Source organism: Synechococcales cyanobacterium CNB, from assembly GCA_030263455.1.
Taxonomy (GTDB): Bacteria; Planctomycetota; Phycisphaerae; order Phycisphaerales; family UBA1924; genus CAADGN01.
This window is the reverse complement of sequence record SZOZ01000003.1, coordinates 115,343-173,013: the sequence shown is the minus strand read 5'-3', so window position 1 is coordinate 173,013 and position 57,671 is coordinate 115,343. Positions and strand designations below refer to the sequence as shown.

Sequence of the window (57,671 nt, the reverse complement as noted above, 5' to 3'; positions counted from 1 at the left end):
CCTCGCCCCTGCGCCTGTGCTGTCAGAAGTTCGCCGTTCACGCTCACTCCTCGCTCCCCTCGCCCCGTGACATCCCGCCCTTGTCATGGCACGACCCACGACAGGCGCGCGACCTCCATCGCCGACCTGCCCGGCGGGGTGTACCAGACGATCACCGTGACGCGCACAGGGAAGGCGTCGACCGCGATCGCGGGCAGTTCGCCGAACTGCGACTCGCGGTAGTACCCCTCCTCGCGCACGATCGAGTAATCGTGCGGCTCGACCTTCTCCACCAGCACTTCCTGCATCCATCCCACCATCGGCACCGGCCGGCCGAGGTCGTCGAGCACGACGTTGCCCAGCAGGTCGAGCTCAGGGATGACCGCGCCTGTCGCGTCGATGGGACCTTCAAAGTCGCCCCCTGCGCCGAACCGAAGCCCCGCGAAGTCGTCCACGTCGTCGTAGTCGTCCAGCGTGATCTCGTTCGACTCCGGCCCGAAGACGATCGGCCCGCCCTCGCTGATCGGCATCAACCCCACCACAGGGTCGTGACGCGGCAGGTTCCGCATGTACTCGCGCACCTCCCCCGCCAGGAACGTCCCCGCAGCGGCGTGCGACGACCACAGGTTCGACTGCACGAACGCCTGCTGCGCCTCCACCATCGCCAGGATGCCCACCCCGATGATGACGGTGGTCATCGCGGTCTCGAGCAGCGTGAACGCCGGCGCCATGCCCCGGCGACGCGCGGCCCTCCGGCCGGCTTGCGGAGCGTCCATTGGCCATCCCTCCCGCGGCGCGTTCGGCCGCCGGAGCGTCCATCGGCTATTGCACGAGCTGACTCATCTTGAAGATGGGCAGAATGATCGCCATCGCGATGAATCCGACGATTGTGCCCATTACGAGGATCATGACAGGCTCGATCATGCTCGTGACCGCCTTGATCCGATCCTTCAACTGCTTGGCGTAGAACGTGCTCACCTCGTCCAGCACCTCGCCCAGCTTACCGGACTCCTCGCCCGCCGAGATCATCTGCACCACCGAGCGGGGAAGCAGCCCGTCCTTGCCCAGCGGCGCGGTGATCTTCTTCCCCTGCTTCACGCTGCTGTGCACACGGCCCCACAGCCCCTTGTAGAGCTGGTTGCCCGAAATCTCCCCCGTAATCGCGAGCGTGTCGAGCATCGGCACGCCGGCGTTGATCAACTGGCCCATCGTCTGCAGCGAACGGCTGATGTAGAGCGAGCTGAACATCCCCCGAAGCACCGGGATGGTCAGCTTGAGCTTGTCGATCCAGAACGACCCGACCTCGGTGCGCGCCCCGACGTAGAGCAGCCCGCCAAGCCCGACCGCCGCGCCCACCACGATCGGCCAGCGCGCGACGAGGAACTTGCTGATGCTCATCAGGAACGTCGTCGCCCAGGGCAGGATGTCCTCCTTGCCCTCGAACACCGTGTAGAACCGCGGCAGCACGAACGTCAGCAGGAAGATCGTCACGCACACCGCGAGCGACCCGATGATCCCAGGGTAGATCGACGCGCCGATGACCATCTTCCGCGTCTCGATCTGCTGCGCGATGTACCCGGCGATGCGGTCGAGCATCTCCGCGAACGAGCCGGACATCTCCGACGCGCGAACCATGCTCACGTAGAGCGGGCCGAAGAGCTTCGGATGGCGGGCGATCGCCTCCGAGAACTGCTTGCCGCTCTCGACGTCCTGCTTCATCCCCATGATGACGCGCCGGAAGGCAGGCTGCGTCGTCTGCTCGGCAATGCCCTCCAGCGCGGCACGCAGGTTGATGCCCGCGCGGATCATCACCGCCAACTGCGTCGTGAAATCCAGCACGTGCTTCTGCGAAGGCTTCCGTGAGTTGAGCCGCTTCAGGATGTCGATGAACCCGCCGTCGGAATCCTCCGTCGCTGCCGTCGAGAGCGAGACGACGTGCAGCCCCTGGGCGCGGAGCGCGGCCGCCGCTCCCGCGACGCTGTCCGCCGCGAGCGTGCCGGCCTGCACCTGGCCCGATGAACCGCGCGCCTGGTAACGGTACTGGGGCATGGGTCAGGCGGCCAACTGGCGGGCGAGCTTGTCCGGATGCACCGCCTGCGCGACCGCGTCCTCCTTGCTGATCATCCCGTTGAAGTACAGTTCCGCGATCGACGTGTCGAGGCTGCACATCCCGATCGCACGGTTCGTCTCGATCACGTTCGGAATCTCGAACGTGCGGCTCTCGCGGATCAGGTTCCGCACCGCAGGCGTGCACAGCAGCGTCTCCACCGCCGGCACCATCCCCGGCCGGTCGATCCGCGAGAACAGCGACTGGCTGACGACCGCCTGCAGCGTACCCGCGAGCATCGCGCGAATCTGGTTCTGCTGCCCGGCCGGGTACATGTCGATGATGCGCTCGACCGTCTGCGAGGCGTTCACAGTGTGCAGCGTACTGAGCACAAGGTGCCCGGTCTCCGCCGCGCTGATGGCGAGCGCGGTGGTCTCGAGGTCGCGCATTTCGCCGACCAGGATGATGTCCGGGTCCTGACGCAACGCGTGCTTCAGGCCGCTGGCGAATGTCGGCATGTCCTGCCCGAGTTCACGCTGCTCGATCAGGCACTTCTTGCTCTCGAAGGAATACTCGACGGGATCTTCGAGCGTGATGATGTGCTTCGCGTAGCGCTCGTTCATCGCCTCGATCATCGCCGCCAGCGTCGTGGACTTGCCCGAGCCGGTGTCGCCCGTCACAAGCACCAGCCCGCGCGGCAGGTACGTCAGCCGGGCGATGACCTCCGGCAGGTTCAGGGCCTTCAGCGGCGGCACCTTGCTCTTGATGGCACGCAACGCCATGCCCACGCACCCGCGCTGCATATGCGCGTTCACGCGGTAGCGGCCGATGCCCTTCAACTCGTACGAAAAATCCGCGTCACGCTGGCGGTCGAACGTCGCCTGCGCCTCCTTCGGCGACATCTCCCGGAACATCGCCAGAACCTGCTCGGCGTCGAGCGGCGGCGACTCCATGCGACGCACCACCTGGTGCACGCGGATCGTCGGCGGGTGCCCCGCCACGAGGTGGATGTCCGACGCGTCCGCCTCGTGGGCACGGCGGAGAATCTCCTGGAGTTGCACGGCGACCTCCCTCGGCCGGCGCGCCCGCCGACCGCGCAAACGCAGCCGACCGGGAGCGCACGAAACCGAGGGTTCATCGGACAACCCGGCTCCGCCCTTCATGCCGAGCGATCGGCCTCGCCAACCGCCCGCTCCGCCCCGGGCCGCGGACCCGCACAACCGTTACAGACCGCACCGCCCGAACCGACCGAGGTCAGCGGCCGGCCCCGGACCGGCAGTGCGCACACCATGACCCAGCATCCATCGGATCGAAGCCCGCAGACGCGAGCGAGGCGAACGCACGCGCCGGAGCCGCCGCAGGCGGCAGAGACGCGAGCCGGGACTTGAACTCTCGCTGGAAGCGATCCTCGTGCAACTGGTACTGGTCCGGACGATCCTGCGTGTAGGCATACTCGCCGCGGAGAAGCCTGTTGATCTGCTCGATCCGACGCTCCGGGTACGGGTGCGTCGAGAAGAACTCCGGCGGACGGCTCCCCTCACCCGCAGCCGCCTGCAGGATTTCCTGCACCTGGCGGGCGCCGAGCGGGTTGTACCCGTTGCGAACCATGTACCGCACGCCGAGCGCATCCGCCTCGAGCTCCTGGTCGCGGTTGAACTTCAGCAGGTACCCCTGCCCGCCGAACCCGACGACGACGGGCACCGCCGACTGCAACCACTTCTCGTCGCTCTGCGCAGCCCCGACCGCCGCGCCGACGACGAGGCCCTGGACCAGCATCGCATGGGAGATGCGCTCGTTGGAGTGCCGCGCGGTGACGTGCCCGACCTCGTGCCCGAGCACCGCGGCAAGCTGGGCCTCGTTCGTCATTCTCGCCGCCAGCCCGCGCGACATGAACACCTTGCCCCCAGGGAGCGCGAAGGCGTTGATGACGTCGGAATCAAGGAGCGTGAACTCCCACGGGAGCGACGGGTTGTCCGACTCCGTCACCGCCGCGAGCGCGTGCCCGATCCTCGCCACGTACGCCTGCAACTGCGCGTCCGCGACGGCCCCCCCGTACTCGGAAGCCAGTTCCGCCTTCGCACCCTCGCCCAGCGCAATCTCGCGCTCTTTGCTCAGGAGCGTCATCTGGGAGCGGCCCGTGGTCGGGTTCGACGAGCAACCCCACGAAAACGCCGCCAACGCCGCGAGCACGATCAGTCCGAGCCGTCCCCGTGTCATCGGTGCATCTCCCTTCGTCGGCCCTACAGTGCCCCACCGGCAGGGCCAGCCATGAATCATCTACAGCCTACCCACTCCGCGGATGCCGCGCCCCCGCAGGCCTGGACCGATGCCGAACTCGCAGATCCGCACGCGAACCCCGAGAAGGCCGAGCGCGTGCGGCGCATGTTCGCGGCGATCGCACGGTCGTACGACCTGAACAATCGGCTCCATTCCTTCGGCCGCGACCAGGCCTGGCGCAGGCACGCCGTTCGGGCTGCCGGCGTAAGGTCGGGCGACGCCGTCCTCGACGTGGCCTGCGGAACCGGAGATCTGACACTGCTCTTCGCGCAAACCGAGGCCGCCCGAGTCGTCGGGCTTGACTTCACGCCGGAGATGCTCGACCTCGCCAACGCCAAACGCGCACGCCTTGCCACTTCCGTTCAGCCCGAGTTCATCCGCGGAGACGCGCAGAACCTGCCCTTCGACGACGCCTCCTTCGATGTCGTCTCCATCGCCTTCGGCATCCGCAACGTACAACGGCCCGAGCAGGCGATCGCCGAGTTCGCACGCGTCCTTCGGCCCGGAGGACGACTCGTCATCCTCGAGTTCGGACAGCCGGGCTTCGCCCCCATCCGATGGCTCAACAACTTCTACTGCGGCTGGGTGATGCCCCGCACCGCAACGCTCATCAGCCGCGATCGTTCGGGTGCTTACCGCTACCTGCCCCGCAGCATCGGGTCATTCATGCCTCGACTGGCCATGCTCGACCTGCTCAACAGGTCTGGCTTCCGGGACGGCGCCTCGACGCCGCTGACTTTCGGTGTGTGTGTGTGCTACCGCGCTGTCAGAGTCGGGGCCTGAGAGACCCCGCCGCGTTTTCTGGGACTGGGGATTGCGAGCGCGAAGGTCTTTATCGGACTCCGCGCCCGCGCTCGAAGGTCCGACTTCTGCGCCTCGTTCTCGCCTCACGCCCTGTCCGCCCCACAACCGATCGTCTCGGGCGTGATCGGCGAGGGCCGACGCCCGGTCCAGGAGGGCCGGACAACCCACTCCACCCGTCCGCGGCGGAGCCGTGCCGGATCGATCGTGTACGGAGACTCTCCCCCATGAACCACGAGTTGTTGACGGAGCGGTTCTTCGAGGCGCTGATCAACGGCGACCGCCCCGGCGCCCGCGCTCTGATCGAAGAGGCCTCTCTCGCGGGCTATACCCCACGAGACCTCGTGACCGATCTCTACTGGCCGACATACGACCTCGTGCAGCGGTTGTACCGCGAAGACCAACTGACGACGCTCGCCCACCGCCTCTCGACGAGGCTGCTCCGCGTGCTCGTGGACCAGACCGCCTCGCGCCTCGGACGCGCCAACGCAATCCGCCGATCCGTCTTCGCGTTCTGCGGACCGTCGGACGCGGATGAACTCGGAGCCCAGATGGCCGTGGACATCCTCGAATCCGAGGGGTTCGCGGTGACGTTCGCCGGAGGCGGAATCGCCACCGACGAGATCATCGCCGCAACCAACGAGCGGCGGCCCGGCATCCTCCTCATGTTCTCCTCCGCTCCTCAGGACCTTCCCACCATCCGAGAGGTCATCGACCGCCTGCACGAAATCGGGGCCTGCCCCAACACCCAGATCGCCGTCGGCGGGGGAGTCTTCAACCGGGCCGAAGGCCTCGCCGAAGAAATCGGCGCGGACATCTGGGCGTCCGACCCCTTGGAACTCGCCCAGGCACTCATCGTCCGTCCCGCCCAGCGCGCAGTCGCCGAGCAGCGAACCGTCGGCCGAAACCGCCGGGCGAAGGCGGCGTGAGCTGGATCGTCCGAGAACCGCATTCGTAGGGCGGGGCGGGTCCGGTGGCCCGCCCCGTCTGTTGCGCATCCGTGACGGATCGAGAGGGAACAAAACCGCAAGTTAGTGCGTATAAACATGCGTCGGCTGGCTCTCAGCGACATGCCAGCCGGATGCCGAACGGGCAACCGCCCGGTCGTCCCCCGGGTATAGTCGCTCCGGGAAAGGGCTTCACATGGACCGCGCCCAGGAACGCCGCCTGATCCGACGTGCCGCCGCCGGCGACAAGCAGGCCGCCGAGGCCTGCATCCGTGCCCATCAGCAGAGTCTCTATGCCTACATGCTCCGACTGTCGGGTCGGCCCGACGTGGCGGAGGACATCGTGCAGGAGGCGTTCGTTCGCGTGCTGACAAGCCTCGACCGGTTCGACGACCGCTACCGGTTCTCGACCTGGCTCTTCACGATCGCCCGCCGCCTGTATGTCAACGCCTGCCAGAAGCACAAACCCGTCTACGAGTCGGACGTGGTGGGCGGGTGGCATTCTTCCGGAGACGGCCCCGAGTCCCCGGTGATCGATGCTGAGGTTCACGAGAACACCCGCGACTCCCTGCAGGCGGCGCTGCTTCAACTGCCCGAGGACCAGCGCGAGGTCGTGATCCTGTTTCACCAGCAGGACTGGCCGATCGCCCTGATCGCGCAGCACATGGGCATGCCCGAGGGGACGGTCAAGAGCCATCTGCACCGCGGTCGTCGGCGTCTTCGGGCGCTGCTTGAGGCCTCGGAGCGAGACGCCGCACGGGTCGAGGAGGCGTGGCGTTGAACGATGACCATCGCCAGCCCGATCGTCGCTCCCGCGAAGAGTGGGTGGACGAGTTCCTCGATCGGCGCGCTGACGACCCCGAAGCGCGGGCCATCTTCGATCGGCTGCGCACGGACCTCGACGCCTGCCGCGAGTTGGCCAGTCTCAAGCGGGCGACCGACGCCCTGCGTTGGCAGCCCTCCGCGCCCGACCTCGCCGCTGACATCCTGCACAGCGTGCATCGCCGACGCCGGTTCCTGCCGGCTCGCCTCCGGCGAATGGTCACCGTCGGTCGAGTCGCGGTTGCAGCCGGCGTCGTCTTCGCGATCGGAGTAACCGCTCTTGCCCGTCGGCACGGGCCCGATCTGGCCTTCACCCCGGAGCCTTCGCACATTTCCACGCTCGTCGTGAGCAGCACGCACGAAGCGCGCGAGTGCGCGAAGAACATGGTCACTGCCATCGGCACGATCCGGGACGATCTGGCCGCCCCTGTGGCTCAGGTGGTCGTTGTCCCAGTGCCCGCGGGCGACGGACCACAGCGGTATGTCCGCTACCGCTCGAACTCGCTCGCCTTCGATGTCAACCGTCAGCCGCTCTCCGTCTCCTGGCAGTCCTCGGTGCCCGTCGTCGGCGGCAGCGGCGCGTCAGATTTCGCCGGCTGGGGGTTCTACGCGGACGATGCCGAAGCACGGGCCGTCCGGCCGACCTACGCCTCGCGGCGCGTCGCCCCGGACCTGATCCGAGCCGGATTGTTCTTCGAGTTCCTGCACGAGCCGGCGCCCGTCCTGCCCGACCGCTTCGAGCGCGCCTCCCGGGACATCCGCTGATCGCTCCCCAGCCCGAGAACCCGCCCTCAACGCTTCCCGCTGCCGCTTTCGTCCGGGTTGCCGGTATCTTCGTGCGATGGGCGCGCTCACTCTCGAACCGCCAGCCTCAAAGTACGAACGGACAGCCTGTCGCCGCCGGCGTCTCCTCGCTCGGCTTGCGGCGATCGTCTTGCTGCACGCGCCCGTAGCCGCCCAGCCGAGCGCTCCCTACGCGGCGGCAGTCGCGCTGCCGGCGCAGGCCGAGATCGCACTCGTCCTCGACGGGGCATCGCGTGTCCGCACTTCGCCCGCCGGAGCGACGCTGAGTTCGGCCTTGGCCGATGCGGGGCTGCTCGCGGAGTCCAACCGAGCCTGGGATGACCTCGCCCGCGTGCTCGGACTGCGGCGCGAGGAGGCCCTCGATGCGCTGCTCGGCAGGCGAGTCGTGCTGGTGATGACGGGCCTCACGGCGGATTCCCCCACGGGATGGGCGATCGCCGCCCAGGTCTCGCCGGAGATCGAGCGGCGATTGCGCGCTGGGCTTGGCGCGGCGCCCCGCCAGGTCGTCGCCGGTCAGCCCATCCTGTCGGTCGAACAGGGCCGATACGAACTCGCTTCGGCAGTCTTCAGGGATGCCGGCGCTTCGCCGCTGCTCCGGGACGATGGACGCGCCGGACCCGTCGCCCTCGTCTTGCTTGCACCCGCGGGCAACAGCGCTCTCTTTGACGCGATGCTGCCGCTGGTGCAGGGGAAAGCCGTCGAGACACCCTTCGGCACGTCGCTGAACCCCGCGGCATCGCTCCGCGAATCCGACGGCCTGCTGATCGCCAGGCTTTCCGCCGCGGAAAGCGCCAAGGATCGCTACGCAGCAGTCGCCTTGCACGCGCATCCGAACGCCTGGAGCGCGAACACCATCGCATGGCCAGCGAGGCTGTGGCTGTCCGGTGTCGAAACCGAGCGTGTCAGCCCGTGGTCGCGTCGGGCCTTTGATACCGTCTCGAAGGACTCGCTCGCAAGCGTGGTCGGCATCTTCGGCGCCGCAGGCCCTCCGGCCGAACTCATCGCGCTCGCTGGAACGGCGGCTCATCTGGCCTGGCCCGACGGACTTGACGCGCTCCCGGCCGGAAGGGCGATGCTCACCGTCCACGGCCCGGAACCCGACTCGCGCGATCCGTTCGGGCTTTCCGTCTCCATTGCGATCCAGGTCCGAGACGTCGAAGCATCGGCCAAGACCTGCGATCGAGCGGTCGCTCGCTCACTCGCGGTAGCCGGGCGCGACGGCGCAGCCGCTGACCTCGGCGGCTTCATGCCCGGCGCGGTTCGCACGGCGGAAGTAAGCATCGCCCCCGGACGCACGACGACGATCGCCTGGGCATTCGAGCGAGATACCGAGCCGCGCAGCGCGGACTCCCCGAAGAGCGGCTGGTGGGTCATGGCCCTCGGGCCGACAAGCCATGCGCCGTCCTGCGCAACCTCGCTCGTTCGCAACACGGCGGCATCGTTGACCGAACGCGAAGACAAGCACGAGTCACGCCGAAGGATCAGCCTCGGCGTCGTCCGGCCGGCGCGGGCGGTTTCGTTCGTGACTCGAGGCGACGACATTCCCTCGGGTCCGATCTCCCTTCTGCGAGCAATCGACATGGCCGAGTGGGACGCCTGGATCGAGGGCGAGACGATCAGGGTTGAGTCCTCGGTGCGCTTCTCGCCTCTGCAGGCTCGTTGACCGGTAGACTGGCCGCATGGCCATGCTCCTCGGCATCGACGTCGGAACGTCATCCACCAAAGCGCTCGTCATCGACGACTCCGGGCGTGTCATCCAAAGCGCTTCTTCCCCGCACACGCTCGAACAGCCGCACCCCGGCTGGTCCGAGCAGGACCCACGCCAATGGTGGGCGGCAACCGTTGCCGCGACACGCGATGTCATCGGGCGACTCGGATCGCGCGCGACCGGAATCGCCGCCGTCGGACTGAGCGGGCAGATGCACGGCTCGGTGCTGCTGACGCGCGAGTCGCTCGAAGCGACGGGCGAACACGCCGAGCCATTGCGCCCGGCGATCCTGTGGAACGACCAGCGCACCGCCGCGCAATGCGAGTTGATCGAGCGTGCGGTCGGCTCGCGACGACGCCTTGTCGAGATGGTCGGGAACGCCGCCCTGCCGGGGTTCACGCTCCCGAAACTGCTCTGGGTACGCGAGCACGAGCCGGAAGTCTGGCGGCGAACGGCGATGGTCCTGCTGCCGAAGGACTACGTCCGCCTTCGGCTGACCGGCCGTCCCGCGACCGACGTGGGCGACGGCGCGGGAACGCTGCTGCTCGATGTTGATCGTCGGGCGTGGAACGACGAGGCGATGCGCCTGTTCGACATCGACCCCGCAACGATGCCGCCGGCGCTCGAAGCCGCCGCCGCCGCAGGAACGGTGACAGCCTGGGCCGCCGCACAGACAGGGCTTCCGGCGGGCATCCCCGTCGCCGCAGGTTCGGGGGACAACCAATGCGGCGCGGTCGGTGCGGGCGTCGTCGAGGGCGGCATTGCGCTGGCGACGCTCGGCACCAGCGGCGTTCTCTACGCCCACGCGACCGCACCGCGGCGCGACCTCGGCCCGGACGAACGCTCCGCGGGCAGAATCCACACGATGTGCGCCGCCGACGGAGACGCACGCCACGCCGGACAGTGGTGTCTTACCGGCTGCATGTTGTCCGCCGCAGGCTCGCTGCAATGGGCCCGCGACAGGCTCTTCCCGGGCGAGAGCGTGGACGGGCTGATCGCCGAGGCCGCGGCCGCGCCACCGGGGTGTGAAGGGCTGGTCTTCCTCCCGCACCTGACGGGTGAACGCTGCCCGCATCCCGACCCGCTCGCACGCGGCGGGTGGATCGGACTGACGGCTCGCCATACGCGCGCTCACCTCGTGCGCGCGGTGCTCGAGGGCGTAACGTTCACCATGCGCTCGATCCTCGACCTCTTCATCGAAGCAGGGATCGACGCGACCACCGTGAGGCTCGGCGGGGGAGGCGCTCGCTCCGAACTCTGGCGGCAGATGCAGGCCGACGTCTATCGCCGCCCCGTCGGTCTTCCAAACTCCGAGGAAGGCCCGGCGCTCGGCGCAGCGTTGCTCGGCGGCGTGGCGGCGGGCCTGTGGGAGAGCGTTCCCGCGGCGTGCCGTGCGTGCATCCGTGTCTCCGAGACACGCGAGCCGAACTCCGCGACCGCCGTTCGCTACGAGCCGGTCCGGCGGGTGCACGAGTCGCTCTACCCGCGCCTCCGCGACGCCTTCCACTCGCTCGCGTCCTGACGGGCGTTCAGCGGCGGCGACGGCGCCGCGCCCCGATCGCCCCACCGAGGCCGAGCGCACCGAGCGTGCCCGGCGCGGGCACGTGCTCGACCGTCACACGGACGTTGTCGATGCCCCACGACTCGTCGATGTAACCTTGCAGGCCGACGCCGCGGAAGTCGATGAGCAGTTCGGCCGCATCCGCCGGCAGCACGAACGGCACCTCAACACCCCGGTAGATCGAATCCTTCCACTGCGCGTGATAGCCCAGGTGCGCGGGGCCGACGTCGGGTGCGCGATAGGACTGCTTGCCGTCGGGGAGATTGGTGAACGTCTCGGAGAAGTGGACCTCGCGGTTGATCAGCACCTCGAAGTAGTCAGGACCGTGGACGCTGTTGTTCCCGTCCCAGGAGTCGATGATGTAGAGATCGAAGGTCACCAGCCCGGCGATGTAGGGCGTGCCTCCCCCGCCGCCGCCGCCACTCCCGCCACCACCGTCGCCGTCCGGGATGTCGTCCCGCTGGCCGCGAGTGGGGTCGAGTTTCAGACGGATCGACTCGGCGCTCTTGCGACCGACGAAGCGGGTGAAGTTCGCGTGCGTGTCGAGCGTGGTGTTCGCGCTCCACTCCTTCCCGGCAGCCTGAAGCCCCTCGAAGGTGTTCTCGTACAGCGTGACCGGCTGGGCGAGCGCGGCAGCGGCAAGGATCGCGGGCGCAGCGGCCCCCGCAACGGCGAGGCGTCGAGCGTTCATCGGGCACTCTCTTTCCGGGTCGCCGCGCAACGGCGGCCGACTTCCGCCTACACCCTGCCACGCCCCCAGCCCCAACCCACCCGCGGGGAGGAACGGTCACACCGGCGGTTCCGGCTGTGACGCCTGCGCAAATCGGGCAAGGCGTGAGCGTCGGTTCGCGGACCCGCGCGCCTACACTCAGTCGCCGCGATCCACACGGCGCGGACCCGATCGGCCGTCCCGCCCCGTCCGCACACCCGCACGAACCGAAGCCCGCCTCAACCGCCACGGACGGCCCGCCCGTGCCCGAGGGCCGAGAACGCAGCCCGAGCCATGCCCACGCCTCCCGTCGCCACCGCCGAACGAATCCGCAACGTCGCGATCATCGCGCATGTTGACCACGGCAAGACCACGCTCGTCGATGAACTCCTCCGCCAATCCGGCATGTTCCGCGAAGGCGAACTCGACAAGCTCGCCGGCGGACAGCACGACCTCATCATGGACTCCAACCCGCTCGAACGCGAGCGCGGCATCACCATCCTCTCCAAGAACTGTGCCGTCACCTACCACGCACAGAACGGCAGCGACTACCGGATCAACATCATCGACACCCCGGGGCACGCGGACTTCGGCGGCGAAGTCGAGCGGGTGCTGCGCCTCGCCGACGGGTGCCTCCTGCTCGTGGACGCCTTCGACGGCCCCATGCCTCAGACCAAGTTCGTGCTCGGCAAGGCTCTCGAAGCCGGCCTGCGCCCCGTCGTTGTCATCAACAAGTGCGATCGTCCGGAGGCCGACCCGAAACGCGTCCTGCACGAGGTCTTCGACCTGCTGGTCGATCTCGGCGCGGAAGACCACGCCCTCGACTTCCCCGTCGTCTACTGCTCGGGCCGCGAGGGGTGGGCCTCGCCCACCCTCGACCGACCCATCGACGACCTGCGCGCCGGCGACCTCGGCCCCATCTTCGAGTCGATCGTCCGCGAGGTCCCCCCCCCGAGCGCGAACCCGGACCGCCCGCTCCAGTTCCTCGTGACGAGCCTCGATTACTCCGACTATCTCGGCCGCATCGCCATCGGACGCGTCGTGGCGGGGTGCATCCGTTCGGGACAGCAGGTCGCCATCGTGCGCCGCGACGGCAACGTCGAGGAAGGCAGGGTCGGCAGACTCCTCCGCTTCGAAGGCCTCTCACGCCAGGAGACCGACGAAGTGAACGCCGGCGACCTGTGCGCCGTGCCCGGCCTGCCGACCGTGGACATCGGCGACACCATCGCCGACCCAGAGTCGCCCGTCGGGCTTCCCCCGGTCCGCGTTGATGAGCCGACCATCTCGATGCTCTTCCGCATCAACGACTCGCCCTTCGCCGGGCAGGAGGGCAAGTACGTCACCAGCCGCCAGATCCGCGACCGCCTTCTCAAGGAGCTCGAGCGCAATGTCGCGCTCCGCGTGAAACCGGGCGAGTCCGCCGAGGAGTTCGTCGTCTCCGGCCGCGGACTGCTGCACCTGGGCATCCTCCTCGAAACCATGCGACGCGAGGGGTACGAACTCTCGGTCGGCCGGGCTGTCGTCATCACGAAGGAGATCGACGGCGTCACCTACGAACCGGTTGAAACGCTCGTGATCGACGCCCCGTCCTCCGCCGTCGGCGCGGTCATGGAGCTGGTCGGCGGCCGACGAGGTGAGTTGCGCAAGATGGAGCCACGAGGCGACGTCATGCACCTCGTCTTCGACGTCACCAGCCGCGCCCTGATCGGACTGCGCGGTCGCATCCTCACCGCCACCCAGGGCGAGGCCGTCATGCACCACCGCTTCGACCGCTACGAGCCGGTCAGCGGCGAGCGCATCCGCCGACCCTTCGGCGTCCTCATCGCCACCGAGGCCGGGCAGGTCACCGCGTACGCGGTCGAGAATCTCGCCGACCGCGGCATCCTCTTCGTCGCCCCCGGCGACCGCGTCTACACCGGCCAGGTCGTCGGCGAGCACAACCGCGACAACGACATCCCCGTGAACATCGTCCGCGAGAAGCACCTGACGAACATCCGGTCTTCGACCAAGGAAGCCACCGTCACCCTCAAGGCGCCGCGCCGTCTCACGCTCGAAGCCGCGCTGGAATATGTCGAGGAGGACGAACTGGTCGAGATCACGCCCGAGTCCGTCCGATTGCGCAAGCGCCTGCTGGACGAGGGCGAGCGAAAACGCGCCGAACGCCAGGCACGCGACCGGAACCGTCCGCCGCCCTCCTAACCCGCGCGAACCGTGCTGACGATCACGCATGCATCGTCCTGACAGCAACCGCGAGAGGCATGCGTTCCACGCGCCCTCGCCGTCACGGTCTACGGCGTCCAGCCGGGCAACGCCGCTGCCTGCTTCACCCACTTCGCCATCAGCGCCTCCTCGAACATGTCGTTCTCGTGGATATCGATCCAACGAGCCTCCTTGTCCTTGCCCGCTCCGGGAGGCACGGGCCGCAGCGACGCCCCCTTGAAAAACGTGACCTTGACGTAGCGGTTGAAGACGTGGAACGAGAGGAACCAACCCAGCCCCTCGACGCCGTAGAAGGGTGAGTTCCACCGCACGGCCTTCCGCACGCCCGGAACGCTCCGCGTAATGACCGCATCGAGGCGGCGTCCAAGGTCGCTCTTCCAGCCCGGCATCGCGGCGATGTACGCCTGCACCGGCACGTCGCCGTCGGCCTTCGCAATCTGCGGGTTGCCGCCCGACAGAAGTCTCACCGGCCCGGACTCAGCCACCCCCCCCTTGGCCGTCTTTGTGGGCTTCCCGTTGCAGGCCGCCGCCGCCTTCACGATCGCCTTGAACGCGCGCCCGTTGATTGTCTCCCCTTCGCGGATGTCGATCGCCCGTCGTGTGTTGCCTTCAAGGCTCGAGTTGAAGAGGCCCGAGGGGTCCGGCAGGCCAGCGCCCTTGGCAAACGTCAGTTTCACGACCTTCGTGTAGGCCTCCCCGGTGCAGACAATCCCGTTGTGCGACCATACCGGGTTGTTCCACTTCCACTCCTCCGTGATCCCCGGAACCGCATCGAGGATCAGCGCTCTCATGCGCGCAAGCGTCTCCCCGCGCCATCCACCCAGTTCCCGGATCCGCTCGTCGATGAGTCTCGCGGCGGGCGGACTGCTCGACCGCCCGGTCTTCTTTGCCGCACCCCGCTTCGGCCTCGCCTCTGCCCTCGTCGCGGACTCGGGCGTGGTGACCGTTGTGCGCGGCTTGCCGGGCCTCGACGCGACCTTCCCCTTCCGTTTCGCCATGGTCCTTGACCTCGTTCGCCCTCGTCGTGACCGCTATCGGAGGGCCGTGCATCATGACCCAAGCCCAGCGACAGCACGCCCGAACCGTCGCGCCACGGTAGAGCCATCCCTCGCGTCACGCCACCGCTCGCCCCAGTCCGGACCGCCCGCCTATGCTCTCGACCCGTCGCGGGCCGGGTCCGAAGCCGGCTGTGCCGCCCCGATGCCCGCGCGGACGAGGACCGATCCATGCCCCAGTACGCCATCATCGAAGAATCCGGTGGCCAGCGCCGCGTCGCCGAGGGTGACACCATCCTGATCGACCTCCACAAGGGCGGCGAGGCCGCGGCGGGCGAGACCGTCACCTTCGACCGAGTCCTCATGGTCGGCGAAGCGGGCGGAAACGCCAAGGTCGGCACGCCCTACGTCGTGGGCGCGTCGGTCACGGCCCAAGTGGTCGAGCCGGTCGTGAAGGGTGAGAAGATCACCATCCACAAGTTCAAACCCAAGAAGGGCTACCGCCGCAAGACCGGCCACCGCCAACGCTACACCAGCGTGAAGGTCACCGGCATCAAGGGCTGACCGCGAGGCCCGCGGTTACTCAACCGTCACGCTCTTGGCCAGATTGCGCGGCTTGTCCACGTCGTGCCCCCGAAGCACCGCCGCGTGGTATGCCATCAGTTGAAGCGGCACCACCGTGAGCAGCGGGCTGAGCGGCTCGGCGCATTCGGGCACGTACAGCACGTCCTCGGCGAGTTGGGCGATCTCCGTATCGCCTTCCGTAGCCACGGCGATCACGTGCCCACCGCGCGAGCGCACTTCGGCGATGTTGCTCAGCACCTTGTCGTACTGTCGGCCACGGTTGGCGATGAAGACCGCCGGCATCCCGTCGTTGATGAGCGCGATCGGCCCGTGCTTCATCTCGGCCGCCGGCATGCCCTCGGCGTGGATGTACGAGATTTCCTTGAGTTTCAGCGCGCCCTCCAGGGCGGTCGGATAGTTGTACCCCCGCCCGAGGAAGAGCCAGTTCTCGCGGTCCACGTACTTCCGCGTCACGCGGCGGATGTGGTCGTCCTGCCCCAGCACGCGCTCCATCTTGTCCGGGATGGCGGACAACTCCGAGAGCATCGCCGCGCACTCCTCCTGCGACGTGAACTTCCGCCGCGCAAGGAAAAGAGCGATCATGGCGAGCGCGGTCACCTGCCCCGTGAACGCCTTGGTGCTGGCGACGCCGACCTCCGGCCCCACGCGCAGGTACACGCCGGCGTCGGTCTCCCGGGCGATGGTGGACCCGACGACATTGATGACGCCCAGCGCCAGCGCGCCGCGCTCCTTGGCCTCGGTCAGCGCGGCCAGCGTGTCCGCCGTCTCGCCCGACTGGCTCACGGCGACGACCACGCTGCTGTCCTCGATGATCGGGTTGCGATAGCGGAACTCGCTGCCGTACTCGACCTCCGCCGGAACTTTCGCCAGGTCTTCGAACAGGTACTCGCCGATCATCGCGGCGTGCAGGGCCGTCCCCTGCGCCACGAAGATGAACCGTCGCGCCTTGACCAGCTCCTTGGCGTACGCCGACAGGCCGCCAAGCACGACCTTGCCCTCGCGCTCATCGATCCGGCCCCGGCAGCAGTTGCGGATCGCCCGCGGCTGCTCGAAGATCTCCTTCTGCATGAAGTGCTCGAACGAGCCGAGCTCGATCTGCTCGAGGTCGAGTTCGAGCTGCATCATGCGGGGCGTGACCTCCGCGTTGTCCACCGTCGAGGTGCGCAGACCCTCACGCGTCAGCTTGACGACGTTGTAGTCGTCCAGCGGGAATGCCTGCGTCGTGTGCGCAACGATCGCCGCCGGGTCCGACGCGACGATGTACTCCCCAGCGCCGACACCGACCATGAGCGGCGAACCCTTGCGGGCCGCGACCAGCACGCCCGGCTCGTGCTCGCACACGACCGCGATCGCGTACGCCCCGGTCACCTCCCGCAGCGCTGCCTGCACCGCGGCTTCCAGGTCCACGCCCGATGCCAGGTCGTACAACTCGCCGATGAGCATGGCGAGGACTTCAGTGTCGGTCTCGCTCGTGAACCGGTGGCCCTTCTCCTCCAACCACGTTCGAAGCGTGGCATAGTTCTCGATGATCCCGTTGTGGACCAGCGCGATGCCGGCCCGGTCGTCGCGGTGGGGGTGGGCGTTGGCCTCGGTCACGCCGCCGTGCGTGGCCCAGCGCGTGTGCGCGAGCCCGATGGTCCCGCGCATCTGCCCCTGCCGCTCGAGCCGTTGCTCCAGATCGGCCACGCGACCGACCGCACGGAGGGTGCGGAGCTTCCCGTTGTCGATGACAGCCACCCCGGCGGAGTCGTACCCGCGATACTCGAGCCGCTTCAGCCCCTCGATCAGCAACGGAAGAGCCTGACGAGACCCGATGTAGGCGACGATCCCGCACATGGAGCGATCCTCCCTCTCCCCCCACTATCGGCCGCATGGGGGCCACAAGTCGCCCCGGAGACCAACCAGAGAGTCCTACGCCCACCAAAGCATCCGGGATCGTGCCGGTCACTCGCCCTTCCGCCCGATCGCCACCCTACCGACCCGGCAAGTCAATCAGGAAAGCGCAGCGAGCAGGTCGTCGGCCGTCAGGGCGGTCTTGATCTCCCGAGTCTGGACTCGCTTGACCCTGCCCCGGCCGGACGGGTCGTGCCCGACGACCACTGTGCCGCGGGAAGCGACGTTCAGGTCGGGCCAGTAGAACCCGTACGCCTTGCAGACCTGCCGGTGCATGTCCGCGAGCAGCGTCTGTTTCAGGCCGAGGCTTTTCGCCCAAGCGTCGTGGGCGAAGAACGAGTCGCAGGAGATACCGACGACGGTCGCGCCTTTGCGGGACCACCGATCGAACTCATCCGTTACGCACTTCATCTCTGCCGAGCACACGGGCGAGAAATCGAGCGGGTAGAAGCAGAGGACGACGTCCCCCTTCTTCACATGGTCGGAGAGCCGCCACTCCTGCCGGTTCTGGTCGGTCAGCATGAAGTCCGGGGCAGCCTCGCCCACGGAGATCGGATTGTCGCGCGGCTTGAGGTGTTCGTTCGCCATGGCTCGTTCTCCCCGGAAGATCGGACCGCCTTGCGGAGCGATCCTGAGGCGGTATCCTAGCGGGGCGGGGCGGAGCCTCGCGGAGTTCCGGACGGAGGAGGACACGCCGTGCAGGGACGCGCCATGCAGACGGAACCCACCCTCGAAGCACGCTATGCGGAAGTCCGCGAGCGAATCGCAGGGGCTGCCGAGCGGAGCGGGCGCCGGCCCGAGCAGGTCATCCTGATCGCCGTCACCAAGAACGCCGAGTCCGACGACGTGCGGACCCTGCTCGAACTCGGGCACCGCGACTTCGGCGAGAACCGCGTCCAGCCTCTGCTCCAGCGGCAGGCCATGGTCGAGGAGTTCGCGGCGCGGCTGCGCGCGCTCCCCCAGGTCCGCCAGGGTCGGGCCGCGCGCGACGCCGAGGCCGTGCTCACGGGTCGAGCCACGGCCGGCGACACCCCCGGACCGGTCCGCTGGCACATGATCGGCCACCTGCAACGCAACAAGGTCCGCCGGATCATCGGCTCGGTCCGGCTTATTCACTCGGTTGACTCGCTCCGGTTGGCAGAGGAAATCCAGGCCGCGGCCCTGAAAAGAGACACGCCGGTTGAGGTGCTCGTGCAGGTCAACTGCTCCGGCGAATCCCAGAAGTTCGGCTGCCCGATCGCAGCCGCTCTCCCGCTGGCCGAGCAGATCGAGACGATGGTCAACGTGCGTGTCCGCGGCCTGATGACCATGGCCGCCTTCTCCGACAACCCCGAGGATGCTCGCCCGGCTTTCGCCCGATGCCGCGAGCTGTTCGAGGAAATCCGAACTACCGGCATCGGCGAGGGACGCTTCGACCTGCTCTCGATGGGCATGACCGGTGACTTCGAAGTCGCCATTGAGGAGGGGGCGAACCTCGTGCGCATAGGCACCGCCATCTTCGGACCGGCAAAGCACGACGACGGCGGTGAGGACTGAGGCGCGTCAGGCCCGGGCCATCGTGCCGCCGCGAGACCTCGTCCTCTCCATGTAGGCCTGGAGATTGCGTCCGGGGCAGGCGGTCGGCTTGAGTTCCTGGTGCGTATAGACCCGCGAGACTGGGACGCGATACCGCTGCATCTGCGCCGCCACGAAGTTGTCGAGCGCGGAGATCGACTCGTTTGTCGGACGCTGGTTGTCGTAGTTGCCCAGCACCACGATGCCGAGGTTGTTGCGGTTATTCTCGCCTCCGGCGTGCGCCCCCTGCAGCGAGAGCGGACGGGCCTCCCAGACGCGCCCCGACGGATCGATGACGTAGTGGTACCCGATATCGGCCCACCCGTTGCTGTTGACGTGGGCGGCGCGGATCGCTTCGATGCGCCGGGCCGCCGCGGCGTCGCTGGTCGCCGTGAACGGGGTCATGCCGTCGTGGTGAATCGTGATCCGGTTGATGCCGCCCATCGGGTCGGCTCTGGAAATGATCGGGCCTTCGCGGGTCCACGCCGAGCGAGGGATGACTCCCTGCACCGGGGCCTGTCCGGCCCGTTGGCGGCGCCACTCGTCAAGCCAGCCGGGCTTGTGCGACACGACCTCGGGCGCGGGGCGGTCGTAGACCGGAGCATCCGGCAACGGCCGGCGACGCTGGGCCGATCGCGTGGTGCCGCACCCGCCGAGGACAAGACCCGCCCCGACGATCGACGCGCCGAGAACAAGACCGCTCCGCACGATGTCACGCCGCGTGATTCCGTCCATAGAGACTGCTTCCATCGGTCGAAAGGCTCGCGGGCGTGCAGGAAGCGGCGGCCATGCCGCGCGGGCGCGCCCCATGGCGTGGATCGTACCATCCGCGCGGGGAGCGTGCGGCCCGAAAAGACGGAATCCGGCACGCCTTTGCGCTACTCTTGCACCCCATGAACCCGTCTGATAACCGATTCGTCTCAAACCCGCTGGGATGGGCCGCGGCGGGCCTGCTGGCAACCCTCTCTACCGCCGCCCCCGGGCAAGATGAGGCCGCTCCGACCGAGGCCGAGGCTGCCCTGGCCGAGCCGGACGTGGTCTGGTCCGGGTCGGCGAGCCTGGGCCTGCACGGGGCGTCGGGGAACACCAAGCGGCTGAACGTCAGGGGCGATCTCGCCCTCTCCCGCGATACCGCACGATTCGAGACCGATTTCTCGGCCGTCTACTCCTACGCGACCGAGGAGGGCACCGAGAGCGCAAACCGCTTCGATACGAAACTCCGCAACGACTGGCTCATCGCGGACTCGCCTTGGCGGTACTACGCGCGAGCACGCTACGAGTTCGACGAGTTCCAGGACTGGCGACACCGGGTCTCGGGCGGACCCGGCGTCGGATACCTCTGGAGCAAGACGGAGTCGCTCTACTTCCTCACCCGGGCAGGCATGGACCTCACCCGCGAGTTCGACGGTGTGGACAACACCATCACCCCTGAAGCCGTCCTCGGCCTCGATCTGCAATACAACCTGAGCGAGTCGCAACGGCTGGTGTGGGTATTCGACTTCATGCCCGACGTGTCCGAGTTCGGACCGTACCGTTTCGAAACCAATGCCGCACTCGAGCTGGACATCGACAGGTCAAACGGGCTGTTCCTGCGAGTCGGCGTGGAGGACCGCTACGACTCGACGCCCGGACCGGAGAAAAAGCGCAACGACTTCGTCTACTTCATCACTCTCGGCTGGAAGATGTAACGCGGCCGAGCATGAAGCCGAACGGAACATGAAGCGGAACGGAGCACGAAGCGCAGGCGAACGCCCACTCACGAACGAGCCGCCCTGTCACCCCCCGCCCCGCACTCCCTGCAACCACCCGCACCAGACGCTCAGCACCAGCAGCATGTACAGCCGCTGCGAGTGGTCTCGGCCGTGCCACGGGTTGATGCTCTTCTCCCCCGCCGCGTCGTGCTCGCGGAGCATGCGGCGAACAAAGCCCAGGTTCAGTTCGATCCCCGCCTCTGCCAGCCCCGGAAACGGCTCGGTGGATTCCAGGTGGTCGTAAAGCAACTGCCGCATCCCGCCGTAGTCGGTGCGGAACCACTCGCCGATCGGGATGGCGAAGCCCATCTTGGGACGATCGACGATCTCGGCGGGGAGGTACCTGCGGGCGACGGCTCGGAGGAGACCCTTGCGCTGGCCGCGGGGCATGAGCCGTTGAACAGGCAGGGCGAGCGCTGTCCGAGCAAGCGCGGAGTCGAGGAACGGCGATCGCAGTTCGACGCCCGCGGCCATGGACGCGGTGTCCACCTTGAGCAGCAGATCCCCCGGCAGGTGGTGTTCCAAATCGTACTCTCTCGCATCCAGCGGGCCTGGAACCTGTGCGGATTCCAGGTCCATCGCTCGACCAGGCCGATCCATGAGGCGATCCGCGTCGGCGCGAGGAAAGATCGCGAGCAGTTCTCGATACGCCTGGGATGACCCGGCCAGGCCTGCAAGGAGAAACCGAGCGGCTTTGTCCGCGATCGACTTCGGGTTTTGCCTGGGCAAGCCTTTGACCAAGGGACAAAGCAACGGCGAAAGCCCGGACAGCACCGCCGGGAGTTCCAGGAACTTCGCGGAGACGTACCGCTCGTACCCAAGAAACATCTCGTCCCCCCCATCACCGGAGAGCAGCACGCCGACTTCGTCCGCCGCGGCCCGGCACGCCCAGTACGTGGGGAGCAATGAACTGTCGCCGAACGGCAGGCCGATCGTGGTGATGAGGGTGACGAGATCGTCCGCAGGTTGCGCGTGGGCATCGATCGTGAGATGCCGGGTGCCGAGCCGCGCAGCCACGGTCCTCGCGTAGTTCGACTCGTCGTAGCGGTCATCGGGCATGCGGACGCAGATCGTGGTGAGCGGCGCTTTGTTCATCGCCTCGTTCGCAAACTTCGCGACGAGCGAGGAATCGACACCGCCGGAAAGCAGACATCCTACCGCGACGTCGGCTTCGAGCCGCCCGCGGACCGCCTCGCGCAGCAAGGCCTCGATGCGATCCTCCGTCTCGCGGCTCGGGCCTGGAACGGGCAGTGAACGCTTGAATCTTCCCACCCGCCCCGGGCCGAGTCGGCGATGTGCGATCGCCGACGCATCCTGCAACGCGCCATGCACGCTCATGAGGCAGGCATGCGGCGCGAGCCGTAACGCCTCGAAAGGTGTGCGCCGCGCGTGGTAACCGAAGCGAATCCACTCGCACAGGGCGTCCGCGCTCAACGCATCGTGCCCCTCGCCGGACGCGATGATCGACAGTGCCGCGGGGACACTGGCGAACACGACGAAACCGCTGGGTTCCGAGTCCAGAATGCACAAGGGCTTCTCGCCGAAGGCATCCCGTGCGGCGACTACCACGCCGCTTCCCGCGTCCCAGACGAGCCACGCGAACATCCCCTCGATCCGGTTCTGGACCTCCGCCCCCCACTCCCTCCACCCATGCAACAGCACCTCCGTGTCACTGTGGTCGGTGAAGAACTCGTGTCCCACGGCCTCGAGTTCGCGCCGGAGTTCGCGGTGGTTGTAGATGCACCCGTTGAAGACGACCGCGGCCACCCCGGGACCGCACTGCGAGCAGACCTGCGCACGGACCGGTTCGTAGCGGGCGCCTTCTCGCGAGATGACGGCGGGCGTGTCGAGGAAGGGAAAGGACCGCTCCCTCACGGGCGCGGCTCGTTCCGATGAGCGAGGGGGCAAGGGCGCGCCGATCACCATTGGTTGCACACCGCCGATATGGTCGATGATGCTCAGGCGGCGGTGAATGAGCGCGATGTCCACGATCTCGCCGCTCGCCCGCATGATGCGCTGGCGAAAGCGTCCGAACCCGTCGGGGCCGCGGTGCCTGACGGACTCGTCCAGCACGTCAAGCCATGCCTCGGGTATGGCGTCGAGCGTCGAGGGCGGAGCCTCGGCCGCCGACTTCCAGACTCTGAGCACGCCGCCGATGCCGCACATGATCGCAGAGGGTACTCTCTCCGCATGGCCGACCACCTGACTCTGCCGAGCGTGCAGCACGAGTATGCCGGGCTGCCGCGACTGACGGAACTGCAGCTCTACCGCCGCCGCGAGACCGTCTTCCTTGTCCTCGCCGGCCTCTTCCTCGGCACGCTGGCGATGCTGAACATTCTCGGCATCACACGATTCATCCGGCTCTACGAGATCACAGGCACGGCATGGGTATTCGCGGTCGCGGTCGGCGTGCTGCCCTACCCGATCACCTTTCTCTGCACGGACTTCATCAGCGAGTTGTACGGCCGTGCCAGGGCGAGCCGCGTGGTGTGGGTCGGCTTCGTGCTCAACCTGTGGGTCGTGCTCATTCTCTGGTTCGGCGGGCTGCTCCCGGGTTGGGAACCCCGCGACCCCGCAACCGGCGAGATCATACGCGATGCGGCCGGGCGCCTGCCGGTCTTCTTCGAGGTCAAGGCCCTGGCCTTCGGCGCGGTCGCGGCGAGCATGATCGCCTACCTGACCGCCCAACTCGTGGACGTCTACGTCTTCCACTTCTGGAAGAGCCTGACGAAGGGTCGGCACCTGTGGCTCCGCAACAACGGCTCGACGCTCGTGAGCCAACTGGTGGACACGGTCGCCGTCATCACCATCACGCACTACTGGGCGAAGGCCCTGCCGCCTCCCGCCGAGGGTGTGCCGATCTGGCAGCACCTCGGGCTGTTCATCGCCACGGGGTACGCGTTCAAGGCGGTCTGCGCGCTCGTGGACACGCTCCCGTTCTACGTGGGCGCGCCCCGGCTGGCCCGGTATCTCCGACTGCCGCCCTCGACGCATTGGCCCCACCCGCCCGCCGCTGCGGCCGTAGAGTCGGGCGTCGGATAATGAGAGAGATGTGACCATGCCCGACCCGTACACGCCGTCACCGAAGGACAAGTTCACGTTCGGCCTCTGGACCGTCGGCAACAGCGGGCGCGACCCCTTCGGCGAGCCGACGCGCCCACGATGGTCACCCGCTGAGGTCGTCGATCTGCTGGGCGAGGTCGGCGGCGTCCACGGCGTGAACTTCCACGACAACGACCTCGTGCCGATTGACGCCACCGAAGCCCAGGCGGAGTCGGTCAAGCGAGACTTCGCCGCCGCGCTGAAGCGAACCAAGCTGCGCGTCTCGATGGCGACGACCAACCTCTTCAGCGATCCGGTCTTCAAGGATGGCGCGTTCACCAGCAACGACGCCGAGGTGCGGGCGTATGCGGTGCAGAAGACGATGCGGGGAATGGACCTCGGCGCGGAGTTCGGTGCGCAGGTGTACGTCTTCTGGGGCGGACGCGAGGGGGCCGAAACCGACGCCGCGAAGGACCCGATCGAGGCGGAGGAGCGCTTCAGGCGGGCGATGAACTTCCTGTGCCGGTACTCGATCGAGCGGGGATACGGCTACCGCTTCGCCCTCGAAGCCAAACCGAACGAGCCGCGCGGGCACATGTTCTTCCCCACGACGGGGCACTACCTCGCGTTCATCGGCACGCTCGACCACCCGGAGATGGTGGGCGTGAACCCGGAGGTCGCGCACGAGCACATGGCTGGCCTGAACTTCGTGCACGCCGTCGCGCAGGCCCTCGGCGCGGGCAAACTCTTCCACATCGACCTCAACGACCAGGAGTTCGGTCGTTACGACCAGGACTTCCGCTTTGGCTCCGCGAATCTCAAGCAGGCCTTCTTCCTTGTGAAACTGCTCGAGGAACGCAGGTGGGACGGCTACCGCCACTTCGACAGCCACGCCTACCGCACCGCCGACCGCGACGACGTGATCGAGTTCGCCCGCGGCAGCATGAGAACCTACCTGATCCTGCGCGAGAAGGCGCGGCGCTGGGCGAAGGACGGAGAGATCCGCTCACTGCTGCGCAAAGTTGCGCGCGAGTCGAAGGACGTGGATGCACTGACGTCATCGTTCTCGCTCGGCAGGGCGGAGACGCTCCTGGGAATGAAGTTCCATCGCGAGAAGTTGTCGGCACGGCCGCTGCCATACGAGCGGCTGGATCAGCGAACCATGGAAATCCTGCTCGGCGCGGACTGACCTACCCTGCCCGCCGCTCGGAACTCACGCCCACCGCCTCGGCTCGTTGAGCCATCGGCTGCGTCTGCGGCAGCGCCTCCGCCGGCTCGGGCCAGCCGTTGTCCGCGAATCGTCCGGTTTTCAATCCCCAGATGGTGTGGACGACCCGGGTCACCACGATGCCGGTGGCGAACCCGATGACGAACGCCCAGCCGTGCGAGACGCCGAACGCCTCCTGGAGCGTGTACATCAGGCCCATCGCCGTCGTGTAATAGACCGGCGAGAGCATGGCCCGCTCAAACTGGATCAGCGATGCATCCTTGAGGAAGGACCGGGTCGAGCCGCGCGGTCTTGACCCTTTCCGCAGCGGCTTCCAGTGGTTCGCAAGCCAGTGCAGCGCGAAGTAGATCGCGACGTCGACGACCAGGTCGATCCCTCCGGCCGCCAGCGTCACCAGGAACGGGTGCTCGTCCGCCCCGATCCAGTTCCCCACCACCGTCACGGGCCACTTGGCGATCACGATCGCGAGCAGCCCCGCGGCGACGATGTTTGCGTTGATGTTGACGATCCGTTTGCGCTGGTAGTACTCGAAGAGCCGCTCGAACATGGGACGAATCCTAGCGCGGGTCCGGCTCCGGGCGGGCCGCCGCCTCGCCCCGGAGTCGATCGCGAGCGAGCCGGATGGCGCCAGGGTTCGCATCGCCGACGAACGCACGCCGCCCGGCTGCCAGCGCGGCCAGCGCGGTCGTCCCGCTCCCGCAACACGGGTCCAGCACGACGCCGCCGGGAGGACAGCAGGCCCTCACCAGCACGTCCAGCAACGCGAGCGGCTTTTGGGTCGGGTAGCCCGTCCGTTCCGCAGCCATGTTGTTGATCGAGGGGATGAGCAGCACGTCCGTGGCCTTCTTGGTGCTCCCCCTGAGGCGGCGGCTCGTGGCGCGAACACGCGGCGGGTCGAACCAGTACCGGTCCGTATCCACCGCGTAGAACAGGATGTCGTCGTGCTTGCGCGCGAAACGCCGGGCCGACGAGCCGCCAAGCCCATAAGCCCAGATCAGATGGTTGACGAAGCCATCCGCCCCGAACAGGCGATCGAGCAGAAGCCTGGCGTGGTGGCTGGTCCGCCAGTCCACGTGCAGGAGCACGCTCGCCGTCGGCTTGAGCGCGGGGATCGTGGCAGACAGCCGCTCCTCGAGCCACGCCACCCAGGCGGTCACCGAAGGCCACGAGTCGTCGAAGCGGCCCGATCTCCCCTCGCGCGCAGTGCCTGTATTGAACGGCGGATCGGCATACAGCAGATCGACGCCCGCCGGCGGAAGCGCGGAGACCGCTTCCAGCCAGTCGGCGCACGCCAGCAGGACCGGAGCGTCACCAGGCGCGTCACCATCGGGCGTGGTCCAGACCGGCTGCATGGCGGTCAGGACGGCCCGACCGGGGCACGCCCCACCGAGATATAGCGAAAGCCCAGCGGCACGACGTCCTCGGCATGGTACAGGTTGCGGCCGTCAAAGATGACCTTCGACTTCATCAGCCCCGCCAGCTTCTCGAAGTTCGGGCTTTTGAACTCGTCCCAGTCCGTGCAGATCACGAGCGCATCGGCGCCCTTCGCGGCGTCATAGATGTCCTTCGCGACGACCATCTGCGATCCGATCTCCGCGCTCGCGTTCGCCCCCGCCACAGGGTCATAGCCCCGCACGATCGCCCCGTGCTTGAGCGCGGACCGGATGAGCGTGAGCGAGGGCGCCTCGCGGATGTCATCGGTGCGCGGCTTGAAGGCCAGCCCCCAGAAGGCGAGCGTCTTGCCACGCAAACCGCCGGACGCCGTGAAGTGGTCCGCGATCTTGCCGAAGAACCGTTCTCGCTGCCGGCGATTCACTTCGTCCACCGCCTTCGAGAGCGCCATGTCGTAGTCCGACTGCTCGCCCATGGCGATGCAGGCACGCGTGTCCTTCGGAAAGCACGACCCGCCGTAGCCGAGGCCCGGGTAGAGAAAGTGGTGCCCGATGCGCTTGTCGGCGCACATGCCCTCGCGCACGCGGTTGATGTCCGCCCCGTACAACTCGCAGAGGTTGGCCATCTCGTTGATGAAGCTGATCTTCGTCGCCAGGAAGTTGTTCGCCGCGTACTTCACCATCTCGGCCGAGAGCACGTCCATGATGAACACAGGGTGGCCATTGCGCACGAAGGGGTCGTAGATGTGGCGGAAAACCTTGGCTGTCCGCTCGTCCTCCACGCCCACGACCACGCGGTCCGGCTTGTTGAAATCGTTGACCGCGTCGCCTTCCTTCAGGAACTCCGGGTTGTCGGCCACGCTGAAGGGCACCGCCGGCCCCACACGCCGACGGATCCGCTCCTTGACCGCGAAGGTCGTGCCCACCGGCACCGTGCTCTTGAGCACCACGATCTTCGGCTCCTGGTTGGGACCGAGGGCCGCGATGGCCTCCGCTATGTCGTCCGCCGCCTTCTCGACCTGGGACATATCCGTCCGCCCGTCCGCGCCCGTCGGCGTCCCCACGCAGATGAACACCACCTGCGCCTCGCGGTATGCCTCGTCCGGGTCGGTCGTGAACCGCAAACGCCCCGCGGCGACGTTGCGCACCAAGATCTCCGTCAGCCCAGGCTCATAGATGGGGCACACCCCCGCACGCAGTTTCTCGATCTTCGCGGGGTCCACGTCCAGGCAGGTCACGTCGTTCCCCGTGTTGGCGAAGCACACGCCCGTCACCAACCCGACGTACCCCGTGCCGACCATCGTCATCCGCATCGCGTGTCCCTCGTGTGTCCTCCCCAACGCGGGCTTCGACTATAGGCGACGACAAGCCCCGCCCGACCCGCGGATCACCCTTGACGCCACCGCTACACTCCCGCCCCATGCCCAGGACCACACGCAGGAAGCGAAGCAGGTACACCGCCGCTACGGCCGATCGCCACGTCCTCTACGGCATCGCCGTGCAGGACGTCGAGTCCGAGATCGACTTCATCGACGAGACCTACCGCGAACTGCGGGGCAAGCGTGCCGGACGACTCCGCGAAGACTTCTGCGGGACCGCGAACACCGCCTGCGAGTGGGTGCGGCGCCGGCCCGGCAACCTCGCCGTCGGCGTGGACCTGTGCGCCGAGACCCTCGCCTGGGCGGAGGAGCACAACCTCGCCCGCCTCACGCCGGCGCAGCGGAAGCGCGTCACGCTCCTGAACCGCGACGTGCGCCACCCCGGCCCCAAGGGGCAACGCATGGACGCCGTGCTGGCCATGAACTTCTCCTACTGGACCTTCAACACCCGCGACGCCATGCGCGGCTACTTCGAGAGCGTCCGCACGTCGCTCGCCCCGGGCGGAATCTTCTTCCTCGACTTCTACGGCGGCTCCGACGCCCACAAGGAGATGCGCGAGAAACGCGACTGCGGCGGCTTCACCTACGTCTGGGACCAGGCGAAGTACGACCCCATCTCCGGTGCCATGACCTGCCACATCCACTTCCACTTCCCCGATGGCTCCAAGATGAAGCGCGCCTTCACCTACCACTGGCGGCTCTGGACCCTGCCCGAAATCCGCGAACTCCTCCGCGAAGCGGGATTCTCCCGCGTCACCGTCTACTGGGAAGAAGCCGACGACGACGGCGAGGGCACGGGCGAGTTCTACCCGACCGACGAGGGAGAGGCGGACTACGCCTTCATCTGCTACGTCGTCGCCGAACGGTGAGTCACGCCGCTAGGGTTCACGGGGCGCGCGGGCCGCCCCGCGGGAAGGACACCTGGGCATGAGGCAACTGGTCGAGATCGACAATCGGCTCGCGCCCGTGCAGCGCGTGCTTGCCGATGCGCTCGCCCGTGTCGAGTCCCGGTTCGACGCGCAACTCGGCTCGGACCTCCCCGCCGTCCGAGAGTTGTGCGCCCACGTCGAGCGATACCGAGGCAAGATGCTCCGGCCGACGCTTGTCGTGCTCTGCGCGCTGGCTGCGGACCCGAGAGCATCCCGCCGGCCCGAGACGACGCACGCGACCGCCGCCCATGTGACCGTCGCCGCCGTCTGCGAGATGGTGCATATGGCCACGCTCGTGCACGACGACGTGCTCGACGAAGCGGAGAACCGCCGCCGCGGCCGCACCGTGAACCACCTCTACGGCAACGAGGCCGCCGTCATCCTCGGCGACTACCTCATCGCGTCCGCCTTCGAACTCTGCACGCAACTCGACAGCGTGATCAGCGCGCGGCTCATCGGCGCCGTGAGCATGACCACATGCGCCGGCGAACTCCTGCAACTCCGCTTCCGCGACGAGTACTCGATCGACGAGGAAACCTACTTCGAGATCGTCGAGCGCAAAACGGCCGCCCTCATCGGAGCATCCTGCGAACTCGGCGCGCTCCACTCGGACGCGAACCCCGAAACCGCCCGGCTTCTGGCCGAGTTCGGACGACGGCTGGGCGTCGCCTTCCAGGTGCAGGATGACCTGCTCGACCTGACGGGCGATGAGGCCATCGTCGGCAAGTCCCTCGGCCGCGACCTCGCCAAGGGCAAACTCACGCTCCCGATGATCCACCACCTCGCCGGTGCGACTCCGGCACAACGGGGGCGATCCCTCCGCCTCGCTGAAGCAGCCGCCGGCGCCAGCGAGACCGCCCAAGACGCCGCGCTCGCACTCCGCGAAGCCCTCGACTCGACGGAGTCGATCGCGCACGCACGCGAAACCGCCCGCCGGCTCGCCAACCAGGCCCGCACCCTTCTCACGGGCCTCCACGACTCGCCCGCGCGAGAGTTCCTCGACAAACTCGCGACCGCCGTCGTCGAGCGCGCCTACTGACGCAACGCTTGTCACTGCGGCCATCCACCCGACCCGCGTACCCTCAACCGTGCGCCATCCCGCCGATCATATCTTCCACCACACCCCCGACTCCTTTCGCGCCTGGTTCACCGCCCGCGGCCTGCCCGCCTACCGCGCCGACCAGACCCTCGACTGGGTCTACCGCAAGGGCATCGCCGACCCCGCCGCCATGACCAACCTCGGCAAGCGCGACCGCGAACGCCTCGCCGCCGAGATGATCTTCCTCTCCGGCGAGGTCGTCCGCCGCCAGACCGCCACCGACGGCACCGAGAAACTCCTCGTTGAGTGGACCGACTTCGACCACGCTCACAACGAAGCACGCCGTGCAGATCGCGAAGCGCAGGCGAGCGCCCGCATTCCACTTCCGCTCCATGTTCCCTCCCCCTCCGCCCGCCAGACCGAGTGCGTGATGATCCCCGTGGAGGCCTCGCGCGATGCCCGCTCCGCCGCTCGCCGCACAGCCTGCATCTCCTCGCAGGTCGGCTGCCCCGTCGGCTGCCGCTTCTGCGCCTCGGGCCTCGGCGGCCTCGACGGCAACCTCTCCGCCGGCCGCATCGTCGAGCAGGTCTGGCGATTGAACTCCCTCCTCTCCTCTTCCGATTCCTCTGCCTCTCTTTCAACTCCTTCTGGCGGGGCGGCCGGGACGGCCGCCTCATCCCACTCCTCCGCTCCTTCCTCCCCCCCCCGCATCTCCCACGTCGTCTTCATGGGCATGGGCGAGCCCCTCGCCAACCTCCCCAGCGTCATCCACGCCGTCCGCACGCTCGCGGCCCCGTGGGGCATGGCTATCTCCGCCCGGCGCATCACCATCTCCACCGTCGGCCTGCCGCGGGCCATCGAGAAACTCGCCGAGCAACTCGACCTGCCCGTCACGCTCGCCCTCAGCCTCCACGCCCCGAACGACGACCTGCGCCGCCGACTCATCCCCTGGGCCGAGTACACCACCATCGCCGACCTCCTCGCCGCATGCCGCGTCTGGTTCGAGAAGACCGGCCGCGAGATCACCCTCGAATACATCCTCCTCGGCGGCGTGAACGACCGCCCCGAGCATGCCGCCCAGCTCGCCGGCGTCGCCCGCTCCCTCCGCGCCAACGTCAACCTCATCCGCTACAACGAAGTCGCCGGCCTCGACTTCCGCCGACCCCGCACCGACGACGTCCGCGACTTCCAGCGCATCCTCCGCGCCCGCGGCGTCAACACCCACATCCGCCGATCCCGCGGCCGGGACATCGCCGCCGCCTGCGGCCAACTCCGTCACGAAGCGGCGACGTGAGGGCCGAACGCCACGTCAGCGGCATCGCGCTGGTCGAAATGTCCATCGTCCAGGTCGTGGCGACGGCCGGGTTGTCGCCGCCGCACCGCATGATCTTGCCCGGCTCGTACATCACCGCCGATCCGTGATTGGCGGGCGGTGGCGGCGGCGGATCGGGCCACGTCGGATTGCCGATCGTCCCGCCCCACGTCCACGTGTTGGGGTTCAGGAGCCGAGTCTCCCCGGGACCGGCGTCGATCAGCCACCCGCTGGGCAGGACGAACATGTACGGGTAGAGGGGTTGAAGGCGCTGCGCGCTGTTGAGGAGCGTCCACGAGTTGCTCGCCGGGTCGTACAACTCGGGGATCGTGGCGTGGGGACCACCCTCCTGCTGAAGCCCGGCGCACACCAGCACGCGCCCGTCCGGCAGCGTCGTCGCCGTCGGGTACCAGCGGTTGAAGGTCATGTCGGGCGGGGGGAACGGGTTGTTCCACTGGTTCCCGACGGGCGCCCACGGGTTGAAGAGGTCCGCGTGGTTGACGTAGACCCCACCCACGTGCAGCACGCGTCCGTCCGCCAAGGCGCTGTGGCCGCCGCAGAACGTGAAGGAGTCCACGTCGGCGGACTCGAACACGCCAGAATAGCGAGGCGGGCTACCGACGGGCGGCGGTGTCCACAAGCGGCTCCACAGATAGGGGTGATTCTGGTCGGTGTCGCCCGACAAGGCAAGCACCTTGGTCGTGCTACCGTTCGACACATGTACAAGGTTGATCGCACGAGTGAAAGGCCCTCCCTCAGGGCCGAAGTCGAACGGGACCTCCCACAGCCCGTCCTGAGCGAGCGAAAGCGTCGGGAACAGACCGAGCAACAGGACTGCACACCTATTTGTCACCACCTTGTACCTCCCTGAATGAAGTGATGATCGTGGCTGTAAGAGATCCGCCCGGCGCACAGAACTCACCGGCGCCGGTGACGTGGGCAGCAGAGGCCAATCGCTGCGATCAGCGAGAGAACACCCGGCGCGGGAACAACATGGACACGATCGATGTGGAAGGCTCCGAGTTCGCCTGGATAGGGCCCCACGAACCAAAGGTCCAAGCCTGCAGCCGGCGTACCGAAGGGATCTGTGAAGCTCGCAAACGGCTCATCATCGAAGTAGAACTCGAACTCCGCCCCACTCCGAACGACAGTGAACTGATATATCCCCGGTGGCGGCGCAGGTTCAATAACACCCCCGCTGTTCGTGCTCGCGAAGATGACATGATCCGGCGCCGACACCAAGGTCGAATACCCAAAAGTCGCAATGATCTTTCCCTGCGGGCCCTTCAGGCGTATCACCAACTCTTGCGGGTCGTCGCCGGTGTCCCAGCCCATCCGGACGTCAGCGCGGAAGTCCGTCTGCTGGTCGTACACCGCCGCTAAAAGGGCTTCGTTGCCCCCGAAGTGGTCGTCCGACGGGTACAGCAGGTCCGTCACGTGCAGCATCCCGCCGCTGACCTCGTACTCCCAGTGCCAGTCCGGCGGCGTACTCCAGTGCGGCAGCAGGTCGTCGCCGTCGAAGTCGTCGAAGAACACGGGCTGGGCCGGCGCAGCGCCGGCGAACAACGCCACGAGCGAAAGGGCAAGCCCCCGGCAGACTCTCATGCTGCGTTCCTCCCCGCGCCGAAGCCGGCGAGGCGATCAGGCACGCCAGTCCCACCAAACTACACCGGGATTCCCCTTACGCCAACACAACTCGGAGTCGGCACGACACCGACGCAAACAAACGGCCGTGCAGGCGCCGCTCCCGCCCTCGATGCCTCGCGCAGGATCAAATCGGACAACACCCTCTGTTGAACGATGGAGCCCAGCCGCCCCGGCTCGACCGCTCCCCCCTTCCTACTCCGCCGCACGCAATTCCACCGCCCCGCGTACCGTCGCGTGCGCACGGTTCGGCGACTCGTCGTACATCCACGGCCCCACGCGACCGTCCATGTTCAGCAGCAGCATTGTGTCGTCGTCCGGCGCGTGCCGGCGCTCGGGCGTGAAGCGCTCGCCCGAGTAGCGGGCCACGCGCGACAGCCGCACGCCGTCGATCAGGCCGTCGAAGTGTGAGACGGCCGCGCCGCGCCCGTCCACGTCCGCCCCGATCATCAGCGGCAGCCGGTTCGTGCGCCTCCGCCCCGTCCGCTCCACCGACGCGACGAGCGCCCCGTCCACGTACAGCTTCGCCTCGCGCCCGTCGTACACGCCCGCGACGTGGTGCCACCGCCCGACCTCCAGCGTCGCCTCGCCCGGCCCGACCTCGGCGTACCGATCGCCCAGGTAGACGAAGAACTCCGGCTTCCCGCCGCTGACGAAGATGCCGTAGTCCGACGACTCCGTCTTGCACACCAGCCCGGTCCGCTCGCCGAACAACCGCGCCTGCATCCAGCACTCGAGCGTCAGCGGCCCGCTCGGCAGCGCGAGCCTCTCGCTCGGCACCTCCAGCCATGACGAGCCGTCGAACGACGCCGCCAGGTCCGCGCCCGACTCCTCCGGCCGCGGGAGGTCCACCGTGAGCGGCACGTCCGCCCGCGTCTCCGGGATGCGGAACCGCGCCGCCTCCGCCAGATATTCCATCGCCAGCGACACCTCGACCGGCCGGAACGTCTCGTCGATCCCGCCGCCGATCCGCTCCGCCCGGAACTCGAACGCCCGCGTCGCCCCTGGTTCGATGACGGCGTGCGTGTGGTCGGGCACGAGCAGCCAACGGCTGTCGCGGCTGCCGAGCGAGACGGTCGCCTCCACCGGCCGCGTCGTCGGGTTGGCGACCTCGACGCGCAGCCGCCCCCGCGCAGAACCGTCGCGCGCCACCGCGATCGGCTCCGCGACAGCCGCCCTCACGTCCGCGAGCCGCGAGCACTCGTCGCTCACCTGCCCCGTAATCGCGCGTGCGTCCATCGCCGCCCCCACAGGCAGGCACGCCAGCGAGATGCCCTCATCCCGCACCGTGACGATGTGGTACTGATGAAGGTACCCCGCCTCCGGCGCCTTGCCCGACTGCCCGCCGCCGACCGTGGCCAGCGTCACGTACTCCACGCCGTCGCGCCACCCGTCGTGCCGCATCCGGTGGATGTGCCCCGCGAAGACGGCCGTCACGTTCCCCGCCCCCGCCAGCAGGGCGTGTACGCGCTCCCAGTCGTCGCCGTAGTTCCCGCCGAGCCAGCGCGGATGGTGCAGGAAGACGAAGACGTGCTTCGCCCCGCGCGCCCGCTCCAGCGTCGCCGCGAGCCACGCGAACTGCTCCTCACTGATGCGCTGGCACTCGGCCTTGTTGAAGTCCTTCTCGCCCGTCTCCGGGTTCCCCTCGTCCGAGTAGAGCGCGATGAACCAGCAACCCTTGTGCTCGAAGGCATACCACAGCGGCCCGAAATGCGCCTCGTAGTTGCTCTCGTGCTCGCCGACCGGCTTCCCCTCGCCGCGCCAGTAGACGTCGTGGTTCCCCGCCACCGGGAACCAGGGGCAGACCAGCCCGTCCATGATCCCCTTGAACTCGCGCATTTGCCCCATCCACCGCTCGGTCTGGTTGTACCCCTCGACGAGATCGCCCACCGTCATCACCAGGTCCGGCCCCAGCAGGTTCACGTCCCGCACCGCCTCGGCCAGCACCTCCACGCCCTCCGCCGGACCGCCGGTCCGATCGCCGAACACCACGAAGAAGAACGCGTCCTTCTCCTCCGGCAGCGGCAGCATCGCCACGCCCCGGTTCGTCTCGAAACGCGACTCGTCCAGCACGCGGGCGTGCCTCTGCGACGTCGGCCCATCGCCCTGCCCGAACGACGGAACCACCGCGCACCAGACCAGCAACGCCACGATACAGCCCCGAGTGTCCATGCCCCAACATACCACACCGTGCTCCCCGTCCAGCCTGCCGCAGTACGATCCCCGCGTGAAGGTGGCGTTGCCCACACCCCCCGAACCGCACTGGGACTGGATGATCGAGTTCCGCGCCTTCTCCATGCAGCACGTCATCACGGTCGCGATCATCGCCGCGCTCATGGCCGGCGCGGCCTGGCTCGGTCGGCGCTGGCGCGGCGCCCCGCGAGAACGCACCCTCCGTTACGCGTGGATCGTCACCACCGTGCTCTGGCAGGCCGCTGCCGTCGTCTGGTGGCTCCTGCCCGCCAACTTTGATCCCCGCGAGAGTTTCCCGCTCCACCTCTGCGACCTCGCCGCGTGGGTCGCGCCGTTCGCTCTCCTCACGCAGGCACGCTGGTTGCGCACCCTCCTCTACTTCTGGGCCTTCGCCCTCTCCACCCAGGCCTACTTCACGCCCGTCCTCGACCAGGGCTTCGGCACACTCCGTTTCTGGCTCTTCTTCGTCGGCCACACCCACATCGTCGGTTCTGCCGTCTACGACGTCGTCGCACTCGGCTACCGCCCCATGCTCCGCGACTGGCTCCTCGCCTCCGGCCTCAGCCTCGCCTACGGCGCGGTCGTGCTTCTCATCAACCTCAGCTTCGACCTCAACTACGGCTACCTCGGCCGCTCCACGCCCGAGCATCGCACGCTCCTCGACGCCCTCGGTCCCTGGCCCTGGCGTCCCATCGCCCTCGTGCTCATCGCGCAGGCCGCCCTCGTCTTCGCCTACCTTCCCTGGCCCATCGCGCGGCGGATCGCCCGTACCCGCGGTACAGTCGCCGGATGATCTCGCTCTGCCTGGCGCTGATCCCCGCCGCGTTGGCGGTATCCTTCCCGCTCACCGCCATCCTCGCACGGCTCGGCCACAGGCTCGGAACCTACGACTCGACAGGCGTCGAAGGGCAGATCAAGGAACCGCCGCGCCGCGTGCCGAATACCGGCGGCATCGCCATCTTCGCCGGCATCGCCCTCCCCATGCTCGCAGGCCTCGCCCTCCTCGTCCCGCTCGGACGAGCGAGCAATCTCGAATGGCAGGAGGAGCCGGGCCTCATCCCCGTCGCACTCTGGGAGCACCTGCCCGGCATCGCACAGCAGGCACCGCTCGCACTCGGTCTGATCGGCGCCCTCGCCGCGCTGCACCTGCTCGGCCTCGTCGACGACCGACGCCCCCTCGGGCCGTGGATCAAGCTCGTCGTCATGCTCGGCGCGGCCGGAGCGATCGTCGTGTTCACCGACACTCGACTCCTCACCGCGCTTGACGCCCATGTCGGCGGGACGTGGCTCTCCATCGCCCTCACCATACTCTGGATCGCCGTCGTCACGAACGCGATGAACTTCATCGACAACATGGACGGCCTGTGCGCAGGCGTCGCCAGCGTGGCAGGGGCGTGCTTCCTCGCCGCCGCGCTCCTCTCCGGACAGTGGTTCGTCGCCGCGACCCTCGCGCTGCTCGTCGGTTCCTGCCTCGGCTTCCTCGCCTTCAACCGTCCGCCGGCCCGCATCTTCATGGGCGACGCCGGCTCCCTCGTCATCGGCTTCCTCCTCGGCTTCCTCACCGTACGCACCACCTACTACGACGCCGACGCCGCAGGCGGCTGGTACGCCGTCTTCATGCCCCTTGTCGTTCTCGCAGTTCCCCTCTACGACTTCATCTCCGTCACGATCGTCCGGCTGCGCCACGGCCGAAGCCCATTCGTCGGCGACCTCAATCACTTCTCCCACCGCCTCGTCCGCCGCGGACTCGGCAAGCCCGCCGCCGTCGCCGTCATCTGCGGCCTCACCGGCGTCACCGGACTCTCAGGCATCATGCTCGCCTCTCTCGCGCCCTGGCAGGCCCTCCTCGTCGGCGTGCAGTGCGCCGTTATCCTGCTCGTCGTCGCCGCTTTCGAGTACGCAAGCGCACGCCGAAACGGAAACGACGCATGAGCGACGCCGCGCCGACATCCGCGCGACGCCTTCTCTGGCTCGGCTCGACGACCATCCTCGCCGCTGCGCTCGCCCGCGCCGCCGTCCGCCATGACCCCCTCCCCGGCTGGACCATGGACCCCACCACCGTCTGGTCCCCGCTCCTCGGCATCGGACCGGCGGGCTCCGTGGCTCTCGATGTCGTCACGCTGCTCGGCGCGGCCGCAGCGCTGCTCGCCCGACACCTCCAAGGACGACGCCTCCCCTCGGCCGCACTCCTCCTCTTCTTCTCCATCGGCGCGCTCCCTGCTCTCTGGCACGCCCTGCTCCGCCCCGACCGCACGCTCGACGACGTGCGCCTCGCCTCGGCCTGGATCGCCGCGCTCGCTGGCGCACTCGCCCTGCGCGAAGCCGCACGCGACGCCATGATCCGCCGCATGACCCTCGCGGTCATCTTCGGGTTCGCCGTCGCGCTCGCGGGCCGCGGCGTCATGCAGGTCTTCGTCGAGCACCCCGCCACCGTCCAGGACTTCGACCTCCGCCGCGACGACATCCTCCGTTCCCACGGCTGGGAACCAGGCTCCTCCGCCGCCCTCATCTTCGAACGCCGACTCACCCAACCGGAGGCCTCCGGATGGTTCGGCCTCTCCAACGTCTACGCCAGCGTCATGGCAGCCTGCTTCGTCGGGCTTGCCGGGGTCGCGCTCGCCTCGCTCCGTCGCCCTTCCGACCCCCCCCCCGCGCCGCGCATCCTGCTCGCGCTTCCGCCTCTCGGCGCACTCGCCGCCGGCGCGGGTCTGCTCCTCGGCCCCATCGCCGGCGGCCAAGTACCCAAGGGCGCGTTCGCCGCCGCCTCGCTCGGCCTCGTCCTGCTCGCGCTCCCGCTGCTCGCGCGACGTCTCCGAATTTCCCCCCGACTCGGCGCCGCAATCGGCCTGGGCGCGGTCGCCGCCACGCTCACCGCCGTCCTCACCCGCGGCCTCGTCGGCGAACGCATCCCCGAACTCTCCATCCTCTTCCGATGGTTCTATCTCCAGGGCGCCTCGCGCATCTTCGCCCATGCACCCACGCTCGGCGTCGGACCCGACGGCTTCAAGACCGCGTACCTCCTCCACCGCAACCCCCTCAGCCCAGAGGAAGTCGCAAGCCCCCACAGCGTGCTCCTCGACTGGCTCGCCACCCTCGGCGTCGGCGCGGCCGCCTGGGCCGCTCTCTGGCTCACATGGGTCGCCGCCGCAGGCAGACGACTCCTTACACCCCCCCCTGACGATGCCGCCCTCCCCTTCAGCCCCCGCTCCCCGGCATGCATCGCGGGGATTACCGTCATCACGATCGCTCTCGCCGTCTCGTTTACGCTCGAGGAACTCCCCGTCGCACGCGCCGTCACCGACTCCGCCGCGCTCCTCGCCGTTGAAGCCATCGTCCGGCTGCTCGCGTGGGGCATCGCGTGGGCGGCCATCGCCGGCTCAGCACTCGCCCTCGCCCCTCGCGCCCTCGACACCGCCGCGCCCGCTGCCGCGCTCGCGCTCGCCGCGCACGCGCAGATCGAACTGACCCTCACCACCCCCGGCTCCGCCGCGCTCGCCATGCTCGTGATCGCAGCCGCATCCGCCCCTCGAACCGACGCCAGCGTCTCAACGAACCGGCTCACCTTCGCCCCCCCCGCCGGCTTTGCGATCCTCGCGGCAGCAACGTTCGCCTTCGCGTTCCTCCCCCTGCTCTCGACGGAACGCCACCTCCGCGCCGCCGCACACGCAGCCTCCCTCGCCGCCGACTTCGACCAGCGCGCCTTCGCCCTCCAGGCCGGCTCCCCCCGGCCCGGCGACACCTACGACGCCCTCGCCCTCGACCTCGGCGTCGCGCTCCATCGCCAGCCGCCCCGTACTGCCGCCCAACTCACCGCCGCGCTCCATGAAATCCGCCTGCTCGCCATCGACACCGCCGCGCCCCAACTCACCCGCGCCGCCGACGCCCGCCCGAGCCACCCCGCAATCGCTCGCGCCCTCGCCCGTTTGCACGGCCAGGGCGCGTCGTTGGCTGCGTCCATGGGCCGCACCTCCGGGAGCCGACTCGCCGACGCCGAACGAGCCGCCCGCGGCATGACCGACCGCTGGCCCTCCCGCCCCGAGTCGTGGAGCACGCTGGCGAGCGTCCTGCTTCTCCACGCCGAACTGCTCTCCGACGACGACACCCGTGCCGCCGCCGCCGATGCGCTCGGGCGTGGCGCGTCCCTCGACCCCTACGGCCTAGACTTCCCGTTCCGCCTCGCCGAAGTCTGCCACGCCCTCGGCCGGATCGACGACGCCCGCCGATGGGCCACCAAGGCCCTCGAAAACGACGCTCTCAAGCGGCTCGACCCCCTCACCCGCCTCGACCCGCCCCGCAGGCAAAGGATCGATGAACTTCTCGGCGGTTCTTGATTCGGACCGAAGGCCCTCGAACAACCGCCGGTTTCGCCCCCGCTTCAGCCCACCCCGGCCCGACCTGCACGTATCACGCCATGTCGCACGGTTCTCACCGGCAGTGGTCGTCTGTTCATCGAGTCTCCCCGGTGTTGTCCTCTGGCTCGGCGTACTCGCGCCGGAGTTCCTCGACGGTCGACCTGACGGGACTTTCCTCGCTTCGTCCCCGCCACGGTCCGAGGCGTCCAAAACGCCCACCCCGTAAACCCAAACGCCCTCACGTTTCCGCGAGGGCGTCGGTAACTCCCCGACCTGGACTCGAACCAGGAACCTAGCGGTTAACAGCCGCTCGCTCTACCATTGAGCTATCGGGGATCGGGTTGTGCGCCCTTCGGGCGGGGGTTGTTCGGCGGTCCTGTGGGGGGCCGAGGTGTCCCGGGGCCGAGGGCAGGCAAGGCTAGCACACCCTCCACATCGGTCAAGAAACGGGGGAGGTCCACTCTCCGGAGCTGATGGTTCGCCGGAGGCTGATGGCTCGCTGTGGGTTGCTGGCTCGCGGCTCGCTGGATCGAAGGGATGAAGTAGAGACGGGGTGGAGAGACGGAGCCTCCAAGGCTCCGCCCCGAGGGATTCAGGAACTTGCTGACTTCCGGCGTGACAACGGCCGGGCTGCCGCCCCCGCCCCAAGGGGCCAGGAACTTGCAGCCCCGTCCGTCCGGCCTACACTTCGCCCCTCCGGTCGCGCGGCTGGTCGGCATCGGGTCGCCGTGCCGGGCTGGGCGTGCCGCGGGGAGCAGCCTCGGAGCGTCGTGATGAAGAAGGACATCCACCCCGGTTTCTACAACTGCAAGGTCTACCACAACGGCGAGGTCGTGATGGAGGTCGGGGCGACGGTCCCGGAGATCCACGCCGACGTGTGGTCCGGCTCGCACCCGTTCTTCACGGGCAAGCAGACCTTCGTGGACGCCACCGGTCGACTCGAGAAGTTCCAGAAGAAGTTCCAGGGCAACTACTTCCGGGCGGACAAGAAGAAGGGCAAGTAGGCCTTCTTCATCTCCGCACCCCTACCACCGCAGCGACAGCCACCCAGGCCGGGCAACGCGCCCGGCCGATTTTCTGCCTCGATCTATCCATTCATCCATCTATCCGCATGAAAGGATATACTGTCCGGCTCGCCTCGGCCGGAAACGCTCACCCCCGCACGCCAGAGAGGACGCCGTCCCCATGCCCAGCCGGTTACTCCAAGCCTTGGCCGAACGGGTCGTCGTGCTGGACGGGGCGATGGGCACGTCGATCCACGCCCACGATCTTGACGTGGAGCGCGACTACTGCGGGTGCGAGAACTGCCCCGAGGTGCTGCTGCGCTCCCGGCCCGAGTTGATCCGGTCGATCCACGAGTCCTTCCTCGACGCGGGGTGTGACGCGGTCGAGACCGACTCCTTCGGCGGGGCGCGCCACGTCCTCGGCGAGTTCGGTCTCGACCCGGAGACGTTCGAGCTGAACCGACTCGCGGCAACCGTCGCGCGTGAAGCCTGCGAACGGTTCAGCACGCGCGATCGCCCTCGGTTCGTCATCGGCTCCATCGGGCCTGGCACCAAACTCATCACGCTGGGGCAGATCGGCTGGGACGACATGCTCGCCAGTTACCGCGAGCAGGCCCGCGGCCTGATCGCCGGCGGCGTCGATGCCCTGCTGATCGAGACCTGCCAGGACCTCCTCCAGATCAAGTGTGCGATCAACGCGTGCCTGGGCGCGCTCAGCGAAGCCGGGCGCACCAGCGACGACGTGCCGATTCTCGTCTCGGTCACGATCGAGACGACCGGCACGATGCTGCTCGGCACCTCGATCGAGGCGGCGGCCGCCGCGCTCTCTCGCTACCCGATCGCGTCGCTTGGGTTGAACTGCGCGACCGGGCCGACGGAGATGTCCGAGCACGTGCAGTACCTTTCGCGTCACTGGCCGCGCCACGTCTCGGTCGTGCCGAACGCCGGGCTGCCCGTGCTGCACGAGGGCAGGGCGGTCTTCCCGCTCGGGCCGCTGCCGTTCGCGGCCGACCTGTTGCGGTTCGTCGAGCGCGACGGCGTGCGGCTGGTCGGCGGGTGCTGCGGCACGACGCCGGAGCACATCGCCGCGCTCGTGCGCGCCCTCGACGAGCACGGCCTGCGCGACAGGCCGCCGACGGAACGAACGATCGTGCCGCTTCGGACCGCGACAACGAGCCTCTACGCCCCGGTCGAGCATCGGCAGGACACCTCGTTCCTCATCGTCGGCGAACGGATGAACGCCTCGGGCAGCCGCAGGTTCAAGGAGCTGCTCGAAGCGGAGGACTGGGACGGCATCGTGTCGCTTGCGCGTTCGCAGTTGCGCGAGGGCAGCCACCTGCTCGACCTGAACGTGGACTATGCCGGCCGCGACAACGCCCGCGATATGGGCGAGATCGTCGCCCGCGTCGCGCGGCAGGTGGACGCCCCGCTGATGCTGGACTCGACGCAGATCGCCACCATCGAGGCGGGCCTGAAGCGTGCGCCGGGCACGTGCATTATCAACTCCGCGAACTTTGAGGACGGCGAGGAGAAGTTCGACGCGATCTGTCGGCTCGCAAAGACCTACGGCGCCGCGCTCGTGATCGGCACGATCGACGAGGACCGCGAAGCCGCGATGGCACGCACCGCGGACCGCAAACTGGCGATCGCCCTGCGGGCGCACCACCGCGCGACGAGCCTGCACGGCCTCTCGGAAGACGACCTCTTCTTCGACCCGCTCGTGCTCCCGATCTCGACCGGGATGGAGGCCGACCGCCGGAGTGCTCTGGAGACAATCGAGGGCACACGCCGCATCGCCGCCGCCCTCCCGCGATGCCAGCTGACGTGCGGCGTGTCGAACGTGTCGTTCGGCCTTGCACCCGCTGCCCGCGTCGTGCTGAACTCCGTCTTCCTGCACGAACTCGTCGAGGCCGGGATGGTCAGCGCGATCGTTCATGCTTCCAAGATTCTTCCCCTGAACAAGATTCCCGAGCCTCAGCAGCGGGCCGCGCTCGACCTCATCTACGACCGCCGGCACGAATCGCTCGGCGGAACCGGCATGCCCGCGGGCGTGAGCGACGCGGCCTTTGATCCCCTCCAGGCGTTCATCGACCTGTTCAAGGGTGCGTCTGCCGCCACGCCGTCGAAGCAGGACCGCAAGGCCGCGACACTCGAGGAACGCCTCCGCGCGCACGTCGTGGACGGCGAGAAGGAGGGGCTCGCCGCGACGCTCGACGAGGCGCTGGCCCGATACTCCGCGCTCGACATCATCAACGACCACCTCCTCGACGGCATGAAGACCGTCGGCGAACTCTTCGGCTCGGGGAGGATGCAGCTGCCGTTTGTGCTCCAGTCCGCCGAGGTGATGAAGATGGCCGTCGCGCACCTCGAACCGCACATGGAGCGGGTCGAGGGCCAGACGCGCGGCTCGATCGTGCTCGCGACCGTCAAGGGCGACGTCCACGACATCGGGAAGAACCTCGTGGACGTCATCCTCACCAACAACGGATACACCGTCCACAACATCGGCATCAAGCAGCCCCTCTCGAACATCCTCGACGCCTGGCGAGAGAAACGCGCCGACGCGATCGGCCTCTCAGGCCTCCTCGTCAAGAGCGTCAACGTCATGGAGGAAAACCTCCGCGAACTGAACGAACTCGGCGTGACCGTCCCCGTCATCCTCGGCGGCGCGGCTCTCACCCGCCACTACGCCGAGGATCGCCTGCGCTCGATCTACGCCGGGCCGCTCTACTACGGCAAGGACGCCTTCGAAGGCCTCCGCATCATGGACCTGCTCTCGTCGCGCCGCACCCACGAACTCGACGCCGAGGTCGAGGCACGCCTCGCCAAGCGCTCCGAAGCCGAGAAGGTCGTCGCCGCCGCACGGATCGAGCGAGCCAGGCAGGCCGAAGCGATCGGCCACGGCACCGTCGCCCTGCGCGAGCGTGTCCGTTCGGACGTCTCGACCGACGTGAGCATCCCGCGGCCGCCGTTCTGGGGAACGCGCGTCGTGGCCGGCATCGACCCGGACGAGATCTACCCGTTCATCAACACGGTCGCGCTCTTCCGCGGGCAGTGGCAGTTCCGAAAGGGACGCATGACGGACGCCGAGTACGAGCACGCGCTCGCCGAGAGCATCCTGCCCGTCTTCGAGCGGTGGAAAGCACGGTGCCGCGACGAGCGCATCCTCGAGCCGCGCGTCGTCTACGGCTACTTCCCCTGCCAGTCGGACGGTGATGACCTCGTCATCTACGACCCCGGGCAGGTCGGGCACGAATCAAGGTCGGAACTGCTGCGCTTCACCTTCCCCCGGCAGCGAGCCGGTCGGCGACTCTGCATCTCCGACTTCTTCGCGCCCGTGGACTCGGGACGCATCGACACCGTGGGATTCTCGTGCGTCACCGTCGGGCAGCGGGCCTCGGACCTGTCACGCGAACTCTTCGCCCGCAACGACTATACCGAGTACCTCTACCTCCACGGCCTCTCGGTCGAGACCGCCGAGGCACTCGCGGAACTCTGGCACAAGCGCATGCGGCAGGAACTCGGCATCGCGTCCGACGACTCGCCACGCATCCGCGAACTCTTCGCCCAGCATTACCGCGGCAGCCGCTACTCGTTCGGCTACCCGGCGTGCCCCGAGCTGGCCGACCAGGAGAAACTCTTCCGCCTGCTCCGCCCCGAGCGCATCGGCTGCACCCTCACCGAAAACTGGCAGATCGAGCCGGAACAGTCCACGAGCGCGATCGTCGTGCATCACCCGGAGGCACGGTACTTCAACGTCTGATCGCGTCACGCGAGCGGGGACCGCCGTCAACCACCGAACGCGCCCGCCGACGCTTCCTGCTCCGCGAGCCACTCGTCGAGCACGCCGACGACCCGCTCCGCGAACCGCGACGCCGCCGGCCCCGACTCCCCGGTTACGCCGTTCACCAGCACCGCGTACGCGAGGCGCCGGCCCGTCACCGGATGCACGACGTACCCCGACAGCGTGCGCACGCCGGTGCGCATCAGCGTGCCGCTCTTGCCGGCGACCAGGTTCTTCAGCGCGACGCCCTGGAAACGGCGCGTGAACGTCCCCTCCCCCGGCACGGCCAGCGAGTCCATGAACGCGCTGCGCAGCCGCTCGTCCCGCTCGAACGACACGAGCCACGCCGTCAGCGTCGATGCCGACACCCGATTGAGATCGCACAGGCCGGACCCGTCCGCGACGACGGTGCGCGCAGCGTGCACCTCCCCGATTCGGTCCTGCATCACCATGCGCACCACCGCCGCCCCGTTCGCCCATGAGCCAGGCTCCCCGGTCACCCGCTTGCCCGAAAGCTTCAGCAACGCCTCGGCGTACATGTTGTTCGAGTCGGTGTTGCAGCGGCGCAGCACGTCCGCGATCGGCGTTGTGACGACAGCCAGCGCGACGCCCTCCGGCAGCGACTCGTTCTCGCCGACCAGCCGCACAGCCGCCGGGGGGCGATGTCCCGGACGGGTCTCGTTCCCCACCCGCACCCCCAGCGCGAGCAGCCGATCCGCCAGCAACTGGCCGAACAGCAGCGGGTTGTTGTGCGTCGGCACCTGCTCCGGGTAGCGCCGCGCCGTCCGCACGTCCCCGTGTAACCGGAACCGGTTCGACCCCGCGTCGCGGGCGAACCAGGCCGTGTCCGCGCCGTCCGCGATCGTCCGGCCCGCGACCACGACCTCGATCCAGTCCGCACGCGGCTGGATGGCCACCCGCGGCGCGTGCCCCGGTCCTTCGGGCGCGGGACGCGGATACAGCCACAGCAGATTCCCGTGGAAGTTCAGCCCCGAAACCTCGGGCGCGTATCGCCGGTTCAGGTCCGACGGATCCCACGCGGGATGCACGTACACACGGTCAAACACCCGGTCGTCCACGATGATCTCGGAGATGCGACCCTCGAAGCCCTTCGCCACGGCCTCGGCCAGCATCCGCAACAGGTCCTCGACGCTCATCCCCGCCTGCGTCTGTTCGAGCAGGTCCGGGTCGGCCAGCGCCGGGTCGCCCGAACCGCGGATGATGAGGCGATCGCCGGCGCGCGCCAGTTCGGTGCGGAAGACGAAGTCCGGCCCGAGCGTCACCAGCGCGGTTCCGCTGGTCAGCACCTTCATGTTCGACGCAGGAATCAGGGCGACGTCGGGGTTGATCGCCGCGAGCGTACGACCCGTGCCGAGGTCCACCACGCTCAGGCTGACCCGTGCCCGCTCGCCCAGGCCCGCATGAGCGAGCACGCTCTCCAGCCGTCCGTTGAGCGGCTGCCCGATCGCCGGCCCGCACGCGACCACAGCCGCAGCGACCGCGAGCAGCATCGCCGCGAGGTGCGAAAGGAACTGACGCCGCGTCTCGTGGGTTGGCCCGATCAAGTCCGATCCTCCGTCCGCATCAGCAATCATTGCCCGCGGCCTGCCCACGGATCGGCTCGCCCGGCCATCCGCCTGCAACGGAGAAACGCCCACGCCCAACCCATCGCGCCGAAGAGCCTGGTCAGGCGGACTGGGTCGCGCCGACGAGCCGGTGCTCGATCAGCGAAACAACCTCGTCCAGCAGCGACTTGGACGCCAGTTCCCACTGCGGCCAATAGACCCCGGCCACAACCTTGGCCTGCGACAGCCCCTCGCGGATAAGCCGCGACGACTTCTTCAGCCGGACGCTCGACAACACCTGGTGCGGGATAGGGATCGCGATCAGGGGCCGGTCCGGCTTGGGAACGAGGTACGCGATGGCCGAGCAGGCTGCCTCCGGCCCTTGGCGGTAGACAAACGTCCATCGCCACGGAATCCCGTGCCACACGAGGTCTTCCGCCGCACCCGGGAGCGCAGCCAGACGGGTCCGGGCCAGGTCGAAAAGGTCAGCATGGACAGGATCGATCGAGGTCCGGAGGGCATCGGCGGTGGGCTTGGCGAACCGGTCTTCCCAGACTGGGCGGGCAGGCGTGCGTGTGGGAGGCATCGACAGGCTCCGTTCCCTGGGCCCGGCTCGCGCAACTGACTGTCCAGGAAGGTCTTGGAAGCCCGCGCGTTCCCGGACCCCGCGCACCACGATTGTTCCCTTCGCCCCCCCCTGAATCAAGCCGACCCGGGAATCGCCCATGGCCACCCCCGATTCGATGTCTCAGGTCACGCCGGTCGGACTCCGAGCGGCGAAAGTCATTACCATCGTGGCGTCCGGGCAGCCACCCGGGCGCGGAGACCCGACCATGCCCCAGACACCGGACGGGATCGGCGACCCGCTCGACGCGGCCGACTTCGACGCCTCCCAAGCGTCCGTCCTCGTGGTCGACGACAACGAGCAGAATCTCGAACTCCTCCAGGCCTACCTCGAGGAACTGGAGTGCCCCGTCCGCACCGCCCGCGACGGTGTGGAGGCCATGTCCGCCGTTGAGCAGGCCGCCCCCGACATCGTCCTCCTCGACGTGATGATGCCCAGAATGAGCGGCTTCCAGGTCTGCGAGCGGATCAAGTCCAACCCCGCAACGCGCGACATTCCCGTCATCATGGTGACGGCCCTCAACGAGGTCGGCGATGTCGAGCGGGCCGTCGAAGCGGGGGCCGACGACTTCCTCACCAAGCCCGTCAACCGCGTCGAGTTGCTCACGCGCGTCCGCTCGCTCCTCCGCGTGCGCCGCCTCAAGCGGCAACTCGAACAGACGCTCGGCGAACTGCGCCGGCTGCGCGGCGAGTCGTGAACGACAGCCGGGCAACCCTCACAAGCCGTACTCCGACCATCGAGCCGAAACCCGGTCCTTGATCCCGGCCGGCATCTCCAGCAACGGCGGCCAGTCGCGGACTGCTCGCCCCGCCGCAGCGTCGTCACGCCCCTTCGGCGTCGCATCGAATCCGGCAATCGAACCCCGCTCGTCCCGCAGGACGATCGTGTCCCGGCCCGGATCCCAGTTCGCCGGCCAGTGGAACAGCGCGGCCTCGGCATCGTCGATCACGACCCTACGCCCGAGCACAACCACGAACCGCACCAGCCCCGCGCCCGCCTCGAACGCCGATTCGATTACCCGCCGCGCAAGGCCGGCCTGCCCGGAGGTGTCCGCGGCCTTGTCCACGCGAACGAGCAGCCAGCCGGGGCAGTCGCCGTCGAGGCGCGCGTCGAGCACACCCCCCACGGACCGAACACGCTCGACGATCGACGCCGCCTTCGCCCCCTCCGCGATCGGCATCGGCCCCTCCCCCACCGCGACCCCACCCACCTCCTCGCCCGGACGCTTGCGCGTGCAGTCGAAGCCCATCTTCGTCCCCGCGCCGAGGTGCGGCGAGGCATGGTCGAGGATGTCCAGCGGCCCGTGCACGATCTCCATGTCTCGCGCCGGGTCGCACCAGCGCGCCGCCGCCTCCATCACCGCACGCCGATCGTGCACGTCCACCTCCGCGTCAACCACGAACACGGTCTTCGTCCACGACATCTGCCCCGCGCCCCAGACGGCGTGCATCACGCGGCGCGCGTGCAAAGGGTAGTGCTTGCGGACACGGATGAACACGCAGTTGTGGAACGCGCCGAACATCGGCAGGTCGTAGTCCTCGATATCCGGGATGATCGTCCGCAGCAGCGGGAGCATGATCCGCTCCGTCGCCTTGCCGAGGTAGTAGTCCTCCTGCGGCGGCGGGCCGACGATTGTCGTGGGATACACCGCGCCGCGCCGGTGCGTCATCGCCGTCACCTCCATGATCGGGTAACGATCGGGCAACGAATAGAACCCCGTGTGGTCACCGAAGGGGCCTTCGAACAGCGCGCCGGGGCCGAGCGGCCCGCACGCCGCGTCGCGCGGATCCCACCCCGGATAGCCCGCCTCCGTCGACACCCATCCCTCGATGACGATCTCCGAGTTCGCCGGCACGCGCACCGGAACCGTTCGCGCCCGCACCATCGGGATTCCTCCCCTGTTGAGAAACCCCGCCATCAGCAGCTCGCTGACGCCCGGCGGCAGCGGGCACGTCGCCGCGTACGGCAGCACGCTCTCCCCCCCCAGCGCGATCGCCACAGGCATCCGCTCGCCGCGCTCCTTCCACGATCGCCAGTGACGCGCCCCGTCGTGGTGCATGTGCCAGTGCATCGCCAGCAGTCGGCGGCCCATCAGTTGCATGCGGTACATGCCGACGTTGTGGCTCGGCGGCTTTGCCTTGCCGGCGTCCTCGGCGTGAATGGTGTGCACGCCCGCGAGCGTGACGTACCGGCCGCGATACAGGCGGTCCCACGCCTCACCGACTTCGACGCCGGGCACGCCGTCGTTCACACCCGGCGGGTAGCCCACCGCTCCCGCGTCGCCGTCGAGGGGCCAGCACCGGATCAGCGGCAACCGGCGCAGGTCGATCGCATCGCCGGTCAGCACGACCTCCTGGCACGCGGCACGCGCCACTCGCCGCGGCCCGATCCGCAGCAGAGGAAACAACTCCCGCACCTTCGCCAGAGCCTCGCCCAGACCGCGCGGCGGCCGCGGACGCACGAGCGAGCCGATCCGCGCGGCGATCGCCTCGAAGCCGCCTTCACGCTCGCAACCGAGCGCCATCTCCATGCGCCGGTAGGAGCCGAAAGAGTTGATGACCACGGGAAAGTCCGACCCCTCGACGTTCTCGAAGAGCAGCGCCCGCCCGCCGAGGTGCGCGTGCGCGGGGTCAGTCCGCCGCGCGGCCACACTCGGCGCGTTCGGCGCGGGCGACTTGCTCTCCCGGTCGGCGATCTCCGCGATCTCCAGCACGGGCGAGACCGGCACGCGAACTCGGACCAGTTCGCCCGCTCGCTCCAGGGCAGCCGTAAACTCGCCGAGTGTCCGGTACACCGCCCCAGCCTATGTCCCCCGCTTCGACTCTGCCGCCGGGGTTGCCTGCGCAGGCCTACGCGGCGCAGCGCGACTGGCCGGGCTACTTCGACGCCGTATCAGGCAAGCCCCCGCGCGATACCCTCCTCCTCGCGCTCGAACGATTTGAACGTGAACCCCCGCCGCCCGCGCCGCGCTTCGCCGTTGATCTCGGCTGCGGCGAGGGACGCGACACGGCGGAACTCCTCCGGCGCGGCTGGCGCGTGCTCGCCATCGACGGCCACTCCGAAGCCTTCCGTCGGCTTCTCCAACGCCCGGACATCCCACACCGCGACAGGCTCGCGACGCTCCACGCCCCGTTCGAGGGCCTGACGCTCCACGAGTGCGATCTTGTGAACGCGAGTTTCTCGCTGCCCTTCTGCCCGCCGCATGCCTTCGACGCGCTCTGGGCGTCGATCGTCGCCGCGATCCGTCCCGGCGGACGGTTTGCCGGGCAGTTGTTCGGCGACCGCGACACTTGGGCCGCGCTCCCCGACCGCTCGCATCAGACACACGAACACGCCCTCGCGATGCTCGACCCCTTCGACCTCGAACGCTTCGACGAGGACGAGAAGCCCGGCACAGACGCCTTCGGCACACCCAAGCGCTGGCACGTCTTCCACGTCGTCGCGCGAAAGCGGTAACCTTCCACGCCCAACCATGAGCCGGGGGAGCAAACCCGCATGACCGCCGCAGCCGAACTCGCAGTCCACGCCTCGCGCAGCAACGGTCTTGTCATCGACCTGCACCACGTGGCCAAGACCTACCGCGGCCGCATCCGCGCCCTCTGCGGCATCGACATGCAGGTCCGCCGCGGCGAGGTCTTCGGTCTGCTCGGACCGAACGGCGCGGGAAAGTCCACCCTCGTCAAAATCCTGATGACGGTCATCCGCCCTTCCGAGTGCCGCGGCACCATGCTCGGCGAGCAGGTCGGGCACAAGCCGACCCTCGCCAAGGTCGGCTACCTCCCCGAGCACCACCGATTCCCGCCGTACCTCACAGGCTCCCAGGTCGTGGACTTCTACGGTGCGCTCGTCGGCGTGCCGCACGCGGACAGGAGGCGTCGCACCGGCGAACTCCTCGAACTCGTCGGCATGAAGGAGTGGGCCGGAAAGAAGGTCGGCTCCTACTCCAAGGGCATGCGCCAACGCATCGGCATCGCGCAATCCCTCGTCAACTCCCCCGAGGTCGTCCTCCTCGACGAGCCGACCGACGGCGTGGACCCGGTCGGACGGCGCGACATCCGCGAGATCGTGCAGCGGCTCCGCTCCGAGGGGCGGACCGTCTTCATCAACTCGCACCTGCTCTCCGAACTGGAGATGGTCTGCGACCGCGTGGCGATCCTCGTCCAGGGTCGCGTCGTGCAGCAGGGCACCATCGACGAACTGACCGCCGACAAGCGGCGCTACGAGATCGAACTGGCCGCGGAACCAGAGGCAGCAGCGGCGTATTTCCAGCGCGCCCTGCCCGAAGCGATCCGCCACGACGAGAACACGACGATCTCGCCCCCCCCGAGCGATGAAACGGCCGGGCGCACGCCGCCCACGCACTCCCCCTTGGCGCGCCGCGCCGGCTACCACGGCCAACTGGCCTCGGGCGAGTGGCTCGAAATCGACCGTGCCACCCTCCGCATCGGCGCCGCCGAGCCGGCAACGATCCAGCCGATCATCGACGCCCTGCGCGAGCGCGGCGCGATCATCCGCTCCATCCGCCAGCACCGCCCGTCGCTCGAAGACCTCTTCATGCAGGCCGTCACCGACCCGAACACGGGCGCGACGCTCAAGCCCGGCGCGGATCGCGCCCGCAAGGGGCGAAAGCCATGATGATGCGCCAGACCGCCGCCCTCTTCGCCGACGCCTACCGCGAACTCAACTCGCGCAAACTCTTCTGGATCACCCTGATGCTCTCGGGGCTGGTCGTGGCTGCCTTCGCGGCCGTCGGCATCGACAAGCAGGGGCTCACCATCCTCTGGTTCAGGCTGGACTTCATCCCACTCAACAGCGACATCCTCCCGCCCGCTCTTCTCTACAAGACCATGTTCCTCAACCTCGGGCTGAACATCTGGCTTGCATGGATCGCCGCCATCCTCGCCCTCATCACCACCGCCGGGATGATCCCGGACCTCATCGCCGATGGCTCGATCGAGATGATGCTCTCCAAGCCGATCTCACGCGTCCGGCTCTTCCTCACAAAGTACGCCGCCGGACTGCTCTTCGTCACCCTCCAGGTCGGCGTGTTCAGCCTCGCCTCGTTCGTCGTCATCGGCGTCCGCGGCGGCGAATGGGAGCCGGCACTCCTCCTCGCCGTACCGCTCGTCGTCGCCTTCTTCAGCTTCCTCTTCTGCATGTGCGTCCTGTTCGGCCTGCTCACCCGATCCACCATCGCCTCGCTGCTCCTCACGCTCCTCTTCTGGTTCTTCATCTTCATTCTGAACGCCACGGACGGAGCGCTCGTCCAGTGGCGGTCCATGGCGGAAGCCCAGCGCGACGCCCTGATCACTCAAGTCGCGCAGGCCGAGGACAACACACGTCAACTCCTGATCGCCGAGCGCCGATCGCTGGGCGAGGAACTCCCCGAGGACTACCACCCCACCGACGAGGAGATCGCAGGCGTCAACCCGTTCCTCAAGGGTCTGCGCGAGAAGCGGGCGAGCGCGGAGAAGACCGCCGCGCAGGCCGCGAAATGGTCCCGAATGATCTTCACGGCCAAGACCATCGTGCCCAAGACCGGCGAAACGATCGCCCTCCTCGAACGCTCACTCGTCTCTATGGCGGACCTGGACACCCTCATGAGTGCGGGTGAAGAACCACGACGCACCACCGTCGATGAGCAAACCGCGACAGTGAAGGTCAGCGATCACGAAGTCGCTATGCGCACCACCGAACTCCTCCGCGAACGCTCCGCCCTCTGGGTGCTCGGCACCTCCTTCGCCTTCGAGGCCGTTGTCCTCGCCCTCTCGTGCGTCATCTTCGCCCGCCGCGACTTCTGAACCCTGTCCCTGCCGGACCTGCCCGGACGCCCGCGCCGGCCTCGCGCTACCGTCTGACGGCATGTCGCACCCAAGCCCCATCATCGCGCACACGGCTTCTGCGCAACCGCTCACCTCCCCCTACGCCGCCCCGGGCGACCCGGTCCTCGTTGTCGAGGTGATCCAGGCGTTCGGTCCGATGCCGCTCGAGTACGCCGCCATACGCACGTCGTGCGGCCTGCTCGACCTCCCGCACCGTGCCGTGATCGAAGCAACCGGCGCGGATCGTCTCGACTTCCTCAACCGCATGGTCACCCAGGAACTCCGCGGCCAACAGCCGATGCACGCACGCCGTTCGTTCTGGCTCAATCGCAAGGGGCGTATCGACGCCGACCTCCGCGTCATCGAACTCGGAGACCGAACGCTCCTCGAACTCGACACCCACGCGCTCAAGCGCACGCTCGAAACCCTCCCCGCCTTCATCTTCACCGAGGACGTGGCCTTCCGCGACGCAACAAGCGAGATCCACCGCCTCGACCTGCACGGCCTCACGGCCGCCACACTGATCGACCACGCCGCCGAACCCGCCAGCACGCGGCGCGCGGCGTCGCTCCAAGACGGCGAGGCAGTGATCGCCCGCATCGCTGCCGCGGACGTGATCGTCCTCCGCGACGATTCCGCCGGCGTGCCGGGGTTGGAACTCTTCGTCCCCACGAGCGCCGCGACGAGAGTCTTCGATCGGCTCCTCGACGCCGGCGGCTGGCGATGGGACGCGCCCGAGACCTTCGACCCAGGCACGGAGCGGGCGCGCGTACGCCCGATCGGCTGGCTGGCCTACAACGTCGCCCGCATCGAGGCAGGAACGCCCCTCTACTACCTCGACTTCGGACCGGACTCACTCCCGCACGAGACGGGCCTGCTGCACGATCGCGTCTCCTTCCGAAAAGGCTGCTATCTCGGGCAGGAGGTCGTGGCACGAATGGAATCGCTCGGCCAGCCGAAGCAGCGGCTCGTCGCGCTGAGGTTCGACGCACCCGGCGACGGCCGTGAGACGCCGCAGCCGGTCACCGGCGACGCCGTTCTCGCGGACGACGCGAACGAAAAGCCCATCGGCGCAGTGACGAGTTCTACCATCTCGCCGATGCTCGGGGGAGTGCCCATCTGCTTCGCGATGGTGCGCTCGGCACACGCCGCCCCGGGCACACGCCTCACCGTCGAAGCGAACGGCGAACCCGTCGGCGCGACCGTTCAGGACGGGCTGGCGTTTCACCGATCGGTCAAGACCTGACCGCGCAGTACCAGCGCTCAAGGTCCACGCCGACACGCTTCGTGCGCACGAGCGCAAGCCGGCCCGCGTCGCCGATCATGCCGCGCAGGCACGCCTCCGCTTGCATGAGCGGCGCGTCATCGGCCCCGTTCGGCGGAGCGGTGTGAGTCAGGACAACGTCCACCAACCCTTCCTCCAGCATCGACGCCAGCAGACGCGGGCCGGCCTCAAGCAGCACGGTCGTCGCCCCATATCGCTCAACGAGCAGACGCATCGTGGCCAGCAGATCGACCCGCTCCGATCCGCCGACCACGGTCACCTCCACGCCCGCCGACTCCATCACGCGACGGGTCGCAGCCTCCGGCTCACCCGCCGTCACGATGGTCGTGGGCACTTCCCGAGCCGTCCGCACGAGCGCGCACCCGAGCGGCGTCTCCAGCCTCGCGTCGATCACAACCCGGCGCGCCATGCGATGCACGCGCACGCCCCGCGCCGTCAACATCGGGTCGTCGGTCACCACCGTGCCGATCCCGGTCACGATGGCATCGACACGCGCACGCAGGCAGTGGACACGCCGCCGCGAGGCCTCGCACGAGATCCACCGAGGCACGCCCGGACGGCTCCCAAGCCGCCCGTCGTGCGACTGCGCCCACTTGGCGACGACCCACGGCAGCCCCGTCGTCACTCGTTTGACGAACGGATCGCCGATCCGAACCGCGAGCGCGGAATCGCTCGCCCCCTCGCACGCGATCCCGGCTGCGCGGAGGATCGACGCCCCGCCGCCGCTCGTCTCGTGCGGGTCCGGCCGCGCGAACACGACGCGCGCGACACCGGCTTCAATCAGCGCATCCGTGCACGGCGGCTGCTTCCCGTGGTGGCAGCACGGTTCGAGCGTCACGAACACCGTCGCTCCGCGCGGGTCGTGCCCGCGCCGACGACAATCCGCCAGCGCCTCTCGCTCCGCGTGCAGGCCGCCGAATCGCCGGTGGTGCCCAAGCCCGATCACCACGCCGTCGCGAACGATCGCCGCGCCCACCATCGGGTTCGGCTCCACGTCGCCGGCGGCGCGCAGGGCGAGGCGGGCGGCGAGGTCCAGCATGTTCCGGGAGTCGGGCATGTGACCTGGTGGAAGGGATCAAGCCACGCGGCATCAAGACATCAAGCATCAGACGCTACGCCATTCGCACCAGTGTCTCCCGCTCGGACTCGGTGAGCACGCCGTTCAGGTCGCCGAGCCAGCGGCGGGCGTCCTGCACGTAGCCCGCCGTCGGCTTCAGTTCCGGCACGCGGGCGCACCAGTAGCGGTTGAACCGCGCCATCGCCAGTTCGCGGACGAACTTGGCCGTCATCGACGCCAGCGCGACAGGCAGGTGCGCGTCCTCCGCTTCGGGCCGAAACTGCACGATCAGACCCTCGCCCCCCACCGAGTACCGGCTGCACCGTTCGCTCTCTTCAAGGACTTCGACGGCACGCCCCGGCGCGGCAGACCGGATCATCGCTGCATAACTCCGCCGTCCGCCGTGCCGGTCGCACACCACGCGCACCGAGTCCGGCCCGTCCGCCCAGCGATCGACCACGCGGCGAAGGTACCGGGCGAAGGCGGACGCCGTCACCGCCGCCTTGCTCCCCCCGCGACGAATCTCCTCGTTGAACTCCCTCTCCCCCACCGTGATGCACGCCACCGCGATCGGCTCTACCGCCGCCGACTCGCACGCGAGCGCGACCGTGTTGCGCGCGAACGCGAGCGACTCAACCGAGCACGACACCGGCAGCGGCTCCGCCTCGCCCAGGTACCACGGACGATCCTCCAGCCGTGCCCCGAGCGCGGCGAACAACGCGGCGTCGTCGCGCGGCGCATCGCCCCCCACGCCGGCAAACGCGAGCACGCCCCGCTCGAGGTGCGTCAGTGGGTGGCGCGACTTCGATTGGTTCGAGAGTTTCAGCCGTTTGGAGTCCGCGACGGCGACGCGGCCTCGCTTGTCACCCGGGTCGCGGCAGACGCCCGACCCGAGCGCCCCCCACAGGTCCGGGGCGGATTCCCCCACCGTCCACCCCTCGACGCGGAACGCGGCGAACCCGACGCAGAGCGGACCGAGCATCGGCCCATATCCCGCCTCGTCGATACCGCAATAGATGAGGGCCATGGTCGGGCAACATACCCGTCCGATCGCGGGTGGGCGAGCCTGAAAGCAAACCGGCCCGGGACGGTCCCGGGCCGGCTGGGTCAACATGCGGACGAGAGGAGTCGAACCTCCACGGGATTTTACTCCCACTAGGACCTGAACCTAGCGCGTCTGCCAGTTCCGCCACGTCCGCAACGGTGGGCCGGAAGGGTAGCCCCGGACCCGCAACCGGGACAACCGAACCGGCCCACCAGGCCGCGCGCCGTGGTCAGGCCTCGACCTCCTCCAGGTCCGGCGCGGCAGACACAACCGCCGCGCCGACGTGCTTGCGCCCAGGCAGCCGGGCGTTCAGGACCGCCTCGCGGATTTCCGCAGCCAGGTCCGGGTTGTCCTTGATGAACTGCTTGGCGTTCTCACGCCCCTGTCCGAGCCGAACGTCGCCGTAGGCAAACCACGCCCCGCTCTTCTGCACGACCTTTTCCTCGACGGCCAGGTCGAGCAGATCGCCCGCCATCGAGATGCCCTCGTTGAACATGATGTCGAACTCGGCGTCACGGAAGGGGGGGGCGACCTTGTTCTTCACGACCTTCGCCCGCACCCGGTTGCCGACGTTGGTCTCGCCGTCCTTGATCGCGCTCGTCCGCCGGATGTCGATGCGGACCGAAGCGTAGAACTTCAGGGCGCGGCCGCCGGGCGTGGTCTCGGGGCTGCCGAACATCACGCCGATCTTCTCACGAATCTGGTTGATGAAGATGACCGTGCAGTTGGACCGGGCGATGACGCCGGTGAGCTTGCGCATCGCCTGGCTCATCAGGCGGGCCTGGAGGCCGACGTGCGCGTCGCCCATCTCGCCCTCGATCTCCGCCTTGGGAATGAGCGCGGCCACCGAGTCTACCACGATCACGTCCACAGCATTGGACCGCACGAGGAGCTCGCAGATTTCGAGTGCCTGCTCGCCGGTGTCGGGCTGGCTGACGAGCAGTTCGTCGATGTTGACCCCGATCCGCTTCGCCCAGGAGGGGTCGAGGGCGTGCTCCGCGTCGATGAACGCCGCCACCCCGCCCGCGCGCTGCGCGTTCGCCGCGACGGAGAGCGCGAGCGTCGTCTTGCCGCTGGACTCAGGGCCGAAGACCTCGATGATGCGCCCGCGCGGGATGCCGCGCCCTCCGAGCGCGAGGTCGAGCGAGAGCGCGCCGGTCGAGATGCCCGGCACCGCCAGATACGCCTCCTCGTCGAGCCGCATGATGGAGCCGCGACCGAACGCCTTGTCGATCTGCGCGAGCGCATTGGCGAGAGCCTGCCGCTTGCTCTTGTCCTCGAGTTTGATCTCGACCGCGCCGTTCTCCTTCGTGGAAGCCATGATCCGCCGTCCTTTCGCCGCACGCCGCGCCCCGGGAGTCAGCCGGTGCCCATCGTGCCGGTCCCAGCACGGGTCGGGGTCGCGCCCGTCGCACTCCACCCGGCCGGGGGCGGTGCTGGCCGCGGGCCCGGCAGACGGACTGTACCAAAGACCGAACGAACTGTCAATGTACGGAATCTGTCCTGCTCGCAACTTCCTGCAAGTCAAGCAACCGCAAGCTCTTGCATCGCTCGCACCGCGGTGGATAACCGCTCCCGCCCTTCCATGCACCGACTGCACTCACCGACATGTCAGGCCTCCCGACCACGCCCGCTACGCTACGAACCAGCCGACGAGGAGCCGCGACTTGACCGCGACCGCCAACGACCTTCGCCGACTCACCGACGAGTTCCTCCGCACCGAGCGCGAGATCCGCCACGGCGGCGGCGCCAAGGCCATTGAACGCCAGCACGCCAAGAACCGACTCACCGCACACGAACGCATCGCCCGACTTGTCGATGTCCCCTCCACAGGTCGGGCGGGCGCCTCCCCCGCCTCCGCGACCGCGATCGACCCCCACCGCGACGAAACTCCCAACTTCACCGAACTCGGACTCTGGTGCGCCCACGGCATGTACGCCGAGCACGGCGGCGCGCCCGCGGCCGGCGTCGTCACCGGCATCGGCCTCCTCCACGGCCGACCGCACATGATCATCGCCAACGACGCCACCGTGAAGGCAGGCGCATTCTTCCCGATGACCTGCAAGAAGATCATCCGCGCCCAGACCATCGCCCATATGGCCCGCCTGCCGCTGATCTACCTCGTCGACTCGGCGGGCGTCTACCTGCCCATGCAGGAGGACGTCTTCCCGGACACCGACGACTTCGGGCGCATCTTCCGCAACAACGCCGTGCTCAGCGCGGACGGCATTCCGCAGATCGCGGCCATCATGGGCTACTGCGTGGCCGGCGGAGGGTACCTGCCCGTGCTGTGCGACACGCTGCTGATGACGGAGGGGTCGG

At 68.5% G+C, this 57,671-nt stretch carries 47 protein-coding genes and 2 tRNA genes (1 of these 49 cut by a window edge); 26 read left to right on the top strand and 23 right to left on the bottom strand.

Going from position 1 to position 57,671, the window contains the following annotated elements:
• Positions 1-83: 83 nt before the first annotated feature.
• The 4 genes from FBT69_05080 to FBT69_05065 all read right to left on the bottom strand — a co-directional run bounded on the left by FBT69_05080 (position 84) and on the right by FBT69_05065 (position 4,303).
• A complete protein-coding gene (locus tag FBT69_05080) occupies positions 84-755 on the bottom strand; it encodes a hypothetical protein (protein ID MDL1904174.1) in 672 nt (223 codons plus the stop codon).
• 46 nt (positions 756-801) lie between these two features.
• Positions 802-2,028, bottom strand: coding sequence for a type II secretion system F family protein (locus FBT69_05075; GenBank protein ID MDL1904173.1), 1,227 nt, complete (start codon positions 2,026-2,028; stop codon positions 802-804).
• A gap of 3 nt (positions 2,029-2,031) precedes the next feature.
• Positions 2,032-3,189, bottom strand: a complete 1,158-nt coding sequence (locus tag FBT69_05070) for a type IV pilus twitching motility protein PilT (protein ID MDL1904172.1) — start codon at positions 3,187-3,189, stop codon at positions 2,032-2,034.
• Positions 3,190-3,280: 91 nt separating this feature from the next.
• On the bottom strand, positions 3,281-4,303 hold the full coding sequence (locus FBT69_05065) for a M48 family metallopeptidase (protein ID MDL1904171.1): 1,023 nt from the start codon (positions 4,301-4,303) through the stop codon (positions 3,281-3,283).
• Between FBT69_05065 and ubiE the strand changes: the two genes are divergently transcribed.
• The 6 genes from ubiE to xylB all read left to right on the top strand — a co-directional run bounded on the left by ubiE (position 4,295) and on the right by xylB (position 10,907).
• Entirely contained in the window at positions 4,295-5,086 is a 792-nt protein-coding gene (ubiE, locus tag FBT69_05060) for a bifunctional demethylmenaquinone methyltransferase/2-methoxy-6-polyprenyl-1,4-benzoquinol methylase UbiE (GenBank protein MDL1904170.1), read from the top strand. The genes FBT69_05065 and ubiE overlap by 9 nt on opposite strands.
• A 245-nt stretch (positions 5,087-5,331) precedes the next feature.
• Positions 5,332-6,033 (top strand): hypothetical protein, encoded by a 702-nt coding sequence (locus tag FBT69_05055; protein ID MDL1904169.1) that lies wholly within the window; start codon positions 5,332-5,334, stop codon positions 6,031-6,033.
• Positions 6,034-6,247: 214 nt separating this feature from the next.
• Positions 6,248-6,832 (top strand): RNA polymerase sigma factor, encoded by a 585-nt coding sequence (locus FBT69_05050; protein ID MDL1904168.1) that lies wholly within the window; start codon positions 6,248-6,250, stop codon positions 6,830-6,832.
• Positions 6,829-7,638 (top strand): hypothetical protein, encoded by an 810-nt coding sequence (locus tag FBT69_05045; protein MDL1904167.1) that lies wholly within the window; start codon positions 6,829-6,831, stop codon positions 7,636-7,638. The genes FBT69_05050 and FBT69_05045 overlap by 4 nt, the downstream gene beginning before the upstream one ends.
• 76 nt (positions 7,639-7,714) lie before the next feature.
• Positions 7,715-9,340: a hypothetical protein gene (locus FBT69_05040; protein ID MDL1904166.1), complete on the top strand. Its 1,626-nt coding sequence runs from the start codon at positions 7,715-7,717 to the stop codon at positions 9,338-9,340.
• A 16-nt stretch (positions 9,341-9,356) separates the two neighbouring features.
• Positions 9,357-10,907 carry a xylulokinase gene (gene xylB, locus FBT69_05035; GenBank protein MDL1904165.1) on the top strand — a complete coding sequence of 517 codons (1,551 nt, stop codon included), beginning with the start codon at positions 9,357-9,359 and terminating at the stop codon, positions 10,905-10,907.
• A 7-nt stretch (positions 10,908-10,914) separates the two neighbouring features.
• Here the strand turns inward: xylB and FBT69_05030 are convergent, their stop codons facing one another.
• On the bottom strand, positions 10,915-11,637 hold the full coding sequence (locus tag FBT69_05030; GenBank protein ID MDL1904164.1) for a PEP-CTERM sorting domain-containing protein: 723 nt from the start codon (positions 11,635-11,637) through the stop codon (positions 10,915-10,917).
• Between the two features lie 312 nt (positions 11,638-11,949).
• Here FBT69_05030 and typA point away from each other — a divergent pair, with 312 nt between their 5' ends.
• Entirely contained in the window at positions 11,950-13,854 is a 1,905-nt protein-coding gene (typA, locus tag FBT69_05025) for a translational GTPase TypA (protein ID MDL1904163.1), read from the top strand.
• Positions 13,855-13,943: 89 nt separating this feature from the next.
• Here the strand turns inward: typA and FBT69_05020 are convergent, their stop codons facing one another.
• Entirely contained in the window at positions 13,944-14,666 is a 723-nt protein-coding gene (locus tag FBT69_05020; GenBank protein MDL1904162.1) for a DUF1801 domain-containing protein, read from the bottom strand.
• Positions 14,667-15,101: 435 nt separating this feature from the next.
• Here FBT69_05020 and rplU point away from each other — a divergent pair, with 435 nt between their 5' ends.
• Entirely contained in the window at positions 15,102-15,434 is a 333-nt protein-coding gene (rplU, locus tag FBT69_05015; protein MDL1904161.1) for a 50S ribosomal protein L21, read from the top strand.
• A gap of 15 nt (positions 15,435-15,449) precedes the next feature.
• Here the strand turns inward: rplU and glmS are convergent, their stop codons facing one another.
• Positions 15,450-17,291, bottom strand: a complete 1,842-nt coding sequence (gene glmS / locus FBT69_05010; protein ID MDL1904160.1) for a glutamine--fructose-6-phosphate transaminase (isomerizing) — start codon at positions 17,289-17,291, stop codon at positions 15,450-15,452.
• 156 nt (positions 17,292-17,447) lie between these two features.
• Entirely contained in the window at positions 17,448-17,936 is a 489-nt protein-coding gene (locus FBT69_05005; GenBank protein ID MDL1904159.1) for a redoxin domain-containing protein, read from the bottom strand.
• 123 nt (positions 17,937-18,059) lie between these two features.
• Here FBT69_05005 and FBT69_05000 point away from each other — a divergent pair, with 123 nt between their 5' ends.
• A complete protein-coding gene (locus tag FBT69_05000) occupies positions 18,060-18,884 on the top strand; it encodes a YggS family pyridoxal phosphate-dependent enzyme (protein MDL1904158.1) in 825 nt (274 codons plus the stop codon).
• A 6-nt stretch (positions 18,885-18,890) separates the two neighbouring features.
• On the opposite strand, the gene FBT69_04995 is transcribed toward FBT69_05000, so the two are convergent.
• The gene (locus tag FBT69_04995; GenBank protein ID MDL1904157.1) at positions 18,891-19,712 is read right to left on the bottom strand and encodes an N-acetylmuramoyl-L-alanine amidase; all 822 of its coding nucleotides are present in this window, start codon (positions 19,710-19,712) and stop codon (positions 18,891-18,893) included.
• Between FBT69_04995 and FBT69_04990 the strand changes: the two genes are divergently transcribed.
• Complete coding sequence (locus FBT69_04990; protein ID MDL1904156.1) at positions 19,691-20,590, top strand: DUF481 domain-containing protein; 900 nt, start codon at positions 19,691-19,693, stop codon at positions 20,588-20,590. The two genes, FBT69_04995 and FBT69_04990, sit on opposite strands and share 22 nt — an antisense overlap.
• Positions 20,591-20,677: 87 nt before the next feature.
• On the opposite strand, the gene asnB is transcribed toward FBT69_04990, so the two are convergent.
• The gene (gene asnB, locus FBT69_04985; protein ID MDL1904155.1) at positions 20,678-22,819 is read right to left on the bottom strand and encodes an asparagine synthase (glutamine-hydrolyzing); all 2,142 of its coding nucleotides are present in this window, start codon (positions 22,817-22,819) and stop codon (positions 20,678-20,680) included.
• A 24-nt stretch (positions 22,820-22,843) separates the two neighbouring features.
• On the opposite strand from asnB, the gene FBT69_04980 reads away from it, so the two are divergent.
• Together FBT69_04980 and FBT69_04975 are read left to right on the top strand one after the other, a co-directional pair.
• Positions 22,844-23,695: a VUT family protein gene (locus tag FBT69_04980; protein MDL1904154.1), complete on the top strand. Its 852-nt coding sequence runs from the start codon at positions 22,844-22,846 to the stop codon at positions 23,693-23,695.
• Positions 23,696-23,711: 16 nt separating this feature from the next.
• Positions 23,712-24,884: a xylose isomerase gene (locus FBT69_04975; protein ID MDL1904153.1), complete on the top strand. Its 1,173-nt coding sequence runs from the start codon at positions 23,712-23,714 to the stop codon at positions 24,882-24,884.
• Between the two features lies 1 nt (position 24,885).
• Here the strand turns inward: FBT69_04975 and FBT69_04970 are convergent, their stop codons facing one another.
• The 3 genes from FBT69_04970 to FBT69_04960 are packed head-to-tail and all read right to left on the bottom strand — an operon-like array spanning position 24,886 to position 27,627.
• Positions 24,886-25,470: a hypothetical protein gene (locus FBT69_04970; GenBank protein ID MDL1904152.1), complete on the bottom strand. Its 585-nt coding sequence runs from the start codon at positions 25,468-25,470 to the stop codon at positions 24,886-24,888.
• Between the two features lie 10 nt (positions 25,471-25,480).
• Entirely contained in the window at positions 25,481-26,275 is a 795-nt protein-coding gene (locus FBT69_04965; protein MDL1904151.1) for a site-specific DNA-methyltransferase, read from the bottom strand.
• Between the two features lie 5 nt (positions 26,276-26,280).
• Positions 26,281-27,627 carry a UDP-glucose/GDP-mannose dehydrogenase family protein gene (locus tag FBT69_04960; GenBank protein ID MDL1904150.1) on the bottom strand — a complete coding sequence of 449 codons (1,347 nt, stop codon included), beginning with the start codon at positions 27,625-27,627 and terminating at the stop codon, positions 26,281-26,283.
• A 107-nt stretch (positions 27,628-27,734) separates the two neighbouring features.
• On the opposite strand from FBT69_04960, the gene FBT69_04955 reads away from it, so the two are divergent.
• From FBT69_04955 to FBT69_04945, 3 genes are read left to right on the top strand one after another with little or no spacing between them, the layout of a single operon-like run.
• Positions 27,735-28,562, top strand: a complete 828-nt coding sequence (locus tag FBT69_04955; GenBank protein MDL1904149.1) for a class I SAM-dependent methyltransferase — start codon at positions 27,735-27,737, stop codon at positions 28,560-28,562.
• Between the two features lie 58 nt (positions 28,563-28,620).
• Positions 28,621-29,661, top strand: a complete 1,041-nt coding sequence (locus FBT69_04950) for a polyprenyl synthetase family protein (GenBank protein MDL1904148.1) — start codon at positions 28,621-28,623, stop codon at positions 29,659-29,661.
• Positions 29,662-29,710: 49 nt separating this feature from the next.
• Positions 29,711-30,955, top strand: a complete 1,245-nt coding sequence (locus FBT69_04945) for a 23S rRNA (adenine(2503)-C(2))-methyltransferase RlmN (GenBank protein MDL1904147.1) — start codon at positions 29,711-29,713, stop codon at positions 30,953-30,955.
• Here FBT69_04945 and FBT69_04940 read toward each other — a convergent pair.
• Together FBT69_04940 and FBT69_04935 are read right to left on the bottom strand one after the other, a co-directional pair.
• Positions 30,876-32,024, bottom strand: coding sequence for a hypothetical protein (locus tag FBT69_04940; GenBank protein MDL1904146.1), 1,149 nt, complete (start codon positions 32,022-32,024; stop codon positions 30,876-30,878). The two genes, FBT69_04945 and FBT69_04940, sit on opposite strands and share 80 nt — an antisense overlap.
• A 788-nt stretch (positions 32,025-32,812) precedes the next feature.
• Positions 32,813-34,954 carry a hypothetical protein gene (locus FBT69_04935; protein ID MDL1904145.1) on the bottom strand — a complete coding sequence of 714 codons (2,142 nt, stop codon included), beginning with the start codon at positions 34,952-34,954 and terminating at the stop codon, positions 32,813-32,815.
• Between FBT69_04935 and FBT69_04930 the strand changes: the two genes are divergently transcribed.
• Genes FBT69_04930 through FBT69_04920 form a run of 3 tightly spaced genes read left to right on the top strand, consistent with a single transcriptional unit; the run spans position 34,788 to position 39,141 of the window.
• Positions 34,788-35,603 carry a TIGR02206 family membrane protein gene (locus tag FBT69_04930; protein ID MDL1904144.1) on the top strand — a complete coding sequence of 272 codons (816 nt, stop codon included), beginning with the start codon at positions 34,788-34,790 and terminating at the stop codon, positions 35,601-35,603. The two genes, FBT69_04935 and FBT69_04930, sit on opposite strands and share 167 nt — an antisense overlap.
• Entirely contained in the window at positions 35,600-36,742 is a 1,143-nt protein-coding gene (locus tag FBT69_04925; protein MDL1904143.1) for an undecaprenyl/decaprenyl-phosphate alpha-N-acetylglucosaminyl 1-phosphate transferase, read from the top strand. The genes FBT69_04930 and FBT69_04925 overlap by 4 nt, the downstream gene beginning before the upstream one ends.
• Positions 36,739-39,141 carry an O-antigen ligase family protein gene (locus tag FBT69_04920; GenBank protein ID MDL1904142.1) on the top strand — a complete coding sequence of 801 codons (2,403 nt, stop codon included), beginning with the start codon at positions 36,739-36,741 and terminating at the stop codon, positions 39,139-39,141. The genes FBT69_04925 and FBT69_04920 overlap by 4 nt, the downstream gene beginning before the upstream one ends.
• A gap of 285 nt (positions 39,142-39,426) precedes the next feature.
• Here the strand turns inward: FBT69_04920 and FBT69_04915 are convergent.
• A tRNA-Asn gene (locus FBT69_04915) sits at positions 39,427-39,498 on the bottom strand.
• 437 nt (positions 39,499-39,935) lie between these two features.
• Here FBT69_04915 and FBT69_04910 point away from each other — a divergent pair.
• Positions 39,936-40,166 (top strand): 50S ribosomal protein L31, encoded by a 231-nt coding sequence (locus FBT69_04910; GenBank protein MDL1904141.1) that lies wholly within the window; start codon positions 39,936-39,938, stop codon positions 40,164-40,166.
• A gap of 181 nt (positions 40,167-40,347) precedes the next feature.
• Positions 40,348-43,929: a methionine synthase gene (metH, locus tag FBT69_04905; protein ID MDL1904140.1), complete on the top strand. Its 3,582-nt coding sequence runs from the start codon at positions 40,348-40,350 to the stop codon at positions 43,927-43,929.
• Positions 43,930-43,955: 26 nt separating this feature from the next.
• Here the strand turns inward: metH and dacB are convergent, their stop codons facing one another.
• Positions 43,956-45,545 carry a D-alanyl-D-alanine carboxypeptidase/D-alanyl-D-alanine-endopeptidase gene (dacB, locus tag FBT69_04900; GenBank protein MDL1904139.1) on the bottom strand — a complete coding sequence of 530 codons (1,590 nt, stop codon included), beginning with the start codon at positions 45,543-45,545 and terminating at the stop codon, positions 43,956-43,958.
• A gap of 91 nt (positions 45,546-45,636) precedes the next feature.
• Positions 45,637-46,101 carry a hypothetical protein gene (locus FBT69_04895; protein ID MDL1904138.1) on the bottom strand — a complete coding sequence of 155 codons (465 nt, stop codon included), beginning with the start codon at positions 46,099-46,101 and terminating at the stop codon, positions 45,637-45,639.
• Between the two features lie 247 nt (positions 46,102-46,348).
• On the opposite strand from FBT69_04895, the gene FBT69_04890 reads away from it, so the two are divergent.
• Positions 46,349-46,837, top strand: a complete 489-nt coding sequence (locus FBT69_04890) for a response regulator (protein MDL1904137.1) — start codon at positions 46,349-46,351, stop codon at positions 46,835-46,837.
• An 18-nt stretch (positions 46,838-46,855) separates the two neighbouring features.
• On the opposite strand, the gene FBT69_04885 is transcribed toward FBT69_04890, so the two are convergent.
• Positions 46,856-48,934 (bottom strand): menaquinone biosynthesis decarboxylase, encoded by a 2,079-nt coding sequence (locus FBT69_04885; protein ID MDL1904136.1) that lies wholly within the window; start codon positions 48,932-48,934, stop codon positions 46,856-46,858.
• A gap of 11 nt (positions 48,935-48,945) precedes the next feature.
• On the opposite strand from FBT69_04885, the gene FBT69_04880 reads away from it, so the two are divergent.
• The 4 genes from FBT69_04880 to FBT69_04865 all read left to right on the top strand — a co-directional run bounded on the left by FBT69_04880 (position 48,946) and on the right by FBT69_04865 (position 53,208).
• Positions 48,946-49,596: a class I SAM-dependent methyltransferase gene (locus tag FBT69_04880; protein MDL1904135.1), complete on the top strand. Its 651-nt coding sequence runs from the start codon at positions 48,946-48,948 to the stop codon at positions 49,594-49,596.
• Between the two features lie 39 nt (positions 49,597-49,635).
• Entirely contained in the window at positions 49,636-50,775 is a 1,140-nt protein-coding gene (locus FBT69_04875; GenBank protein MDL1904134.1) for an ABC transporter ATP-binding protein, read from the top strand.
• Positions 50,772-51,941 carry an ABC transporter permease gene (locus FBT69_04870; protein ID MDL1904133.1) on the top strand — a complete coding sequence of 390 codons (1,170 nt, stop codon included), beginning with the start codon at positions 50,772-50,774 and terminating at the stop codon, positions 51,939-51,941. The genes FBT69_04875 and FBT69_04870 overlap by 4 nt, the downstream gene beginning before the upstream one ends.
• A 61-nt stretch (positions 51,942-52,002) precedes the next feature.
• A complete protein-coding gene (locus tag FBT69_04865; GenBank protein ID MDL1904132.1) occupies positions 52,003-53,208 on the top strand; it encodes an aminomethyl transferase family protein in 1,206 nt (401 codons plus the stop codon).
• Here FBT69_04865 and ribD read toward each other — a convergent pair.
• The 4 genes from ribD to recA form a co-directional block, all read right to left on the bottom strand.
• On the bottom strand, positions 53,198-54,304 hold the full coding sequence (ribD, locus tag FBT69_04860) for a bifunctional diaminohydroxyphosphoribosylaminopyrimidine deaminase/5-amino-6-(5-phosphoribosylamino)uracil reductase RibD (GenBank protein MDL1904131.1): 1,107 nt from the start codon (positions 54,302-54,304) through the stop codon (positions 53,198-53,200). The two genes, FBT69_04865 and ribD, sit on opposite strands and share 11 nt — an antisense overlap.
• Before the next feature lie 55 nt (positions 54,305-54,359).
• Complete coding sequence (locus FBT69_04855; GenBank protein MDL1904130.1) at positions 54,360-55,331, bottom strand: hypothetical protein; 972 nt, start codon at positions 55,329-55,331, stop codon at positions 54,360-54,362.
• A gap of 86 nt (positions 55,332-55,417) precedes the next feature.
• Positions 55,418-55,503 (bottom strand) — tRNA-Leu (locus FBT69_04850).
• A gap of 75 nt (positions 55,504-55,578) precedes the next feature.
• A complete protein-coding gene (gene recA / locus FBT69_04845) occupies positions 55,579-56,670 on the bottom strand; it encodes a recombinase RecA (GenBank protein ID MDL1904129.1) in 1,092 nt (363 codons plus the stop codon).
• A 166-nt stretch (positions 56,671-56,836) separates the two neighbouring features.
• Between recA and FBT69_04840 the strand changes: the two genes are divergently transcribed.
• Positions 56,837-57,671: the 5' portion of an acyl-CoA carboxylase subunit beta gene (locus FBT69_04840; GenBank protein ID MDL1904128.1), read on the top strand. 1,085 nt of this gene lie beyond the right edge of the window; only the first 835 of its 1,920 coding nucleotides appear in the window; the start codon lies at positions 56,837-56,839; its stop codon lies off the right edge, out of view.

Coding starts and splice junctions, on each gene's coding strand:
- FBT69_05075 (MDL1904173.1), bottom strand. CDS start 2,028: ATGCCCCAGTACCGTTACCAGGCGCGCGGTTCATCGGGCCAGGTGCAG.
- FBT69_04920 (MDL1904142.1), top strand. CDS start 36,739: ATGAGCGACGCCGCGCCGACATCCGCGCGACGCCTTCTCTGGCTCGGC.
- glmS (MDL1904160.1), bottom strand. CDS start 17,291: ATGTGCGGGATCGTCGCCTACATCGGGTCTCGTCAGGCTCTTCCGTTG.
- asnB (MDL1904155.1), bottom strand. CDS start 22,819: ATGTGCGGCATCGGCGGCGTGCTCAGAGTCTGGAAGTCGGCGGCCGAG.
- FBT69_04910 (MDL1904141.1), top strand. CDS start 39,936: ATGAAGAAGGACATCCACCCCGGTTTCTACAACTGCAAGGTCTACCAC.
- xylB (MDL1904165.1), top strand. CDS start 9,357: ATGGCCATGCTCCTCGGCATCGACGTCGGAACGTCATCCACCAAAGCG.
- FBT69_05040 (MDL1904166.1), top strand. CDS start 7,715: ATGGGCGCGCTCACTCTCGAACCGCCAGCCTCAAAGTACGAACGGACA.
- FBT69_04890 (MDL1904137.1), top strand. CDS start 46,349: ATGCCCCAGACACCGGACGGGATCGGCGACCCGCTCGACGCGGCCGAC.
- FBT69_05030 (MDL1904164.1), bottom strand. CDS start 11,637: ATGAACGCTCGACGCCTCGCCGTTGCGGGGGCCGCTGCGCCCGCGATC.
- FBT69_05065 (MDL1904171.1), bottom strand. CDS start 4,303: ATGATTCATGGCTGGCCCTGCCGGTGGGGCACTGTAGGGCCGACGAAG.
- FBT69_04995 (MDL1904157.1), bottom strand. CDS start 19,712: ATGGGGCGCGCCCGCGCGGCATGGCCGCCGCTTCCTGCACGCCCGCGA.
- FBT69_04960 (MDL1904150.1), bottom strand. CDS start 27,627: ATGCGGATGACGATGGTCGGCACGGGGTACGTCGGGTTGGTGACGGGC.
- recA (MDL1904129.1), bottom strand. CDS start 56,670: ATGGCTTCCACGAAGGAGAACGGCGCGGTCGAGATCAAACTCGAGGAC.
- FBT69_05050 (MDL1904168.1), top strand. CDS start 6,248: ATGGACCGCGCCCAGGAACGCCGCCTGATCCGACGTGCCGCCGCCGGC.
- FBT69_04990 (MDL1904156.1), top strand. CDS start 19,691: ATGCCGCGCGGGCGCGCCCCATGGCGTGGATCGTACCATCCGCGCGGG.
- ribD (MDL1904131.1), bottom strand. CDS start 54,304: ATGCCCGACTCCCGGAACATGCTGGACCTCGCCGCCCGCCTCGCCCTG.
- FBT69_04975 (MDL1904153.1), top strand. CDS start 23,712: ATGCCCGACCCGTACACGCCGTCACCGAAGGACAAGTTCACGTTCGGC.
- FBT69_04935 (MDL1904145.1), bottom strand. CDS start 34,954: ATGAGCGCGGCGATGATCGCGACCGTGATGACGTGCTGCATGGAGAAG.
- rplU (MDL1904161.1), top strand. CDS start 15,102: ATGCCCCAGTACGCCATCATCGAAGAATCCGGTGGCCAGCGCCGCGTC.
- FBT69_04870 (MDL1904133.1), top strand. CDS start 50,772: ATGATGATGCGCCAGACCGCCGCCCTCTTCGCCGACGCCTACCGCGAA.
- typA (MDL1904163.1), top strand. CDS start 11,950: ATGCCCACGCCTCCCGTCGCCACCGCCGAACGAATCCGCAACGTCGCG.
- FBT69_05020 (MDL1904162.1), bottom strand. CDS start 14,666: ATGAGAGCGCTGATCCTCGATGCGGTTCCGGGGATCACGGAGGAGTGG.
- FBT69_04880 (MDL1904135.1), top strand. CDS start 48,946: ATGTCCCCCGCTTCGACTCTGCCGCCGGGGTTGCCTGCGCAGGCCTAC.
- FBT69_05055 (MDL1904169.1), top strand. CDS start 5,332: ATGAACCACGAGTTGTTGACGGAGCGGTTCTTCGAGGCGCTGATCAAC.
- FBT69_04855 (MDL1904130.1), bottom strand. CDS start 55,331: ATGGCCCTCATCTATTGCGGTATCGACGAGGCGGGATATGGGCCGATG.
- FBT69_04955 (MDL1904149.1), top strand. CDS start 27,735: ATGCCCAGGACCACACGCAGGAAGCGAAGCAGGTACACCGCCGCTACG.
- FBT69_04875 (MDL1904134.1), top strand. CDS start 49,636: ATGACCGCCGCAGCCGAACTCGCAGTCCACGCCTCGCGCAGCAACGGT.
- FBT69_05000 (MDL1904158.1), top strand. CDS start 18,060: ATGCAGACGGAACCCACCCTCGAAGCACGCTATGCGGAAGTCCGCGAG.
- FBT69_04980 (MDL1904154.1), top strand. CDS start 22,844: ATGGCCGACCACCTGACTCTGCCGAGCGTGCAGCACGAGTATGCCGGG.
- FBT69_04865 (MDL1904132.1), top strand. CDS start 52,003: ATGTCGCACCCAAGCCCCATCATCGCGCACACGGCTTCTGCGCAACCG.
- dacB (MDL1904139.1), bottom strand. CDS start 45,545: ATGATTGCTGATGCGGACGGAGGATCGGACTTGATCGGGCCAACCCAC.
- metH (MDL1904140.1), top strand. CDS start 40,348: ATGCCCAGCCGGTTACTCCAAGCCTTGGCCGAACGGGTCGTCGTGCTG.
- FBT69_04895 (MDL1904138.1), bottom strand. CDS start 46,101: ATGCCTCCCACACGCACGCCTGCCCGCCCAGTCTGGGAAGACCGGTTC.
- FBT69_04930 (MDL1904144.1), top strand. CDS start 34,788: ATGCCCCAACATACCACACCGTGCTCCCCGTCCAGCCTGCCGCAGTAC.
- FBT69_04965 (MDL1904151.1), bottom strand. CDS start 26,275: ATGCAGCCGGTCTGGACCACGCCCGATGGTGACGCGCCTGGTGACGCT.
- ubiE (MDL1904170.1), top strand. CDS start 4,295: ATGAATCATCTACAGCCTACCCACTCCGCGGATGCCGCGCCCCCGCAG.
- FBT69_04970 (MDL1904152.1), bottom strand. CDS start 25,470: ATGTTCGAGCGGCTCTTCGAGTACTACCAGCGCAAACGGATCGTCAAC.
- FBT69_04950 (MDL1904148.1), top strand. CDS start 28,621: ATGAGGCAACTGGTCGAGATCGACAATCGGCTCGCGCCCGTGCAGCGC.
- FBT69_05070 (MDL1904172.1), bottom strand. CDS start 3,189: ATGAAGGGCGGAGCCGGGTTGTCCGATGAACCCTCGGTTTCGTGCGCT.
- FBT69_05005 (MDL1904159.1), bottom strand. CDS start 17,936: ATGGCGAACGAACACCTCAAGCCGCGCGACAATCCGATCTCCGTGGGC.
- FBT69_05080 (MDL1904174.1), bottom strand. CDS start 755: ATGGACGCTCCGCAAGCCGGCCGGAGGGCCGCGCGTCGCCGGGGCATG.
- FBT69_04925 (MDL1904143.1), top strand. CDS start 35,600: ATGATCTCGCTCTGCCTGGCGCTGATCCCCGCCGCGTTGGCGGTATCC.